Raw genomic sequence first — 57468 nt, 5'->3', positions numbered from 1 at the left:
ATAATTCCCGCCAGTTCATCGACGTGCTGTTCAAGCAGCATTTTAAAATTGAACAGCACGCGGGCGCGGCGCAGCGGCGTGGTACGGGACCAGCTGTCAAAAGCGTCGCGAGCGACCTGGATTGCGTCGGAAACCTCCTGCGCGGTGGAAAGCGTGACTTCGCGAACCACATCGCCAGTGGCCGGGTCGTACACCGGCATCGTTTCCCGGCTGCTGCTGGTTACCGTTTTCCCACCAATAAAGTTACCTGTGATAGTCATCTTCTCGCCTCATAGTGTAGAAGGCCGTTCAAGTTACGGCCCGTCGCTGATTGTGCTGTGCTATAACCGTAGTAAAATGAAATTTATATTTCAATAAACAGATAAAATGAAATTCCACTTTGGTGATAGCTGTCGCATTTTTCAGCAAGCCTCTCTCTACATGATTTCATATCTCAGCGGTAGTGAAGGTGAGATTTTCTGCGGTTGACGTTGATGTAAACTATGAAATAGCGCAGCAACTATTTTGCGATCGTGCTCAAACAACCATCATTTCATCCATTGCCAATGATGAAATAAACATTTTAACTATCAGGCAAGCGAACTAAACCAGTCAACATCTTGTCAGGAGTGTCAAATGGCCATTGCCCTGCAGCGTTTCTGTATCAATCGTAAAATTGCGCCGTCGCTCAGCATTGAGGCGTTTTTCCGTCTGGTGAGCGAACTCGGGCTGCACAAGGTCGAGCTGCGTAATGATTTACCCAGCGGTAAAGTCACCGACGCGCTCACCCACCAGCAGGTGCGCAGGCTGGCCGACCGTTACCAGCTTGAAATTCTGACGATCAACGCCGTCTATCCCTTCAACCGCCACAGCGCTGAAGTACGTCACCTGACGGAGTCGCTGCTGAAAGAAGCGCAGGCTATTGGCGCCAAATCGCTGGTGATGTGCCCGTTAAATGATGGCACCACGGTAGCGCCGCAAGAAACGCTTGCCGCTATGCGCGAGCTGGCGCCGCTGTTCGAACAATATGGCATTCAGGGCCTGGTCGAGCCGCTGGGCTTCCCACAAAGTTCGCTGCGCTCGGCGGCGCAGGCTCAGGCGCTCATTCGCGATGCTCAGGTGCCGTTTAAGCTGTTGATTGATACTTTCCACCATCACCTTTATCCACAAGCAGAAGAGGAATTCAGCCAGCTGGACATTGCTGAGATAGGTCTGGTTCACCTCTCCGGCGTTGACGATTCCCGCCCGCGAGAACAGTTGACCGACGACGAGCGCATCATGCTGACGCCGCATGACCGGCTGCTGACCTGTCAACAGGTGCGGCATCTCGAAGCCCGCGGATACCAGGGGGATTACGCCTTCGAGCCTTTCGCTCCGCAGCTGGCGTCATGGCGCGAAGAGGATATTCGCCGCGAGATTGAACAGAGCATTGCGCTGATTCAGCGCCACTGCGCGTAAGATTAAACGTTGAGAGTTATCGATTTCCTCCCTCTTTTTGCTGTCAGGTTGCCTATAATCGACGCAGGATAAATGGAGGAATCGATCATGAGCTCACCCTTGCTAATCGCACGCACGCTGGACAAACAGCTCCATCTGCTGCCAGCAATGGCTAACCGTCACGGCCTAATTACCGGCGCCACCGGTACCGGTAAAACCGTAACGTTGCAAAAACTGGCGGAGTCATTTTCCGAGATCGGCGTGCCGGTCTTTATGGCCGATGTGAAAGGCGACCTGACCGGTATCGCGGAGGCAGGCCAGAGCTCTGAGAAGCTTCAGGCGCGTCTGGAAAAAATCGGCGTTACCGACTGGGAGCCGCACGCCAACCCGGTGGTTGTTTGGGATATCTTTGGTGAAAAGGGCCACCCGGTGCGCGCCACGGTGTCAGACCTCGGCCCCCTGCTGCTCGCCCGCCTGCTCAATCTTAATGAAGTACAAAGCGGCGTACTGAACATTATTTTCCGTATCGCTGACGATCGCGGTCTGCTGCTGCTGGACTTTAAAGATCTCCGCGCCATCACCCAGTTTATCGGTGATAACGCCAAAGCCTTCCAGAACCAGTATGGCAACATCAGCAGCGCTTCGGTCGGCGCTATCCAGCGCGGGCTGTTAACCCTGGAGCAGCAGGGCGCAGAGCACTTCTTCGGCGAACCGATGCTGGATATTCAGGACTGGATGCGTGTCGATGCCAGCGGTAAAGGGGTGATTAATATCCTTAGCGCCGAAAAGCTCTATCAGATGCCGAAGCTTTACGCTGCCAGCCTGCTGTGGATGCTCTCCGAACTCTACGAGCGCCTGCCGGAAGCCGGCGACCTCGAAAAACCGAAGCTGGTGTTCTTCTTCGACGAAGCCCACCTGCTGTTTAACGATGCGCCGCAGGTACTGCTGGATAAAATCGAGCAGGTGATTCGCCTTATCCGTTCTAAAGGGGTCGGCGTCTATTTTGTCTCGCAGAATCCGTCGGATATCCCGGATGCCGTGCTCGGCCAGTTGGGCAACCGCGTGCAGCATGCCCTGCGCGCCTTTACCCCGAAGGATCAAAAAGCGGTGAAGACCGCCGCCCAAACCATGCGCGCCAATCCGGCGTTCAGTACCGAGCAGGCCATTCAGGAGCTCGGTACCGGCGAAGCGCTGATCTCCTTCCTCGACGAAAAAGGCAGCCCATCGATAGTAGAGCGAGCGATGGTTATCGCTCCCTGCTCGCGGATGGGGCCGGTCAGCGATGATGAGCGTAATGGCCTGATTAACCACTCGGCGCTGTACGGCAAGTATGAAGAAGAGATTGACCGCGAGTCGGCCTTCGAAATGCTGCAAAAAGGGGTGCAGGTCGCCACCGAGCAGCAGTCGGCGCCGCCGGCAAAAGGCCAACAAAGCGGCGATGACGACGGGCTGCTCGGGGGACTGAAAGATATTCTGTTCGGCACTACCGGCCCGCGCGGCGGTAAACGAGATGGTATTGTGCAGACCGCCGCCAAAAGCGCCGTACGTCAGGTCACCAACCAGATCGTCCGCGGCATGCTGGGAAGCCTGCTAGGCGGAAGGCGCCGTTAACGTCAGTGTCGAGCCCCGGATTGCGGCGCGCTGCGTCCGATCCGGGCGACAACAATACAGGGCATTACACTGCGGATCGCCACTCAAACCGCGGGCACAAAAAACCCAGCGTTACTTGCGCTTGGCCGGGTCATTTATCGAACTACGCTTTTCTCATCATCAGCCAAAGGCTTATCAGGAAGAAGCTTGCGCTTGGCAGCAGCGCGCCGATTATCGGCGGTATGCCGTAAACCAATGTTAGCGGGCCAAATATCTGGTCGAGTACGTAAAAGATAAAGCCGAAGCTAATCCCGGTAACGACTCTCACGCCCATTGCCACGCTCCGCAGGGGACCAAAGATGAACGACAGCGCCATCAGCATCATCACGGCCACCGACAGCGGCTGGAAGATTTTGCTCCACATGTTGAGCTGGTAACGGCCAGGATCCTGGCCGCTGGACTTCAGATAGGTCACATAGTTATGCAGGCCGCTGATTGATAGCGCGTCCGGATCCAGCGCAACCACGCCGAGTTTGTCCGGCGTCAGTTTGGTCTTCCAGGTTCCGCTGACCATTTGCGTGCCGGTAACCTGTTTCGGATCGGTCAGATTAGATTCATCCACCTGCGACAGGCGCCAGATCTTGGCGTCATTATCAAACTTAGCGGAAGCGGCGTAACGAACAGATTGCAGACGACGGTTATCGTTAAACTGGTAGATGCTCACCCCGCCCAACTCATCGTTACCCTTTACGCGTTCAATGTAGACAAAATTATGCCCGTCTTTCGCCCACAACCCCTGCTGGGTCGACAGCAGCGAACCGCCGTACATCTGCTGCGCACGGTAGTTACGCGCCATCTGTTCGCCCTGCGGCGCCACCCATTCACCCATCGCCATGGTCAACAACACCAGCGGGATCGCCGTTTTCATCACCGCCAGCGCCACCTGCATACGGGTAAAGCCGGAAGCCTGCATCACCACCAGTTCGCTGCGCTGCGCCAGCATACCCAGCCCCAGCAAAGCCCCAAGCAGGGCCGCCATTGGGAAGAAGATTTGCACATCTTTTGGCACGCTGAGAATGGTATAGAGTCCTGCTCCCAGCGCATCATAGCTGCCCTGCCCGGCTTTTTTTAGCTGGTCGACAAACTTAATAATGCCGGAGAGCGACACCAGCATGAACAGCGTCATCATGATGGTGTTGAAAATGGTTTTACCGATATAGCGGTCAAGTACGCCAAACGCCTGCATCACACCGCTCCTTTATTAAACCGGGCACGGAAACGACGCATCGGCACCGTATCCCACAGGTTAAGCAGCACCGCCAGCGCGAAGTAGAGCAGGTTCACGCCCCACATCCAGATGGCGGGGTCCATTTTGCCTTTACCCGCGTTCGATTTGATCGACGTTTGCAGCAGGAAGAACACCAGATACAGCAGCATCGCCGGCAGCATAGACAGCACGCGGCCCTGACGCGGGTTCACCACGCTGAGCGGGACAACCATCAGCGCCATCATGAACACCGCCGCCACCAGCGTAAATCGCCAGTGCAGCTCGGCGCGGGCGCGATCGGTGTCGGTATGCCACAGGGTGCGCATATTCATCTGTTCAGTGTCGCCAGGATCGGCCGCTACCGCCTGATGGCCAATAACCGCCTGATAGTTTTTGAAGTCGGTAATACGGAAATCGCGCAGCATCGCCGTGCCTTCAAAACGCGTCCCTTGAGTCATCGTGACCACCTGGGAGCCGTCTTTTTTCTGCGACAGCTCGCCGGAATCCGCAACCACCACGGAAGGACGCGCGTTGCCTTTAGGCCTCAGTTGCGCCAGGAACACGTCGTTGAAGCGGTTACCGTTGACGTTTTCGATAAACAACACCGCGCTGCCGTCGCTGGCCTGCTGGAACTGGCCCTGAGCCAGCGCCGCCATTCCGGGGTTAGCTTTGGCTTCCGCCAGCACTTCGTCCTGATGGCGCGACGACCACGGCCCCGCCCACATCACGTTGACCGCCGCGACAGCGCCGGTAAACAGGGCAAGGATCATTGCCGCCTTAATCAATACGGCTTTACTCAAGCCGCAGGCGTGCATCACCGTAATTTCACTTTCGGTATACAGTTTGCCCAGCGTCATCAACAACCCGAGGAAAAGACTCAGGGGCAGAATGAGCTGCGCCATTTCCGGTACGCCCAGCCCTAACAGCGAGAGCACCAGGTTGGTCGGGATATCGCCATCTACCGCGGCGCCGAGGATCCTGACGAGTTTCTGACAGAAGAAAATCAGTAACAGGATGAATAGGATCGCCAACTGGCTTTTCAGCGTCTCACGAACCAGATATCTTATGATTATCACTATAAATACGCCCGTAAAAACCCGTCTTATTGCAGGAAAATTGCTTGTTTCATGGCTTAAACGTCATTTATTCTCTTTTGTCGTCGAAAACATCGCTAAGATTAAATGACTCATCGGTTCTGCGTATCAGGATCTTTTCTGACGAACCAAGGCCGTAATAACGTTAAGATTAACACGAAGTCACCGCAACAGCGGACATGAGTTACGAAAGCTTGCAATTATATACTCAATGGATTTCGAGTTGTAGAAAGGCGGCAGGACTGTGAAGCCCCAAAGCGGCATCAGCCAGCGTCAGGGGTAAGCAGGCGTAGCCAACGCATCTGCAACTGGAAAGGCGACGAGTATAGCCGTAGCCACCACTGTTGTCTTTAAGATTCAGGAGCATAGTGCATGGAGTTCAGTGTAAAAAGCGGTAGCCCGGAGAAGCAGCGGAGTGCCTGTATCGTGGTCGGCGTCTTCGAACCACGTCGCCTCTCCCCCATCGCCGAACAACTCGATAAAATCAGCGACGGTTACATCAGCGCCCTGCTGCGTCGCGGCGAGCTCGAAGGCAAGCCTGGCCAGACCTTGTTACTGCACCATGTGCCGAACATCCTGTCTGAGCGCATTCTGCTCATCGGCTGTGGTAAAGAGCGCGAACTGGATGAACGTCAGTATAAACAAGTTATTCAGAAAACCATTAATACTCTGAATGACACTGGCTCGATGGAAGCCGTCTGCTTCCTGACCGAACTGCACGTTAAAGGGCGCAACAACTACTGGAAAGTTCGCCAGGCCGTTGAAACCGCCAAAGAGACGCTGTACAGCTTCGATCAGTTGAAGACCAACAAAAGCGAGCCGCGTCGTCCGCTGCGTAAAATGGTCTTTAACGTGCCGACCCGCCGCGAGCTCACCAGCGGCGAACGCGCCATTCAGCATGGCCTGGCGATTGCCGCCGGCATCAAAGCGGCGAAAGATCTCGGCAACATGCCGCCGAATATCTGTAACGCGGCTTATCTGGCTTCCCAGGCGCGCCAGCTGGCTGACACCTACAGCAAGAACGTCATCACCCGCGTGATCGGCGAGCAGCAGATGCGCGAGCTGGGGATGAACTCCTATCTTGCCGTCGGCAACGGCTCGCAGAACGAGTCGCTGATGTCGGTCATCGAGTATAAAGGCAACCCGTCTGAAGACGCGCGCCCTATCGTGCTGGTCGGTAAAGGCCTGACCTTCGACTCCGGCGGTATCTCCATCAAGCCTGCCGAAGGCATGGACGAGATGAAGTACGACATGTGCGGCGCGGCGGCGGTTTACGGCGTAATGCGAATGGTTGCCGAGCTGCAGCTGCCGCTGAACGTCATCGGCGTGCTGGCGGGCTGTGAAAACATGCCTGGCGGTCGCGCGTATCGCCCAGGCGATGTTCTGACCACCATGTCCGGACAAACCGTTGAAGTGCTGAATACCGATGCCGAAGGCCGTCTGGTGCTGTGCGACGTGCTGACCTACGTTGAGCGCTTCGAGCCGGAAGCGGTTATCGACGTTGCGACGCTGACCGGCGCCTGCGTGATTGCCCTCGGCCATCACATCACCGGCCTGATGTCGAACCATAATCCGCTGGCTCATGAGCTGATCGGCGCCTCCGAACTGGCCGGCGACCGCGCATGGCGTCTGCCGCTGGCCGACGAGTTCCAGGATCAGCTGGAGTCCAACTTTGCGGATATGGCCAACATCGGCGGCCGTCCTGGCGGCGCGATTACCGCTGGCTGCTTCCTGTCACGCTTCACCCGCAAGTACAACTGGGCGCACCTCGACATCGCCGGTACCGCCTGGCGTTCCGGGAAGGCCAAAGGCGCGACCGGCCGCCCGGTGGCGCTGTTATCGCAGTTCCTGCTCAATCGTGCGGGTTTTAACGGCGAAGAGTGATTGCCGTCTGATGCCCGGTGGCGCTACGCTTACCGGGCCGACGGAAAGATGCCGTTTGTAGGCCGGGTAAGCGTAGCGCCACCCGGCTTTGCATTTAAATCCACAACAAGAAGCCCCATATATGAAAAACGCAACGTTCTATCTTCTGGACAACGAAGACACCGTCGACGAGCTCAGCGCCGTCGAACAGCTGGTGTGCGAAATTGCCGCAGAACGTTGGCGCAACGGCAAGCGCGTACTGATCGCCTGTGAAGATGAACAGCAGGCTATTCGCCTCGACGAAGCGCTGTGGACGCGTCCTCCGGAGAGCTTTGTGCCGCATAATCTGGCGGGCGAAGGCCCGAGAGGCGGCGCGCCGGTGGAAATTGCCTGGCCGCAAAAGCGCAACAGCAGTCCGCGGGATATTCTTATCAGCCTGCGGCTAAACTTTGCAGATTTTGCCACCGCTTTCACAGAAGTGATAGACTTTGTCCCTTACGAAGATTCTTTGAAACAACTGGCGCGCGAACGCTATAAAGCGTACCGCATGGCTGGTTTCAACCTGAACACGGCAACCTGGAAATAATGGAAAAGACATACAACCCACAAGATATCGAACAGCCGCTTTACGAGCACTGGGAAAAGCAGGGCTATTTCAAACCGAATGGTGATGAAAGCCAGGAGAGCTTCTGCATCATGATCCCGCCGCCGAACGTCACCGGCAGTTTGCATATGGGTCATGCCTTCCAGCAAACCATCATGGATACCATGATTCGTTACCAGCGCATGCAGGGTAAAAACACCCTGTGGCAGGCCGGTACCGACCACGCGGGTATCGCTACCCAAATGGTGGTTGAGCGTAAGATTGCCGCTGAAGAAGGTAAAACCCGCCACGACTACGGCCGCGATGCTTTCATCGACAAAATCTGGCAGTGGAAAGCGGAATCCGGCGGCACCATTACCCGTCAGATGCGCCGCCTCGGCAACTCCGTCGACTGGGAGCGCGAGCGCTTCACGATGGATGAAGGCCTGTCCAACGCGGTGAAAGAAGTCTTCGTTCGCCTGTACAAAGAAGACCTGATTTATCGCGGCAAGCGCCTGGTCAACTGGGACCCGAAACTGCGTACCGCCATTTCCGACCTCGAAGTGGAAAACCGCGAATCGAAAGGGTCCATGTGGCACATTCGCTATCCGCTGGCCGATGGCGCGAAAACCGCTGACGGTAAAGATTACCTGGTGGTCGCCACCACCCGTCCGGAAACCCTGCTGGGCGATACCGGCGTGGCCGTTAACCCGGAAGATCCGCGTTACAAAGACCTGATTGGTAAGTTCGTAGTGCTGCCGCTGGTTAACCGCCGCATTCCGATTGTTGGCGACGAACACGCCGACATGGAAAAAGGCACCGGCTGCGTGAAAATCACCCCGGCGCACGACTTTAACGACTACGAAGTTGGCCGCCGTCATCAGCTGCCGATGATTAATATTTTGACCTTTGATGGCGACATCCGCGAAAGCGCGGAAGTTTACGATACCAAAGGCAACGAATCCGACGTTTATTCCAACGAGATCCCGGCTGAATTCCAGAAGATGGAACGTTTTGCCGCGCGTAAAGCGATGGTTGCCGCCGTCGACGCGCTGGGCCTGCTGGAAGAGATCAAACCGCACGACCTGACCGTGCCTTACGGCGACCGCGGCGGCGTGGTTATCGAACCGATGCTGACCGACCAGTGGTACGTACGTGCAGACGTGCTGGCCAAGCCGGCAGTCGAAGCCGTTGAGAATGGCGACATTCAGTTCGTGCCGAAGCAGTACGAAAACATGTACTTCTCCTGGATGCGCGATATTCAGGACTGGTGTATTTCCCGTCAGCTGTGGTGGGGTCACCGCATCCCGGCATGGTATGACAACGACGGCAACGTCTACGTTGGCCGCACCGAAGACGAAGTGCGTCAGGAAAACAACCTGAGCGCCGACGTTGCCCTGCGTCAGGACGAAGACGTTCTGGATACCTGGTTCTCTTCCGCGCTGTGGACCTTCTCCACCCTCGGCTGGCCGGAAAACACCGACGCGCTGCGTCAGTTCCACCCGACCAGCGTGATGGTGTCCGGCTTCGACATCATCTTCTTCTGGATTGCCCGCATGATCATGATGACCATGCACTTCATCAAAGATGAAAACGGCAAGCCGCAGGTTCCGTTTAAGACCGTCTACATGACCGGCCTTATCCGCGACGACGAAGGCCAGAAGATGTCCAAATCCAAGGGTAACGTTATTGACCCGCTGGATATGGTTGACGGTATCACCCTGCCGGAGCTGCTGGAAAAACGTACCGGCAACATGATGCAGCCTCAGCTGGCGGAAAAAATCCGTAAGCGCACCGAGAAACAGTTCCCGAACGGCATCGAGCCACACGGCACTGACGCCCTGCGCTTTACCCTGGCGGCGCTGGCTTCTACCGGCCGCGACATCAACTGGGATATGAAGCGCCTTGAAGGTTACCGTAACTTCTGCAACAAACTGTGGAACGCCAGCCGCTTCGTACTGATGAATACCGAAGATCAGGATTGCGGTTTCAACGGCGGCGAGATGGTGCTGTCCCTGGCCGACCGCTGGATCCTGGCTGAATTCAACCAGACCGTGAAAGCGTACCGCGAAGCGCTGGATAACTTCCGCTTCGATATCGCCGCGGGCATCCTGTATGAGTTTACCTGGAATCAGTTCTGCGACTGGTACCTTGAACTGACCAAGCCGGTCATGAACGGTGGCAGCGAAGCGGAGCTGCGCGGGACTCGCCATACTCTGGTGACCGTGCTGGAAGGTCTGCTGCGCCTGGCGCACCCGATTATTCCTTTCATCACCGAGACCATCTGGCAGCGCGTGAAAGTAATCTGCGGTATCACCGCCGATACCATCATGCTGCAGCCGTTCCCGCAGTACGAGGCTTCTCAGGTTGATGAAGCGGCGCTGGCCGACACCGAATGGCTGAAGCAGGCGATCGTCGCCGTACGTAACATCCGTGCGGAGATGAACATTGCGCCAGGTAAACCGCTGGAACTGCTGCTGCGCGGCTGCAGCAAAGATGCCGAGCGTCGTGTTAACGACAACCGCAGCTTCCTGCTGAACCTGGCGCGTCTGGAAAGCATCACCGTGCTGCCTGCCGATGATAAAGGTCCGGTTTCCGTGACCAAGATTATCGACGGCGCCGAGCTGCTGATCCCAATGGCGGGCCTTATCGACAAAGAAGCCGAGCTGGCGCGTCTGGCAAAAGAAGTGGCGAAAGTCGAAGCGGAAATCGGACGTATCGAAAGCAAGCTGTCCAACGAAGGCTTTGTGGCCCGCGCGCCGGAAGCGGTAATCGCCAAAGAGCGTGAGAAGCTGGAAGGCTACGCGGAAGCGAAAGCGAAACTGATTGAACAGCAGGCAGTGATCGCCGCGCTGTAAAAACTCGCGATAGAAAAAAGCCGGAGCTTGCTCCGGCTTTTTTACATTATAAGAACGGCAGGTTAGGTAAAAAACCGCTGCACAATTTACCAGCTACTGGCGGCTTACAGGCCTCATCTTGCTGCAGGTCGAGCGTTTCAAAGTCACCAATCACCTCAGTGTTGGCGGCAATATAGCGCATCAAATTAATCTTTAACCAGGGATACGCCAGACCCAATGTCAGCGGAGAAAGAAACGTCAGAGCCAATAAACGCGGAGCAAGTCCAAAAAACGTCAGGGTAGAACGAAAACGAATGCTGTCGCCAAGCACCAGATTATTCCACGCGTGATTACGTAAGGCCACCCGGATAAATGCCATGGCTAATACGATACCAATGGTGAGAGATAAATATCCACTCAATACCGCACTAAGATGCCGCAATGCCATAAACAGCGCTGTATTTTCATTACACATGCCGAACATACATCCTGTGAAAAATTGCATAAATGCGGAAATGAAAAAACCCAAAAACAGCACCATAAACGGCAACAAAATTACCGTTGCCCATAAAAACGCCACGATGCAACGCTTCGTGCTGATATAAATATTAAATTTAGTTTTACCTAAGTTTCCGCCTTTGCCGATCAGCTCAAGCCAGTGACTGTAAACCACCCCACTGGCGGCGGCCATGACACACAGTGCCAGTAAAAGCAGGGCAACGAAACCCACTAACATGCCATTTATGCTAAAACCTAACCAGAGACGGCTTCCGGGAATGAAGAGGATAACCGCCATTAGCACGACTATCAGCAAAGGTAACCCGAGCATAATCCACCATGCGCGCAGTAGATTACATTTAAACCCAAAACGAATATTAGCGAATGAGGTCATATTCGCGTGATAGCTTAACCCCTTCATTACCATGACCGGCAGCAGGATAAGAAATGCCAGCGTCTCGAGCCCTTCACTACCGGGAGAGAAAATGGCAAGCGCCAGACTAAGTAAAACCAGCACGATAAACATCAGCAGCCAGCTAAGTAAAATCGTGAAACCGCGCCCGTGGTAAGCAAAACGGTTACCGTTAACTTCCATATTTTCACAAAAATAACGGCGACTACGTACCCATGCCCAGGGAATGAATATCCCTAAAGTAATTACAGACAGTATAATATTAACCAAACAAATAAAAAAATAACTCTTTGCCCGACCGTGAAAAACAAAAAAATGACTACTACTTTGTTTTTCCCCTGAAAAAACCTCCATACCTCGCCGTCCTTGCATTTTAAAGTATATATATAAATAATAAGCCAGAATAATTGTCATTAAACATACAGAATATATTATCTGGAAATTACCCAGCAATATATTTATGCACGTCTTGCGTCGATCAAAGAATAATGGTATTAAAACAATGTATGGTTATTTAAGCTAAAATTGAGTGATTCTATGAATCTTGCTGCGCCACAGACCTTTACTTTACGCCGCATTACGGCGGCAGATAATGCCGCCATCGCCCGAGTTATCCGCCAGGTCTCAGCGGAATACGGCCTGACCGCCGATAAAGGCTATACGGTCGCTGACCCCAACCTGGATGAACTGTACGAACTTTATAGCCAACCGGGCTCCGCCTATTGGGTTGTGGAGCAAAATGGCGAAGTGGTCGGCGGCGGCGGCGTGGCGGCGCTCTCATGTAGCGAGTCCGATATCTGTGAGCTGCAGAAAATGTACTTTATGACCTCGGCGCGCGGCAAAGGGCTGGCGAAAAAGCTGGCGCTGATGGCGATGGATTACGCTCGCGAACAGGGTTTTAAACGCTGCTATCTGGAGACCACCGCTTTTTTGAAAGAAGCGATTGCCCTTTATGAGCATCTCGGCTTTGAGCATATCGACGAGCCGCTGGGCTGCACCGGCCACGTCGATTGCGAAGTACGAATGTTGAAACCGCTGTAACGCCTTGATAGCGCTACCGGGGCTACAGTTCGGTAGCCCGGCTAAGCGTAGCGCTAGCCGGGGGATGTCCCGGGCTCGCGGTGCCGTTTTTTTTGTCGGGTGGCGGCTAACGCCTTACCCGACCTACGGCCCGTACCATTACGAGCTTAAGCTCTCAACGCTATCTCTCCCCATGACTACTGGAACTGCCGGTGTTAGTGGCTACAGAGTCCGGAAACCGCGGGCTACGGCGCCGTCGGTACGCCGCTGTGGAAGCGGAACTCAGACTCCGGGCGGAGAATCAATGCCGCTTCCGCCTCGCCAAGCTGGCGTACGCGCTCGCTGATATCTTCCCCCGCTATCTGCTGCGCCAGGTCCAGGTAATCCTGATAATGACGGGCCTCGGAGCGCAGCAACGACAGATAAAACTTCTGGAGATCATCATCCAGCCACGGCGCCAGCGCGGCAAACCGCTCGCAGGAGCGCGCTTCGATATAAGCGCCGCAAATCAGCTTATCGATCAGCATCACCGGCTCGTGCGATCGCACCTCCCGGCGCATACCGCGGGCATAGTTGCTGGCGGTGATTTTGACGTAAGGGATATCTCGCGCCAGCATGATCTCGCGCACCTGCCAGAAGTGGTGCAGCTCCTCTTTGATAAGCAGAATCATGCTGTCGAGCAACTGTCTGCCCCACGGGTCGTTGGTTCGCGGCATAGCGCTTTTGTTGATCCGCTTATGCAGAGCGACAAAATCCGGCTCCGGCCCACGGCGATAGGTAAAGTCTTCGTACGGTTTCAGGCATTCCAACAGCTCGTCGGCGCCGTCTTTATCGGCGACGTAGCGGCGCACCAGCAGCATGGCGTTTTGCGCCGCTTTCAGCTCGCATACCATGTGGTCGGTCAGCAGCAGCGGCAGGTTTTCCGGTTTACGGGCTTCGTCAATCCACGCCTGCGGCGTTGGGCAGTGCAGGAATGCTAAAATCGGGGAGAGTATTTGCGGGTAATCCATTGAAGCTCCAGGCTATACCCTAATCAGGACGGGTATATACGGCGGCAGACGCCGCCGTATCCGTTGACGACTTAGTGGCGTACGCCGTTGTCGTCTTCGTCAATTAAATCTTCGTCATCTTCGCCGTCATCGTCTTCGCCGTTCGGGTCTTCGTAATAGGTACCCCAACCGTCGTACTCGACGTTGAATTTTTCCGCCAGGTTCATCAGCTGTTCAACCTGGGCGTCGATCAGATCGGCGTTGAGCGCGCTTTCGCTCAGAATATCGCAGCAGATCACCACTTCGCCTTCTTCGACTTCCAGCTCTTCCGGCTCGGTGACTTCATAACCCATCTTGAAGGCCTCTACCGCCACTTTTTCCAACGTTTCGAAATCGTCGGCAGAGAGATGATGCTCAATGGTATACAGCGCGTCCGGATCGCTGCCATCTTCCAGCAGCTCTTCGATAATCAGACGCGTTTCCTCACGCTGCTCTTCCAGTAGTTCCGGGTTTGCCATGGCTCGTTCCTCATAATGTGCGGCAGATACTCCTATTGTCACATACCGCCGTGATTGCCTCCACCTTCTGTGTAAAAGATTTCTTACTCGGGGTTGCAAATGAATATTCATACATATAAAGTGAATTTTAATTCAATAGTGGCGTTTGCCAGGTGAGGGAATTATGTCCGCGTTATATCAGAAGCATTTCTTGAGATTACTGGATTTCACTGCTGCAGAAATTACCGGCCTTGTCGCTCTGGCCGCGCAATTAAAAGCCGATAAGAAAAACGGCATCGAGGCCCAGAAACTAAAGGGCAAAAACATCGCGCTCATCTTCGAAAAAGACTCAACCCGTACACGATGCTCTTTCGAAGTTGCCGCTTACGACCAGGGCGCCCGCGTGACCTATCTCGGATCCAGCGGTAGCCAGATCGGCCACAAAGAATCCATGAAAGATACCGCCCGCGTGCTGGGCCGCATGTATGACGGTATTCAATATCGCGGCTACGGCCAGGAGCTGGTAGAAACCCTGGCGGAGTATGCCGGCGTGCCGGTGTGGAACGGCCTGACCGATGAATTCCACCCGACGCAACTCCTGGCCGACCTGCTGACCATGCAAGAGCACCTGCCGGGTAAGGCATTTAATGAAATGACGCTGGTCTACGCCGGCGACGCGCGTAACAACATGGGTAACTCCATGCTGGAAGCCGCCGCGCTGACCGGGCTGGACCTGCGCCTGGTGGCGCCAAAAGCCTGCTGGCCGGAAGAGGGTTTAGTGGCGGAATGCACTGCGCTGGCGAAAAAGCACGGCGGCAATATTACCCTGACGGAAGATATCGCCGCGGGCGTAAAAGGCGCTGATTTCATTTATACCGACGTGTGGGTGTCGATGGGCGAGGCGAAAGAGAAATGGGCGGAGCGTATCGCCCTGCTGCGCGGTTACCAGGTGAATAAAACCATGCTGCAATTGACCGGCAACCCGCAGGTGAAATTCCTGCATTGTCTGCCCGCGTTCCACGATGACCAGACCATTCTCGGCAAACAGATGGCGGCGGAGTATGGACTGCACGGCGGTATGGAAGTGACCGATGAAGTCTTTGAATCCCCAGCGAGCATCGTCTTCGATCAGGCGGAAAACCGTATGCACACCATCAAAGCGGTGATGGTGGCGACGCTTGGAAAATAACCATTAATCACGGTAGATTCCCGGATAACGCGCTACGCGTATCCGGGCTACCCGTTTTAAGCCATCAACACCTTCACCACTGCTTTGCGCACCTTCGCCGGCGCCCCGACGGCACAGAGCGGTTTATGCACTTCGCCTGGATAAAACACCACAAAATCGCCCTCGTTAAGGATAACGGTTTTCTCCTGCGCGCCCTCGGCGAGGAAGGCGATGTCTTTGTCCGCCAGCCAGTCAATCTGCGGCTCGCCTGCCGGTAAGGTGCTGAAAGTCATCCCTTCCTGACCGCGAAGTACAATCTGGATATCCAGATAGCGGGCGTGAAACTCGGCGCGACGTTCGGCCTGCGGTTCGGTGCTGTCTTCAGAAATCAGATAGAACAGATTATTACCGTCGATGTCGTGCTTGCCGAGCGGCGTCGATTCGCTAACGTGGGCTTTAACATGCTCAATCGCCTGACGCAGCGCGTCCGGCAGCCAGGATTGCAGATGATGAATGTTGCCGATAATCATAAGAGCCCTCAAATGTAAAACAGCTTTTCATTTTGGTTTTATACGCCGCTTACCACTGCCAGACCACATTTTTATCGCGGTTTTTTGCGCTGGCTCAGCCTTCGCAGGCAAACGTTTCCCTGATTGTGGATTAATCGCTTGATTGCTCATCAAAGCTGCGTATAATGCCAGCCGTTTTGCCGGGAGGAAATATGGTCAATTGCGTACGACATTGCTGTGTCTTACCGCGTCTGAAAGCAGGCGCTGGCCTGGCGTTTTTCTTTCCGTTGCTCAATGAATTCTCGAAGCCCCTTATTTAAGGGGCTTTTTTTTTGCTCAGGCGTCAGGAGATAAGCATGGCTAACCCGCTATATCAAAAACATATCATTTCCATAAACGATCTCAGCCGCGAAGACCTCGAACTGGTGCTGGCGACGGCCGCAAAGCTGAAAGCCAATCCGCAACCCGAGCTGCTGAAGCATAAGGTTATCGCCAGCTGTTTCTTTGAAGCCTCCACCCGTACTCGCCTCTCTTTTGAAACCTCCATGCACCGCCTCGGCGCCAGCGTGGTCGGCTTCTCCGACAGCAGCAACACCTCGCTCGGTAAGAAAGGCGAAACCCTGGCCGACACCATTTCGGTGATCAGCACCTACGTCGACGCTATCGTGATGCGCCATCCGCAAGAAGGCGCCGCGCGTCTGGCAACCGAGTTCTCCGGCGGCGTACCGATTCTCAACGCCGGCGACGGCGCCAATCAGCATCCGACACAAACCCTGCTCGACCTGTTCACCATTCAGGAAACTCAGGGCCGCCTTGAGAACCTCAATGTCGCGATGGTCGGCGACCTGAAATATGGCCGTACCGTACACTCGCTGACCCAGGCGCTGGCGAAATTCAACGGCAACCGCTTTTACTTCATCGCCCCGGACGCGCTGGCGATGCCGCAGTACATTCTCGATATGCTGGATGAAAAAGGCATCGCCTGGAGCCTGCATAGCGCCATCGACGAAGTAATGGCTGAGGTCGATATTCTGTATATGACTCGCGTGCAGAAAGAGCGCCTGGATCCATCGGAATACGCCAACGTGAAGGCGCAGTTCGTGCTGCGGGCCGCGGATCTCGAAGGCGCGCGCGCCAATATGAAAGTGCTGCACCCGCTGCCGCGCGTTGATGAAATCACCACCGATGTCGATAAAACGCCGCACGCCTGGTACTTCCAGCAGGCCGGCAACGGCATCTTCGCCCGCCAGGCGTTACTGGCACTGGTATTGAATAGCGAGCTGGCACAGTAAGGGGGATTGAGAGATGACACACGACAATAAACTGCAAGTAGAAGCCATTAAACGCGGCACCGTAATCGACCATATCCCGGCCCAGGTCGGCTTCAAGTTGTTGACCCTGTTCAAGCTGACCGAAACCGACCAGCGCATCACCATCGGCCTGAACCTGCCGTCCGGCGAGATGGGCCGTAAAGATTTGATTAAAATTGAGAACACCTTCCTGACCGATGAGCAGGTCAATCAGCTGGCGCTGTATGCGCCGGACGCAACGGTTAACCGTATTGATGATTACGAAGTGGTGGGCAAATCCCGCCCGAGCCTGCCTGAGCGCATCAACAGCGTGCTGGTCTGTCCGAACAGCAACTGCATCAGTCACGCTGAGCCGGTTTCGTCGAGTTTCGCAGTGAAAAAACGCGCCGATGACATTGCACTCAAATGCAAATACTGTGAAAAAGAGTTTTCCCATTATGTGGTGCTGGCCAACTAATTGCGGTTGGTATTAATACCGGCCCTCCCTATAATGGCTACGACCTAATTACTGCAGTTCATCTGGAGATATTATGAGCAAAACTATTGCGACGGAAAAGGCACCAGCAGCTATTGGCCCTTATGTACAAGGCGTTGATCTGGGTAGCATGATCATCACTTCCGGCCAGATCCCAGTAGACCCGAAAACCGGCAGCGTGCCGGAAGATGTCGCCGCGCAGGCGCGTCAGTCCCTGGACAACGTAAAAGCTATCGTTGAAGCCGCTGGCCTGAAAGTGGGCGATATCGTGAAAACCACCGTTTTCGTGAAAGATCTGAACGATTTCGCCACCGTGAATGCCGCGTATGAAGCGTTCTTCACCGAGCATAACGCCACTTTCCCGGCGCGTTCCTGCGTAGAAGTCGCGCGTCTGCCGAAAGACGTGAAGATTGAGATTGAAGCTATCGCGATCCGTCGCTAAGCGCTTCTCTGCCCTCACCCCAGGCGCTTGCGTCATCCACGGGGTGAGGGAAATGCCCTATTTTATCTTCGTTGCCCGCAGCAGTTTCTCCAGCGGATAGACCGCCGCAATCACCAGCTCATCCTGGGTTTTCGCCGCCGTATCCAGCTGCGCCTGGATTGAGGCGTACTCTTTATCGTCCAGCGTTCCCTGCCGCGCCACCAGATCGGTCAAGCGCAGCCCGAGGCTCGCCAGCTTATCAACCTGCTGCACCACCGGTTTAATCGCCGCCAGCTGATAGTTATTGTCAGTCAGCGCCAGCGCATCGCCGCTGTTGTTCTGCCAGCGGGTAAAAACGTGGCGCAGCGCATCGGCGCTCTCTGTATCTTCAGCATCGCTAATCAGCCGCTCCGCCCACTGGTTCAGGCTGCGTACGGTATCGCTCTCCGCCGGCAGCGCATCGGCCAGTCGGTTCAGCGGTTCAAATTGATGGTAATTGTTCGCCTGGAACTTGAGATGCTGACGGGTGTAGTAATGCGCCGGCTCCAACGCCTCGGCGAGGATCTGCAACGCCAGCGTATGGCTGCTGTTCGCCAGGCGGGTGAACTGCTCCAGCTGCTGAGCGTGCTGCTGCAGGCCGACGGAGACCGTTGACCAACTGTCCATCGCCTGCAGGCGCTGATACATATTGTCGCTGTCTTTGACGTCTTCGGCCGACCACAGCCGCTCCGCCACCGCAAAAGCCCGCGGCCACAGCTTGATATCGATGACCGGCGCGGCGACGTTTTCCGCCCACAGCGCCGCCTCGCCGCCGAGCAGATTCTTCTGTTGCTGCGCGTCGGGCAGCGTCGGCTGAATGCCCTGCGGTACGGCATCCAGCCGCTTGCCGTCAATGGGATAACGGGTGTTGCCAAGCAGGAAGTAGCCTGCGAGCTTGTCGTCGTTAATGGTTAGCACCGGGCGGGTCTCGCCCATCCAGGTATCAACGCGGAACGTGACCTGATTGTCGCCGAGCCATTCAATCTCCTGCACGGCACGCCGTGATTTCCCTTTAAAATCAATGAATCCACGCCAGCCGCTATCGCCTTTTACCAGCGTAAAGCTGCCCTCAACCGCGCTGCCCTTCAGCCGCGGCATCGAAAACTGCCAGCTCTGGGCGCTGTCGTTATCGGTAATCGTATCCACGCCGTTGAGCCCCTGCGGGATAATTTCATTACGATAGTGATAGGCGGTGTACTGCGGCTGGTCGAGATAAAAACCGGTGGAGAGAATGCCGCGATAGCCGTGTTTAGCGACGTCGCCTAATGCGTCCTGCCCCTGCCACGACTGGATCAAAATGCTCTTCGGTAAATCAGGGTGGTAGATTTCATCCCAGCCGACCATCTGCCGGTGATGTTTTTCGAGTAACGTCTCCAGGCGCCGGTTGAAGTACGCCTGTAGCGCGTGGCTGTCCGCCAGCCCCTTCTCTTTGAGGAATTTCTGAATGGCCGGATTGGCGCGCCACTGGCTGTCATCGACTTCATCACCGCCGATATGCAGATACGGATCGGGGAAGATAGCCGCCAGTTCGCTGACCATCGCCTCGGCAAACGCGTAGGTGGCCTCTTTTGTTGGGTCGAGTACCGGTTTCAGCACGCCCCAGTGGCGCTCCATCGCGTAAGGCCCCGGCGCGCTCATCAGCTCCGGATAAGCCACGGCGATCGCCGAGGCGTGGCCCGGCATATCGATTTCCGGCACCACGCGAATACCGCGATCGGCGGCATAGCGCACAATGTCTTTCATCTGCGCCTGGGTATAAAACAGGCCGTCGCTGGCCTGCTGCTGCAGCTTCGGATAGCGGCTGGAGGCGAAACGCCAGCCCTGATCGTCGGTCAGATGCCAGTGCAGTACGTTAAGCTTCGCCGCCGCCATACCATCAATCTGCCGTTTGATCGCCGACAGCGGCATAAAATGGCGGGCGGAATCCAGCAGCAGTCCACGCCACGGGAAGCGCGGCGCATCGTTAATGGCGACATAAGGAATGGTGGTGCCGTCAGGGCCGTTTTGTACCAGCTGTAGCAGCGTTTCCATGCCGCGCAGCGCGCCAAAACGCGTATTGGCTTTCAGGGTCGCGCCGTCTGCGTTAACGGTTAGCTGATAGCTTTCGTCGCTATCCGGCTGAGGCAGGAAAGGCACTTTTTTACTGACGATCACGTTAATGGTTGGGCTTTTCGCCGGCGCCGTCTGCGGCTGAAGCGTCCAGCCGGTTTGCCGCGCAAGACGTTCGCGCCAGCGGTTTGCCGCCTCGCCCAGATCGTCGCCGCTGACGTTGATCGTCAGCTGGTTATTCAACGCCAGCGCCCCCTGCGCCTGCGGGCGCTCCACATGGGCGGGCCACGGCATCAGCGGCAGATCGCCCGCCGGGGCGGCAAGCGTCATACTGCTCAGTAATATTCCGCCGGTCAGCAGACTGTAACGCACGGTGTTAATCATCAATGTTCCTTTTTATGACGGGCCAAAAAAAGCAAAACATTGGGTTAACATGCGCACAAAATTGCGTCAATACATGGCGATGACGGGCGTCACAACTTAATGAGATTTAAGAGAAATACCGGTATGCCCCTCTGCCGAACGGCAAAGGGGCGAAACCACTACTGCCAGCCGTAGCGGCGGCTGTAGAAACCTTTAACGGTCTGGGTCAATACCATGTAACCCGCCAGAATCGCCACCAGCCACGGGAAATAGCTGAGCGGCAGCGCCTGCAGCTGCAGGTAGCCCGCCAGCGGCGAGAACGGCAGCGCGATACCCACCGCCATCACCAGCAGCGTCATCGCGAACAGCGGCCACGCGGCGCGGCTCTGGACGAACGGAATGCGGCGGGTACGAATCATATGCACAATCAGCGTCTGCGACAGCAGCCCTTCAATAAACCAGCCGGACTGGAACAGGGTCTGCATCTCGACGCTGTTGGCGTGGAACACCCACCACATCAGGCCAAAGGTGAGGATATCGAAAATCGAGCTGATCGGCCCGAAGAAGACCATAAAACGCCCGAGATCGGCCGGGTTCCAGCGCTGCGGTTTACGGATCTGCTCATCATCGACGTTATCAAACGGAATCGCCACCTGAGAGACATCGTACAGCAGGTTCTGAATCAACAGGTGCAGCGGCAGCATCGGCAGGAACGGCAGGAAGGCGCTGGCCACCAGCACGCTGAAGACATTGCCGAAGTTGGAGCTGGCGGTCATTTTGATGTACTTGAGCATGTTGGCGAAGGTGCGGCGGCCTTCGATAACCCCCTCTTCCAGTACCATCAGGCTTTTTTCCAGCAAAATGATATCCGCCGCCTCGCGGGCGATATCCACCGCCCCGTCAACGGAAATGCCAATATCCGCCGCGCGTAGCGCCGGGGCGTCGTTAATACCGTCACCCATAAAGCCCACCACGTGACCTTCGCGTTTCAGCAGCGTCACGATGCGCTCTTTATGCAGCGGCGCCAGGCGCGCGAACAGCGTGGTGCGTTTCGCCAGCGCCGCCAGTTCGTCGTCGCTCATGGCTTCAATCTGGCTGCCAATCACCACTTCGCCCGCATCCAGCCCCACTTCATGACACACTTTCGCCGCCACCAGTTCGCTGTCGCCGGTGAGGATTTTCACCGTAATGCCGCTGGCCTTTAACGCTTTCAACGCCGGGGCGGTGGTCTCTTTCGGCGGATCGAGGAAGGCGATGTAGCCTTCGAGGATCAGGTCGGATTCATCCGCACGCTGATAGTCGCCTTCCCGCGCCGGCAGGTATTTAGTCGCTACCGCCACCACCCGCAGCCCCTGACGGTTCAGGGTATCGGTCACCCGGCGGATACGGCGCAGCATGGTGTCGTCCAACGGTACGATTTCACCGTTGTAGCGCACCTGAGTCGAGACGTTGAGGATCTCCTGCAATGCCCCTTTACAGATCAGCTGATGCGCCTCGTCCTGCTCTTTCACCACCACCGACATGCGGCGGCGTTCGAAATCAAACGGAATCTCATCCACCTTCTGCCAGCGCTCCGCGAGACCGCGAGCGGCATCCAGCTCCACGCCTTCCAGCACCGCGGTGTCGAGCAGGTTTTTAAGCCCCGTCTGGTAATGGCTATTGAGCCAGGCGGTGTGCAGGACTCTCTCGCTGGATTTACCGGAAACATCGGTATGGTTCTCCAGCACGATTTTGTCCTGGGTCAGGGTGCCGGTTTTATCGGTGCAGAGGATATCCATCGCGCCAAAGTTTTGAATGGCGTCGAGGTGTTTGACGATAACCTTTTGTTTTGACAGCTTCACCGCCCCGCGCGCCAGCGTCGAGGTGACGATCATCGGCAACATCTCCGGCGTCAGGCCGACCGCCACCGACAGCGCGAACAGCGCCGCTTCCCACCAGTCGCCTTTGGTGTAGCCGTTGATCAGCAGCACCACCGGCGCCATCACCAGCATAAAGCGGATGAGCAGCATGCTGACCCGGCTGATGCCTTTTTGAAAGGCGTTCGGCTCGCTTTCCTGCTCGCTGACGCGCCCGGCAAGCTGGCCGAACCAGGTGTTGCCGCCGGTGGCGTAGACGATGGCCTGCGCCGAGCCGCTCACCACGTTGGTCCCCATAAAGCACAGGGTGTCGCATTCCAGTGGATTGGTTTGTAGCGGATCGCGGGTGCGCGCGACTTTCTCAACCGGCAGCGATTCGCCGGTCAGCGAGGCCTGAGCGACAAACAGGTCGCGCGCCACAATGATGCGCAGGTCCGCCGGGATCATATCTCCCGCCGATAACCTGACGATATCGCCCGGCACCAGTTGGTCGATGGGCAGTTCGAGCCAGCGGCTCTCGCCCTGCTCGTTGATAACCCGCAGCACCGTGGCGGTATTGCTGACCATCGCCTTCAGCGCATCCGCCGCTTTGGTCGAGCGCGCTTCCTGGATGAAGTTAAGCAGCGTCGAGATGCCGACCATCAGCGCGATAACGCCCGCGGCGAATAGATCTTCAGTTGAATAGGAGACGATGCCGAGCACCGTCAACAGCAGGTTGAACGGGTTGCGATAGCAGGTCCACAGATGAACCCACCACGGCGACGGCTTCTGCGCCGGGATTTGGTTATCGCCGTGCAGGGCGATTTTCGCCGCCACTTCGGCGTCGTTCAGCCCTTCAGGGTGGCTATCGAACGCGCGCCAGATCTCCTGCTCATCCATAGCCGCGACGTCCAGACAGCGCTTGCCGAGTGAATCCGGGATCGGCGCGCTGGCCAGGTTACGGGCATCGGGCAGCGGATCGCGCTGGATCAAACGATGTGGTAAATGACGGCTAAGCTGCGCGAACAGCTGCCGGGTAAAATTTTTCAGCATAAACAGTCCCTCCGCGCTCGCGCGAGCGAACGCAGCGTTGCCAACAGGCGTGGCAAAGCCTTACCTGTCAGGCATTATTTTTATAGGGCAGGGACATCGAGGACGTCACTGCTTTACGCTTTCCGGTAAAGCAGTGCTAAACAGGCTTACCGGAAAGAAAGGTTGCTCCATCGAGGATGAGGAGTGGGATCGGGGTCCATAAAATTCTCCGGTAAGTAACTCAAGACGGCGCGGAGTATACCGCGACCAGGAAACTATTTGTGGCTATTATGGCTATCATACCGTCCGGCAACTAAACCGGACATCAACCAGTCTTTGCTCATTGAGGATTCGTTGAGTAGCATTAGACTCACTCAAATCGGACGACGGCGAGAACCTCGTATGCAAAACCGGCTAACAATCAAAGATATCGCGCGTTTAAGCGGCGTCGGAAAATCGACGGTGTCGCGCGTGCTGAATAACGAAAGCGGCGTCAGCGAGCGCACCCGCGAACGGGTGGAAGCGGTGATGCAGCAGCACGGTTTCTCCCCTTCCCGCTCCGCCCGCGCCATGCGCGGTCAGAGCGATAAGGTGGTGGCGATTATCGTCACCCGTCTGGATTCGCTGTCGGAAAATTTAGCGGTGCAGACCATGCTGCCCGCCTTTTATCAGCAGGGCTACGATCCTATCATGATGGAGAGCCAGTTTTCTCCGGCGCTGGTGGAAGAACATCTGGGCATGCTCGCCCGGCGCAATATCGACGGCGTGGTGCTGTTCGGCTTTACCGGTATTAGCGAGGAGATGCTCGCGCCGTGGCGCGAAACGCTGGTGCTGCTGGCGCGCGATGCCCCCGGCTTCGCTTCGGTGTGCTATGACGATCATGGCGCGATCAAGTTACTGATGCAGCGTCTCTATGAACGCGGACACCGGCATATAAGCTTCCTCGGCGTGCCGCACAGCGACGTCACCACCGGGGAACGCCGTCATCAGGCGTATCTCGATTTCTGCGCGCAAAAGAAGCTCACGCCAACCGCTGCTTTGCCGGGGCTGGCGATGAAGCAGGGTTATGAAAGCGTCGCCAGCGTACTGACGCCCGAGACCCGCGCGCTGGTCTGCGCCACCGATACTCTCGCTCTCGGCGCCAGTAAATATCTGCAGGAACAACGTATTGAAACTTTACAGCTCGCCAGCGTCGGCAGCACGCCGCTGATGAAGTTTCTGCATCCGGAGATCCTCACCGTCGATCCCGGCTACGCCGAAGCCGGGCGCCAGGCGGCGCAGCAGCTGATCGACCAGATCGCCGGCCACGCCGAACCCCGCCAAATCGTCATTCCCGCTGCCCTGAATTAATCTCGTTCGGGCGATTTATGTGATCTTCGCCGAGTTTCGGGAACGTTCCCATTTTGCATTGCCAACGGAACGGTTAGGATGCATGCAAGTTAAAAACGGCATCTCTCCCCTCTGTTTTTGAGGCTTCATCATGAGCAAAGTAAACCAGCAGGACATCGATAAACTGATCGAACTGGTGGGCGGGCGCGGCAACATTGCCACCGTCAGCCACTGTATTACCCGTTTGCGCTTTGTGCTAAACGATCCGGCCATCGCTAAACCGAAAGACATTGAGCAGTTGCGCATGGTGAAGGGATGCTTCACTAACGCCGGGCAGTTCCAGGTGGTCATCGGCACCGAAGTCGGCGATTACTATAAGGCGCTGCTGGCCACCACCGGCCAGGCGTCCGCCGACAAAGAGCAGGCCAAACAGGCCGCGCGGCAAAACATGAAGTGGCACGAACGGTTGATCTCGCACTTTGCCGAGATCTTTTTCCCGCTCCTGCCGGCGCTTATCAGCGGCGGTCTGATCCTCGGTTTCCGTAACGTCATCGGCGATCTACCCATGAGCAACGGCCAGACGCTGGCGCAAATGCACCCGTCGTTGAAAACGATTTATGACTTCTTGTGGCTGATTGGCGAGGCTATCTTCTTCTATCTGCCGGTGGGGATCTGCTGGTCAGCGGTGAAGAAAATGGGCGGCACGCCGATCCTCGGGATCGTGCTTGGCGTCACGCTGGTCTCTCCGCAGTTGATGAACGCTTACCTGCTCGGCCAGCAGGTACCGGAAGTGTGGAACTTCGGCCTGTTTACCATTGCGAAAGTCGGCTATCAGGCGCAGGTGATCCCGGCTCTGCTGGCGGGGCTGGCGCTGGGCTTTATCGAAACGCGCCTCAAGCGCATCGTGCCTGACTACCTCTATCTGGTGGTGGTGCCGGTGTGCTCGCTGATTCTGGCGGTGTTCCTTGCCCATGCGGTTATCGGCCCGTTTGGCCGTCTAATCGGCGACGGCGTGGCCTTCGCGGTGCGCTATTTGTTAACCGGCAGCTTCGCGCCGATCGGCGCCGCGCTGTTCGGCTTCCTGTATGCGCCGCTGGTAATAACCGGCGTACATCAGACCACTCTTGCTATCGATATGCAGATGGTACAGAGCATCGGCGGTACGCCGGTATGGCCACTAATTGCGCTATCTAATATTGCTCAGGCATCGGCGGTGGTCGGCATTATTATTGCCAGCCGTAAACAAAATGAACGCGAAATTTCGGTACCCGCGGCGATCTCCGCCTATCTCGGGGTCACCGAACCGGCGATGTACGGTATCAATCTGAAGTACCGCTTCCCGATGCTGTGCGCGATGGTCGGATCCGGCCTTGCAGGCCTGCTGTGCGGCCTGAACGGCGTGCTGGCTAATGGCATCGGTGTCGGCGGCCTGCCTGGCATCCTGTCGATTCAGCCAAGCTACTGGCAGGTCTATGCCATGGCGATGGCCATCGCGGTGATAGTGCCGATTATCCTCACCACCGTAGTTTATCAACGCAAGTACCGTCAGGGCACCTTGCAGATTATCTAACGTCTTCTTTCGGGGCGCCGCTTGCGCCCCCTTTATTCGCAGGAACGTAATATGAATATTCTTCCCCGCTGGTGGCAAAACGGCGTTATTTATCAAATCTATCCGAAGAGTTTTCAGGACACCACCGGCAGCGGTACCGGCGATTTACGCGGCGTCGCCGCCCGTCTCGACTACCTACAAAAGCTCGGGGTCGACGCTATCTGGCTGACGCCGTTCTATGTTTCGCCACAGGTGGACAACGGGTATGACGTGGCGAACTATACCGCTATCGATCCCTCTTACGGCACGCTGGAGGATTTCGACCAACTGGTCGCCGGAGCGAAGGCGCGCGGTATCCGTATCGTTCTGGATATGGTACTGAACCATACTTCGACAGAGCATGAATGGTTCCGCCAGTCGTTAAATAAGGCGAGCCCGTACCGCCAGTTCTATATCTGGCGCGACGGCGAGCCGGGAACGCCGCCGAATAACTGGCGCTCAAAATTCGGCGGTAACGCCTGGCAATGGCATGCGGAAAGCGAACAGTACTATCTACACCTCTACGCCACCGAACAGGCGGATCTCAACTGGGAAAATCCGGCGGTACGCGCCGAGCTGAAAAAAGTCTGCGAATTCTGGGCCGATCGCGGCGTTGATGGCCTCCGTCTGGACGTCATTAACGTAATATCCAAAGATCAGAACTTCCCGTCTGATACCATTGGCGATGGACGGCGCTTTTACACCGATGGACCGCGGGCGCATGAGTTCTTGCAGGAAATGAGCCGCGATGTTTTCACTCCGCGTAACCTGATGACCGTCGGCGAAATGTCTTCCACTTCGCTTGAACACTGCCAGCAGTACGCCGCGCTGGACGGACGCGAACTGTCGATGACGTTTAATTTTCATCACTTAAAAGTCGATTATCCCGGCGGTGAAAAATGGACCCTCGCCCGTCCGGACTACGTCGCGCTGAAAGCGCTATTCCGCCACTGGCAGCAAGGGATGCATAACCGGGCATGGAATGCACTGTTCTGGTGTAACCACGATCAGCCGCGCATCGTGTCGCGCTTCGGCGACGAGGGCGAGTACCGGGTGCCGGCGGCGAAGATGCTGGCGATGGTACTGCACGGCATGCAGGGCACGCCCTATATCTATCAGGGCGAAGAGATTGGCATGACCAACCCGCATTTCAGCAATATCAGCGATTATCGCGATGTGGAAAGCCATAACATGTTTATCGAGCGCGCGGCGCAGGGGCAAAGCCCCGATGAACTGCTGGCGATTCTGGCCAGCAAATCGCGCGACAATAGCCGCACGCCGATGCCGTGGCACGACGGCGATAACGGCGGTTTCAGCGATGGAAAACCCTGGATCGCGTTGGGTGATAACTATCGCGAGATTAACGTCGAGGCGGCGCTGGCGGATCCGGAATCGGTGTTTTACACCTATCAGCAGCTGATCGCGCTGCGAAAAACCACGCCGGTGCTGACCTGGGGGGATTATCAGGATCTGCTGCCGGACCATCCGTCGCTGTGGTGTTATCGCCGCCAGTGGCAGGGGCAGACCCTGGTGGTGGCCGCCAACCTGAGCCGTGAGTTCCAGCCGTGGCAGCCGCCGGAGATGTCCGGCGACTGGCGGGCGCTGATTGGTAACTATGCGGAAACGTCCAACCGCCCGGCGGCAATGACGCTGCGGCCGTTCGAAGCGGTATGGTGGTTGCAGGCGTAAAGCTTTTCCCCGGTGGCGCTACGCTCACCGGGGCTACCGGTTCGTGGGGCTGGAGTTTACGCGCGGTCAGCGTCAGGAAGGATAACGCTCTCCTGCGGCTGCGCCGAGGCGTGCTCCTCTTTTGCCTTCAGCCGATCCCAGGCGCGGAAGAACGGATAGTAGACCACCAGCGAAATAGTTAAATTCACGACCTGCAGTATGGTGCCGGAAATATGGCCGCCGGTCGCCAGATAGCCGCTGATGAAGATCGGCGTAGTGAACGGCAGCGCGATTCCGGCCGGCGGCGCAACCAGCCCGGTCGCCATTGCGGTATAGGACACGATAACCAGCAGCACCGGCGTTAAAATAAACGGCAGGAAGAAGTACGGGTTCATCACCAGCGGGATGCCGAACACCATCGGCTCGCTGATGTTAAACAACGCTCCCGGCGCGGCAATTTTCCCCAGCTGTTTCATCTGCTGACTACGGCTGCGCAGCAACATAAATATCACCAGCCCCAGCAGCGCGCCGGTGCCGCCGGGCGCAATCCACAGATCGTAAAATTGCTGGGTAATGATATGCGGGATCGGCTGGCCGTTCTGAAACGCCGTCAGGTTCTCTGACATATTCGACAGCCACACCGGCTGGATAAATACCAGCACAATCGCGTCGCCGTGCAGGCCCAGCGTCCACAAAATACCGATCACAATCACCGAAATAATCATCCCCGGCAGCGTACCGCCGACGTGGTGCATCGGAATACCGATCAGGGTGGCAATCATGCTGTTGATGTCGCCGAACGGCGAGGCCTCAACCGCCAGGCGCAGCGCCAGCACCACCGCCAGAACACAGAAGCCGGGGATCAGAGCGAGGAAAGATTTCGCCACTGCCGGCGGCACGCCGTCAGGCATGCGGATAACGAGGTTGCGGCTGGCGACCAAACGATAAATCTCCGTCGACAGCAGCGAAATGACAATAGCGACAAACAACCCCTGGCTGCCGACCATGCTCACCGGGATCACCCCTTTAATCACCTCCGCCGCGCCGTGTACCGGGGTAAAGAGGGTGTTCTGCGGGATAGTCATCACAAAGGCCACCAGCGACATCGCCCCGGCGCTCAGCGGGTCGATGGTGCGGTACTTCTCCGCCAGCCGATAGGCAATGCCGAAGCTGGAAATCAGCGCCATAATGTCGTAGGTCGCTTTCACCGGGTACAGCATTTTATCGCGCCAGACCTCGCCAAACAGGCCGCTCATCATGTCGGCATAGCCGGGGATCGGCAGGTAGGCGAAAATCAGGAAAAACGAGCCAATCAGCATAAACGGCATATTCAGAATGATGCCATCGCGTACCGACAGGACGTGCTTTTGCCCGGCGATTTTCAGCGCCGCCGGCATGACGTAACGTTCAATCCAGCTTGTATTCGACATGGTGTGCTCCCGAGGGAAATAGCGGTCAGTTAAATTGCGTCAGCCATTGACGGTTTATCGTTAACACTTCATCCAGCAGCGCCTGGGCATCGGTGACATTACCGACCAGCGGGTTAGCCACTAGCGCCAGCAGCGCGCTCTCGCGGCAGCCGTGTACCGCGGCTTCAATCGTCAGCCGTTCAAAGGCCTTCACCTGCTGCGTCAGGCCGTTCATCGCCGGCGGCAGCGGGCCGAACGCCAGCGGCCGCGCCCCTTGCGCATCGATAATGCTGTTGGTTTCCACCACCGCATCATCATCCAGGCCGTGAATCGCGCCGTTGTTGCGGGTGTTTACCACCATCTCCGCGCCCAGGTTGTTGTGAATCGCATTGATAAGCTCAACGGCCACTTCCGAGTAGTAAGCGCCGCCGCGAAAGCTCAGTTGCTCTGGTTTTTCTTCCAGCTGCGGGTCGGCGTACAGCGCAAACAGCTCCTGCTCGACCTTCATCACCTGCTCGGCGCGGGTGCCTTTGGTTTTCGCTGCGGCGATCTCTTCCGCCAGCATCGCCGGCGTCAGCCAGAAATAGCGATGATAAGGGCACGGAATCGCCTTTAGCGCGCGGAGGAATTCCGCCGGCCACGGCAGTTCTTTAATGTTGTTCATCGACAGCGCCTTACCGTCGCAGAGCATATCGATCACTTTACCGGTGACATCCTCGCGCCCCTGTAGCACCTTATGCACCCAAACCATATGGTTGAGCCCGGCAAAGCGCAGTTTTACTTCGGACTCCTGCGCGCCCAACATGCCGACGATCATGTGCTGCATGTTGATCGGCACGTTGCACAGGCCGATGATCTTCGCCTTGCTGTAGCGGCTGACCGCCTCGGTGACGATCCCCGCCGGGTTGGTAAAGTTAAGAATGAACGCTTCCGGCGCCAGCTGTTCCACTTTGCGCGCAACTTCGAGGATCACCGGGATCGTCCGCAGCGCCTTGGCGAACCCGCCGACGCCGGTGGTCTCCTGGCCCAACAGATGATATTTGAGCCCCAGCCGTTCATCGGCGGCGCGCGCCGCCAGTTGACCGACGCGTAGCTGCGTCAGCACAAAGCTGGCGCCGCGGATCACCTCATCGAGCGTAAAGTGGACGCTGACCGCCACCTGATCCAGCCCTTTATGTTTCAACATCCGCCGGGCCAACGCGGCAATGATCTCAACTTTTTCCCTGCCGGATTCGACATCCACCAGCGCCAGCTCGGTGACCGGAAGCTGCTCATAACGAACGATAATCCCTTCAATAAGCTCCGGCGTGTAGCTGCTGCCGCCGCCGATAACGGCGATTTTCAGTGCTTGCATAGTGACCTCTATTCGCATTTTTCGGCATGCAGATCGCCGCGCGCGATCGCCAGGACCGCGCGTGAGGGTGATAAAAACGGGATTAGAAAATTAGCGTTCGAGCAGGGCCAGCGCTTTATCCAGCACCGCGGCGCCGCGCATCATGCCGTAGTCGGCCATATCGATCACCGCCACCGCTTTACCCTGCGGGGCCGCCAGCGCGGTCAGGCGGCCGGCTTCGTATTTGACCTGCGGCCCGAGGAGGATGACATCGGCGTTCGGCAGTTCGCGTTCAAATTCCGCCACCGCCACCGCGTAGATTTCCAGCGCCAGCGCGCGCTGCTGGGCTTCCGCTTTCATTTTGTTCACCAGCATGCTGGTCGACATGCCTGCGGCACAACAGAGTACGATTCGTGGCATTGCGCTTCCCCTTTGCGTGTTTATCGCTTCAGCCCTCACGGCCTATGCGACTATATTGTTAATATTGTGTGATAGTGAAGGCTATATGAAAATAATTTTCACCGATGTGATCGAGGCTCAATTTTTGCGCACTATTTCTTCGTGCCATTGCGAAATATCGACGCCAGACATAGGAAATCGCCTGCGCAGATGCTATAAAAACGGCTATTCATTAAGTGAAAAATATTTTCAATTCCGGGTACTGCCAAAGGGAACATCAGGATGGATATCGTAGGTCAGCTACAGGAAGGATTGATCCGCTTTAGCGCTCAGGAGTCGCGCGTCGCCGCCTTTATTCTGGAAAATCTTAGCTTTACCGCCAGCGCCTCCATTGATGAGCTGGCCGCCAGCGCGGGGGTCAGCCCGGCCACCATCACCCGCTTCGCCCGTTCAGTGGGCTGTGATGATATTCGCGATTTACGTAAACAGCTGGCGCAGGCCAGCGAACGGCGCGCCAGCTGGCTCACGCCGGATAGCGCCGCCCTGCCCGTCGCCTGGCGCGACAAACTTAGCAGCCTCGGCGATACGCTAACCCGCCAGCTCGGCCACACCGCCGAAGCGGCGGTGGAGAAGTGCAAATCGCGCCTGCTGAGCGCCCGCGCGGTGCATTGCTTCGCCCTCGGTGCTCAGGATGTGGCGCTGGCGGCGCTGCTGCAGCACCAGCTGCTGCCATCCGGCATCGCGATTAATCTCTGCCAGGATGCGGCGCTGATGCGAATGACCGCCAGTACCCTTAATGACGATCACCTGCTGCTGGTGCTGGCCACCGCCGAAGCCAATACCGTATTGCAGAGCGCGACGCTGCAGGCGCGTACGCAAGGGGTGACGATTATCGCTCTGACCCCGGAACAGCATGCGCTGGCCGATATGGCAAGCGCCGTGCTTCCGCTGCCAGCCAACCCGCTGCATGCCCGCTACGCCCTACTGCTGCTGGTCGATCTGCTTAACGATACATTGATTGCCTGAATATTCTGCCCGTTCCTTTAGCGTTCGGGCCCAATTTTTGCTTATATTTTAAGCGCCTAAATTTACATTTACGCCAGCGCCCATCATCCGTACTCTCACCTTTTTACCTTGTTCTGGGTCAATAAAATCGCAAACATCTTTGATGCAAATCACTACATATAGAACTTAAAATGCGCCCCGGCCCTACATATTGTATTAATCGTCTATTATGTCACCATATCTTGTCGTTGTTGGGCGGTGATGAGATGTGGATAAAAAGGGCCGGATCCGAAGGCAAACGCCGCTACTCGTAGCGTGGCGCGCTTTTGGGAGACCTTCCGCCTCTGTGGATAACCTGTTCTATATATGGAGTGATCATGACACCGCATGTGATGAAACGTGATGGCTGTAAAGTGCCGTTCAAGTCAGAGCGCATTAAAGAAGCAATTCTGCGTGCAGCTAAAGCAGCGGGAGTCGATGACGCAGACTATTGCGCCACCGTCGCAGAAGTCGTTAGCCAGCAAATGCAGGGCCGCGCGCAGGTCGATATCAACGATATCCAGACCGCCGTGGAAAACCAGTTGATGTCCGGCCCGTGGAAACAGCTGGCGCGCGCCTATATCGAATATCGCCACGATCGCGATATCGAGCGTGAAAAGCGCGGCCGTCTGAACCAGGAAATTCGTGGTCTGGTCGAGCAAACCAACTCATCGCTGCTCAACGAGAACGCCAACAAAGACAGTAAAGTGATCCCGACCCAGCGCGATCTGCTGGCCGGTATCGTAGCCAAACACTATGCCCGTCAGCATCTGCTGCCGCGCGATGTCGTACAGGCGCACGAGCGCGGCGAGATCCACTACCACGATCTCGACTATTCGCCGTTCTTCCCGATGTTCAACTGCATGCTGATCGACCTGAAAGGCATGCTGACGCACGGCTTTAAAATGGGCAATGCCGAAATTGAGCCGCCGAAGTCTATCTCTACCGCCACCGCGGTCACGGCGCAGATTATCGCCCAGGTCGCCAGCCATATTTACGGCGGCACCACCATTAACCGTATCGATGAAGTGCTGGCGCCGTTCGTCACCGAGAGCTTCAAAAAGCATCGTAAAATTGCCGAAGAGTGGCAGATCCCGGATGCCGAAGGCTATGCCCGTACGCGTACCGAGAAAGAGTGCTACGACGCGTTCCAGTCGCTGGAGTATGAGGTCAACACGCTGCATACCGCCAATGGCCAGACGCCGTTCGTCACCTTTGGTTTTGGCCTCGGCACCAGCTGGGAGTCGCGCCTGATCCAGCAGTCGATTCTGCGCAACCGCATCGCCGGCCTCGGCAAAAACCGCAAAACGGCGGTATTCCCGAAACTGGTCTTCGCTATTCGCGACGGCCTGAACCATAAATTCGGCGATGCGAACTATGACATCAAACAGCTGGCATTAGAGTGCGCCAGCAAGCGCATGTACCCGGATATTCTCAACTACGATCAGGTAGTGAAAGTCACCGGGTCGTTTAAAACGCCGATGGGCTGCCGCAGTTTCCTCGGTGTATGGGAAAACGAGAACGGCGAACAGGTACACGATGGGCGCAACAACCTCGGCGTTATCAGCCTGAACCTGCCGCGTATCGCGCTGGAAGCGAAAGGCGACGAAGCCGCCTTCTGGGCGCTGCTGGACGAGCGCCTGCTGCTGGCGCGCAAAGCGCTGATGACCCGTATCGCCCGTCTGGAAGGGGTGAAAGCCCGCGTCGCGCCAATTCTGTATATGGAAGGCGCCTGCGGCGTGCGTCTGAAAGCCGACGATGACGTCGCGGAAATTTTCAAGAATGGCCGCGCGTCCATTTCCCTGGGCTACATCGGGATTCACGAGACCATCAACGCGCTGTACAACAATCAGCATATGTACGATAGCGAAGCGCTGCGTGAAAAAGGCATCGCCATCGTTCAGCGTCTGCGCGACGCCGTTGAACAGTGGAAGGAAGAGACCGGCTACGGCTTCAGCCTGTACAGCACGCCGAGCGAAAACCTGTGCGATCGCTTCTGCCGCCTCGATACCGCCGAATTCGGCGTGGTTCCGGGCGTGACCGAGAAAGGCTACTACACCAATAGCTTCCATCTCGACGTCGAGAAGAAGGTTAACCCGTACGACAAGATCGATTTTGAAGCGCCGTATCCTCCGCTGGCCAACGGCGGCTTCATTTGCTACGGCGAATATCCGAATATCCAGCATAACCTCAAGGCGCTGGAAGACGTGTGGGATTACAGCTATCAGCACGTACCGTATTACGGCACCAATACGCCGATCGATGAATGCTACGAGTGCGGTTTTACCGGCGAGTTCGAGTGCACCAGCAAGGGCTTTACCTGCCCGAAATGCGGCAACCACGACGCCGCCCGCGTATCGGTGACCCGCCGGGTATGCGGTTATCTCGGTAGCCCGGACGCGCGTCCGTTCAATGCCGGCAAGCAGGAAGAAGTGAAGCGCCGCGTGAAGCACCTGGGCAATGGACAGATCGGTTAAAGACCAATGCGCTTTTCCCGGATAGCGGCGCGCAGCGCCTTATCCGGGCTACCCCTACTACTGTCGTAGCCCGGCCGAGCGCAGCGACGCCGGGAAATGGCCCCACTCCTCCGTTTTCGCAAAGCAATTAACGTCAGAGCAAGGCGGCAAACGAAGGAATCCCCAGGAGCGTACATTCAGTACGTGACTGGGGTGAGTGAGCGCAGCCAACGCCGCTATGGCGTTAATTGAGAAGCGAAAATGAATTATCACCAGTATTACCCCGTCGACATCGTCAACGGCCCCGGCACCCGCTGCACCCTGTTTGTCTCCGGCTGCGTCCACGAATGCCCCGGCTGCTACAACAAAAGCACCTGGCGGGTGAATTCCGGTATGCCTTTCACAACCGGGATGGCCGACCGCATCATCGCCGACCTCAACGATACCCGCATCAAACGTCAGGGGCTTTCACTCTCCGGCGGCGATCCGCTGCATCCGCAAAACGTCGCGGAGATCCTCAATCTGGTTCAGCGCGTGCGCGCCGAATGCCCGGGCAAAGATATCTGGGTCTGGACCGGCTATAAGCTCGACGAGCTCAATGACGCACAGATGCAAGTGGTGAACCTGATTAACGTGCTGGTCGACGGTAAGTTTGTGCAGGATTTAAAAGACCCGGCGCTTATCTGGCGCGGCAGCAGCAACCAGGTCGTGCATCATTTGCGATAGCGTTTAGAGCCGTTTATTCGCCTGATGATAAACGGCCGCTTTCTCTCTTTTGCCAATGGCAATAACGTAAACCACCACCACACTATCTCGTACTTGATACACCAGCCGATAACCTGACGCCTTAAGCTTGATTTTGTAGCAATCCGGCAAATCGCTCAGCCTGGCCGACTCCATTCGCGGATTCTGCACAATATGCTGGAGCTTATTTTTGAACTGTTTTTTGACCGTCTCGCCAAGCTTCTGCCATTCGCGCAAGGCTCGTGGATCAAACTCCAGTTCATAGGTCATCCAGACTCACCTTAACCCCCGGCCGTGGGTTTTCCAGCCGCTCGCGAACGGTGCGTAACAACGCCGCTTCGCCATCGCTGATGGTCATACTTTTCACCGGCATGCGGCCATTTTCCGCAATGTATTGAAACAGCAGGCGTACCGCCTCCGTTGGCGTCATATCGAGTTTCTCCAGCACGGCATAAGCCTCTTTTTTGAGTTTATCGTCCAGTCGAACATTGAGCGTGGCCATTATGCCTCCAGAAAGGGGAATTTTGTAATGCAGTATAGCATTACATTTGAATTACATTCGAATCTGGAAAACGCCTCTCAAAACCGGCTGACGCACTCCATCGCCACCGTTTTAAACTCATCGAAGCTGCGGGTCGCGGCGAGGCGGCTCATGGCTCGCTCGCGCAGGAACGTCACAAAAATATCGTAAATCGCCATCGCCTCTTCATACTCGCTCTTACTAATAGCGAGCAGGAAGATGATATGGGCGGTTTCGTCGCCCCAGGCGATTCCCTGCGGGGCAATAACGGTATAGACCACCGTCTTTTTCGCTAACAGGCCGAGGGCGTGCGGCAGCGCAATACCGTCACCCAGCATGGTGCTGACAATCGCTTCACGCTCGACCACCGAATCATGAAATTCTGCATCGACGAAGCCTTCCTGCTGCAGCTGCTGACACAGCTCGGCGAACAGCGTTTGCTGATCTATCGGCTTATCGATCACCCGGAAGTGGGCGGCATCGAAGTACTTATTCAACATCCACGGACGGGTACGATCCACCAGCACCAGCTTGCCAATCTGATCCAACTGGTAATCGGTGGGGAACGGCGCGATGGTCACCACCGGTTTATCTTTTTCGCTAATCCGCACCGTTGAGATAACAAAGTCCTCATCGATCGCTTCTCGCTGTTCATACTCGCGCTGGGAAATGGTGGCGGCGATCTCCAACTGCGGATATTTGCGCTGCAGGATCGCTTCGATCATCCGCACCATCGCATTGCTGGTATCGCATACCAGCAGTACGTGCGGTTGGCGCTGGTAGCCAATGTTGTAGTGGCGTTCCAGCCCGACGCCGATATGCAGCACCAGAAAGCCGATTTCGTTTTCGCTGATGGTATAAGGGGTGTATTTACCCCAGCTCGATACCGCGGCAAGTGTCATATCCCATGCCATCGGATAGTGCTGTTTGATGTTATCGAGCAGCGGATTGGGGATCATTATCTGATAGCGCACGCGGGTGATCATGGTCTTAATGTGGGTCAGCAGATCGGCGTGCAGCTGGGCGTCGTCCAGCAGGTTGTAGTTATACTGGCTGTTGATGTAACGCAGAATGTAATTGACCAGCGCTTCGTCATCGTCGGCGCTGATCGTTTCCGGGTCGACATCCTGTACCTGGCGAGCGGCGATATGCACGCATAGCCACTCTTCTTCGGCGGGCGAGAAGGGTTTTCCGGCCAACCGCTGTAGCTCTCCCGCCAAATCACGCGCGGCGTCGCGGACGTTTTGCGCCACATCTTCGGCGCTAAAATCGGCCAGCGGGTAGCCTTCACTCACGCGGCGCACCACAACCGCGCCGTACAGGCAGATAAAGCGCTCGCCGACATCGGTGAGGCGAATATGATGCCGCGTGAGCGTCTCCTGCAGCACCGGTTCCAGTTGCGCAGGAACATCCGCTTCCAGCGCCTCGGCGCTAATCAACGGATTAATGCCGCCCTGCAGCGTCAGCTCCCACAGTAAATCGGTCAGGCAGGCGCGAATCGATACCTCGCTGCCGAACAGCTTCATGCCGTGGCGCGGGCGGGTTTCAAGAGTCAACTGATAACGCTGGAAGCGCTCGCGCACCTCGACCATATCATTCTGCAGCGTGGCGCGGCTGACGAACCACTCATCGGCCAGATCTTCCAGCTTGATGGAGAATGCCGACGTCAGAAAACGCACCAGCAAAAAGTGGATGCGCTCCTGGGCGGTACGCGGCACGTGCTGCGTCTTCGGCGCCGTCTCCTCCAGCGCCTGAAAACGCGATCGGTCGTCAATCTTCAACTGATAACCGCTACCGCGGTTGAGGGTAAACTGCGCGCCATACTGCGCCAACAGCGCATTCAGCGCGGTAATATCGGCGCGCACGGTACGGGTAGAAACCGACAGCCGCTGCGCCAGTTCATCCTGCGGCAGCGTTTCATTTCGCAGCAGGGTGAAGAGTTGCGCTAAGCGTTGGTTGGGAAATCGCATGTCAGTTCCTTGTTGTTACGGCTCAGGGTTGGGCGGATATCACCATCTGCGATGGGCTACCGACCGGCGTGTAGTCTGAGGCAAAGGTTAATTTGCCATCCTTCGGCGCCACGCTAAAACGGGTAATATTATCGCTACGCTGGTTCATGACGTACAGCCACTGCCCCTGATTATCCAGCGTCAGCGTACGGGGGTAATCCCCACGCGTCCAGATATCCTCCTGGTGGCTCAGGCTGCCGTCAGCCAACACGCTAAAGTGAGCAATGCTGTTATGCAGGCGGTTGGCGACGTATAGCTGTTTGCCATCGTTGCTCAGCACAAGGCCCGCGGCAAAGCTGGTGCCCTTATACTCTTTCGGCAGCGCGGAGACGGTTTTGCCTTCGCGCAGCAGGCCGCTTTGCTTATCAAGATGATAGAAGGTCAGCGTCGACGCTTCTTCGTTAATCAGCCACAGACCGTCGCCCTTTGGCGTAAAGACGAAGTGGCGCGGACCGGCGCCCGGCGACGAGGCGGCGATAAACGGCGGATCGTTTGGCGTCAGTTTGCCGCTGGCGCTATCCAGCCGATACTGATAGATCCGATCCAGCCCGAGATCGGTGGAGTAAACAAACTTTCCGCTGGGATCGGCGGCGATCATATGGGCATGCGGGCCATTGTGATCGCTAATAGCAAAGCTGCCCTCGACGGCCGCCGCCGGACGTTCGGCGCCGGCCGGACCTTCATCCTGATGCACATCCACCGCTTCGCCCAGGCTACCATCTTCTTTCACCGGTAGCACGGCGGTGCTGCCGCTAACGTAGTTGGCCACCAACAGATATTTACCATCCGGCGTCAGGGAGAGATACACCGGCCCGGCGCCACCGGAGGCAACCTGGTTGAGTTCCGTCAGCTCGCCGTTCTTGTCAATTCGCCACGCCTGCACCACCCCTTTTTCGACTTCACTGGCGGCATACAGCGTTTTGCCATCGCGCGACACGGTTAGCTGAGCGACGTTCGGCAACGAGCTTACCAGCGCCTTATCGCGCAGAGCGCCGGTTTTGGCATCGACGGTAAAGCGATACAGACCTTCGCCATTAGGATTATAGGTGCCAATCCAGGCGTAGTGGGTTTGCGCGGCGGCGCCGGCGGCAAGCAAAGACAGTGAAGCAACAAGCAGGTGACGAGCGGTTGGCATGGTAACTCCTTGATGGTTCGGTGGGATAAGTTTCCCCTCACCCCGGCCCTCTCCCAAAGGGAGAGGGAGAAAACCAGATGGTTCCCTCTCCTTCCGGGAGAAAGTTAGGGTGAGGGGCAAAGGCACTACTTCACTAACTGTTTGGTCATCTCCAGCAACTGGCGAACATCGGCCGGGCGGGTGTTGCCGCTGGCTTTATCGATAATCGAGCTGTAAATATGCGGGATGATTTTACTCACGCCGGCATCCAGCGCGATTTTCAGGATCTCGCTGTAGTTTTCCAGATCGATACCGCCGGTCGGCTCCAGCCAGAAATCGTGTTCAGCGCAGGATTTGGCGACGGCTTCAAATTCGGCGCGGTGCTTCAGGCCGCCCATCGGGAAGTATTTGATTGAGCTGCCGCCCATATCTTTTAACAGCGCGATGGCGGTTTCCAGCGGAACAATCCCATCCGCCGCGCCGCTGCTCAGCGGGCCGGTTGAGATCTTCACCATTCCCGGCGTGCCGGTCGGCGAGACCAGGCCATTCACCACGGTCTCATTCTGCCCGAGCAGCGCGCGGCTGGTAGCCACGCCGGTGAAGACCTGGTTGACGTGCTGCGGCTGCACCTGGCGAGAAATCTCGCTCACCATCGCCGACTGGTTTGGGTCGCCTGCGCCCAGCCCGACGGAGAGCGCGTTATCAATCAGCTTCGCGTATTCACGCATATCGGCCACCGCGCTGGCGACGTCCGGATAGTTTTTGGAGAGCACGCCGACCAGTACGTGACCTTCCGCCGCGTCGTAAATTTCACGGGCGTTGTCTTTGCTGCCCGCCAGTACGTTCAGACACACGCGGTCACGATAAAAGTTTGGGGTCAGTTTCATGCTTTTTTCTCCTTATTCAGAACTTCTGCGATGCGGCGAGCGACCACCTCCAGCTGCTGCGCGTTCACGCTGCGGACATCGGCTTCAATAATGCCTTCATTCGCTTTATAGCCGCGGAAGTAAATGGCGTATTCGCCCTGCTTCAGCGCGTTAACCAGATCGCCGGTATTCACGCCAGTGGTCGCTTCATCAAATTTAATTTCGGCACGAGCGATATCGCGGCCCGCGCTATCCCACACCACCCGCGCGGTCACGCCGTTGAGAGTGTTGAGCTGTTCGATAAACGGCGTCATCTTGTCCACCATCTGCTGACCGCTCTCTTTAGTCGCCGTCAGGTAGTGTTCAATGGCGCAGGTCAGGCCAAGAATGCCCTCTTTACCCACTTTCATCGCCCGGCCAATCCCCATCGACTGGCGCTTAACCCACTCGACGTACTGCGTTTTGCCGATGACCAGCCCGCTGGTCGGCCCTTCAATCGCTTTCGCGCCGCTGTAGATAACCAGGTCGGCGCCCATGCGGTAGTAGCACTGCAAATCTTCTTCCGCCGCCGCATCGACGATCAGCGGCAAGTTATGCTGGCGCGCCACTTCCGCGGCCTGCGCGACGTTAAGCATGCTTTTTTGCACACAATGGTGGGATTTGATGTACAGAATCGCCGCGGTGCGCGGAGTGATCGCCGCCGCCAGCTGTTGGGCAGAACATTCGTTGGCGTAGCCCGCTTCCACCAGCTTACCGCCGCCCAGCGCCACCATGGTGCCAACCGGCGCGCCGAAGTTGACGTTGTGGCCCTTCGGCAACACGATTTCGTTATTTTCAATCGGGGTAACGTGCAGGTTCTCCAGCAGCCAGTCGCTGTCTTTCACCAGCACCGCTGCGACCGACTGGGCAATCCCCGCCGACGCGCAGGAGACAACGGTCGCCCCTTCCACATCCAGCAGTTTGGCGATGTACTCGCCGGTTTTATTCACCAGGTCTTTCATTTCAAAGTACTGGTTCATACCGGCCATCGCGGCTTCAACCACTTCCGGGCGCGGCGTGGAGACGCCCAGCGCCGTCATCCGGCCTGAAGTATTAATAACTTGTTTTAAATGGTATTTCTCAAAAATCGAAGGCATGTTCCGCGCTCCCTTGTTCGGTCAGATAGCCCTTGCCCGCGCGAATCGCGGCCAGCGGCACCAGAATGTTGTCAGCCTGCAGGCTCTCTTTTTCGGCATCCACCAGCAACGTGGGCTGATGCTGCAGGCTAAATAGCGTTAAATCGGCATCAAAGCCCGCTTCCAGGCGCCCTTTACGCGCCAGGCGCAGCCCCTCGGCGGCGCTGACGGTCACGCAGTCAATCACCTGCGGCAGGGTCATGCCGATGGCGAGGAACTTCGACATCACTAGCGCCAGCGAGCGCACCGGGCCATCGATACGGTTACGGCAGTAAATATCGGAGCTAATGGTGTGCGGCAGAATGCCCATCGCAATTGCCCGCCGCGCCACTTCAAAGCTGAAACTGGCGGTACCGTGGCCGACATCGAGTCGCACGCCGCGCTGCAGAGCGCGAGTAATGGAGCTGCGCAGCTCGCCGGCAGGATTAAGAATACGGTTCGGCTTGCCGTTATAGCAGTGGGTAATGATGTCGCCGCTGCTCAGCAGATCGGCGATTTCATCGAGGTTCGGCGGGTTATTGCCGATGTGCACCATCAGCGGCAGATCGCCGTTTTCCTGCTGAATGGCCTTGGCGCGCGCCAGCGGCGTAATGCCGTTTTCGCCGACGACGCTGCTGCTCATCCGCGCCTTCAGGCCGACGATAAAGTCAGGATGACGCTGCACCGCCTGCTGCACCGCGGCGGCGTCGATATTGGCCATATTCGCCAGCTCATTCTGCGCAATCAGCCCGACGCGGGAGATGTTGAGCAACGCATAAACTTCCGTCGCCGCTTTGCGGGTCAGTTGATAGAAGTCATCAACGTCGTCGGCGCCGGTGCTGCCGGCATCGATCACGGTGGTGACGCCGGTGGCGATGCCGACGCTATCCGGCTCATCGTGATAAATCGGTGAATTCGGGTAGCAGTGAACGTGAGAGTCAATCCAGCCAGCGCTGACGTAAACGTTGCCGTTCAGCTCAATGGTTTTACGGGAGGGCGCGCTAATCTCGCCCAGCGCCGCGATTTTCCCGTCCTGGATGGCGATATCAGTCAGGGTATCGTCGACGAGGCGCGCACGGCGCAGGAGTAAATCAAACATAGCTATCTCCTGATGAAAGAGTGAATCTGTTGCCGGATGGCGGCGTACCGCCTTATCCGGCCTACAAATCGCGCTGACTTGTAGGCCGGATAAGCGCAGCGCCATCGGGCGATTAGCTAATCGCAATCGGGAAGATGGAACCGAGGATCATCGCGCCGAGGATGGCGCCGCCGGTAATCGGTTTCTGCCAGATGTAGAACAGCAGTGCGCCAACCAAAGAACCAATCCCGATAGGAATAGACGCCGTCATCGCGCTGAGGATGATCAATGGACCGAGGAAGCGGCCGGAGGCGTTACCGGCCCCCATCATCACGTCAGCGCCGTAGGTAGAGTCGCTCTGGTTGATGGTGAACTTACGCGCCAGAATGATGATGTAGCCGACCGCCAGGCCGAGGATCAGACCGGTTGCCAGCGACGCGGCGAAGTTCGCCACCGGGAAGACAAAGCCCGCGCCGAGCAGCAGCGCCGGTACGCCGAGGCCGATACCGGTCTGAATGGCGCCGCCGATATCCAGAATCCCCACCAGCGAACCTTCGATGATGCGGGCGAACAGGAAGCTCGCGCCGAATGCCGCCACCGCGCCGTACGCGCCGGTATCAATCCCTGCCTTCAACATCGCCACGAAGGCCACTTCGTTAAAGGCGCCGATGCCGTACAGATAGTACATGTGCGTCCCGGCGAAGACGCCGGAGGAGAGCAGGCCAACAAAGATCGGGAACGACCAGTCGGCATACCAAAAACCTTTATTCTGTTCCATTATCAGGCTCCCGTTACTTGCCGCTGAGTGAGTTGTGGATCATGTCCAGCCAGTTCGGCACGGTCAGATGGAAGGATTCGAGCATCTTCATGTCGAAGCCGCGGAAGAAGCCGCTGAGGACAAACAGCGCGACAATGGCGATCATCATCACTTTGGTTACCCGGTTCCAGCCGCTCTCTTCTACGCCTTTACCGATCAGGATCCCCAGTACCAGACCCGGTACGGCGTTACCCATAATCAGCTGCGCCGCGCCGCCGAAAATCGTCGCCCAGAAGCCTGATTTCTTACCGGCATCAATAGCCGCCAGCCAGAAAATCACCGGCATCACGGTGTTCACCAGCAGGTTTGCCGCCGGAACCAATACCTTAACGGCGGTGACCTGCAGCGCTTCCGGTACGGAAGAGGCGGTCAGGTTAAGGAAGGCGACGACGATCATGCCGATGATGCCGCAGGCAATCGCCATTTTTTTCGGATCGTGTAGCGTTTCGCCAACGTTACGATTTTTCACCATCAACGCCGCCGCGCCCCAGTTCGGGATAATGCGGTGGTCAACGTCCTGGGTGAAGGAGCCTGCTGCAACGGAAGAGGCCCAGGCGTTAAAGAAGAAGCCGAGACCAAAAGAGAAGTGAGAAGCCGGATCGCCTTCGCAGGAATTCAGCTCGCCCAAGGTACGAAACGCCCCCATCCCTTGCGTGGTGGGCGCGTGAAACATGCGTGCCGCTCCGGCGCCCACGCCGACGCCGACCAGGCCGCCGATGATGAGCGATTTTATTAAAATTATCAGGAACATAATCTGACCCTTTGGTAACAATCAGGTTTGCGTGACGAAATCCACTTTATCGAGATCGATGGCGGTCACGTTGACGGTGACGTCCAGCTCCACGCTGTAGGTCCGTCGTTCACGGCGCAAAAAGATGAACAGAAACGCCTCTTTTCGTACCGCTTCGCGCGCATGAACAACCGTCACGTCCTGTGGCTCAATACGCAGTAGGATGCGCGATGATGACTTCATCACCGCAGCCTGCACATGGTTCAGGGCATCGGCGAAGGCCCGTGATTTGCTTTCGCCTTTGCCTGCAACCCTCACCGTGGTGGTGAATTGCTCTTTCATACTTATGCGCCGTATTTCTTTTTCCAGGCTTCAACCAGACGCTCGCCCAGCTCTTCTTTATCCATGAAGCCGAAGCCCAGCACGTTGCAGCCTTCGTTGATGGCGGTGACGCCCTCTTCAATAGAACGCATGCCGTATTTTGCTTTGTAGCCGTACTTGGTCTGCGCGGTGATAGCGCCTGCGCCGCCGCTGCCGCAGAAGGAGATGCCGAAAGAGGCGTTTTCCGCTTTCATCATGTCGCCAAGTTTCATGTCTGCAGCAACGCCAGGGACGACCACTGCACGTGCGCCGGCTTTTTCTGCGCCTGCCGCGACTTTTTGTCCTTTACCCAGACGGTCGCCAATAACTACGGTGATTTGTTCCATGTTTTGCTCCTTACAGGTTTTCTTTTGCGACTTCGAAGTGGACGGACAACAACCATGCCTCTTCATCAGGCAGGTTGCCGAACTGTGCGACCACTTCGCGGGCCAGCATCATTGAATCTTCAGAAATTTCTTCGAACAGACTGGCATCCACTTCCGGTAGCGGTTCGCCGCTGATTGACCGGTGGGCCATGGCCCGCACGTGGGAAGTCAGCATTTGCTCCTGAACGTCGTTAGGGACGATGTCGTGACGGCTTAACAGGGCGAAGACCTGCTGTAACATCTTGTCAGCCAGGCGTTCGGTCTGCGCCGCCTGCTCCCCTACGTCGTTTATTACCGCTCCGTTATTCACTTGTGTTACCCCGCTGATGTCTCTGGAATCCAAAGTAGCGCCGGGGGTCAGGAGTTTGTAGCGAGTTGTTTTCCACTTCGAAGTGGAAAGGGAGAAGGCTTAGGTGATCGACTCCACATATTCACCGGATAAATGTAAAAACAGGCGATATGACGTGATACGCATCACAACAATGCTCGAGGTTGAGCGGAAAAAGACCGGAAAAAGAAAAGGGAAAAATGTGATACAGGTAGGTTTTTAGGCGGGAGACATCGGCTGACGCCTCCCGAAAACGGCGATTAGCGATACTTCTTATGGTAGGTATTGCGAGTAGTTTTGAAGTCCTCCGCGGCGGCCTGCGCCTCTTTCAGCTTACCGGCGTCAGCTAACTTCAGCGCGCCGTCGATCTGGCCGACCAACGTCTCCAGACCGTGGCGGAAATCTTTCATCTCCGGGCTATCGGCCGCTTTGCCTTCCAGTTTTGGCGGCGTCTCTTTCTGGGCGTCAACGGCAGCGGTACGCATCTTATTCAGCGCCGCTTTCAGCTCGCCAATGTCTGAGGTTTTCTGTACCACCTGCAGGTTTTCCGCAAGGGTGTCCATGTCTTCGCCAAGGTCGGCGAACGCCGATGCCGAACCGAGCGCAAAAGCAGAGACGGCCAGCATCGCTAACAGTTTTTTACGCATTGCTCACTTCCTTTTTATTATGAAGATATCAAGCGGGCGCGGCAGGACGCGCCCGGCACACAGGTCATTGACCGGCGATTTTCATTTCCGGCAGCAGTACGGAACCACACTGAATATTGCTGCGCGTTTCGATATCGTCGCCGACGGTGACAATATTACGCCACATTTCTTTCAGATTTCCGGCGATGGTGATCTCACTGACCGGATACTGAATTTCGCCGTTTTCTACCCAGAAACCGGATGCGCCGCGCGAGTAGTCGCCGGTCACGCCACTGACACCCTGCCCCATCAATTCGGTGACCACAAGCCCGGTGCCCATCTCTTTAAGCATCTTTGCAAAACTCAGGCCACGGCCGTTGATGCGCCAGTTATGGATGCCGCCGGCGTGGCCGGTGCTTTTCATACCCAGCTTACGCGCGGAGTAGTTAGTGAGCAGCCACTGGGTCAGCACGCCGTCTTTGATGATGTCGCGACGTTCGGTGCGCACGCCTTCGCTGTCGAACGGCGTGGAGGCCAGCCCCTTCAGCAGATGCGGATGTTCTTCGATGGTCAGCCACTCCGGCAGGATCTGTTTGCCGAGGGAGTCGAGGAGGAAGGTCGATTTACGGTAGACCGCGCCGCCGGCGATCGCCCCAACCAGGTGGCCAAACAGCCCGGTAGCCACTTCGTTGGCGAAGATAACCGGCGCTTTCATCGTCGACAGCTTACGCGGCGCCAGGCGCGACAAAGTGCGGCGGGCGCATTCGTTGCCGACCCACTCCGGGGTCTGTAAATCGCCAAGGGCGCGGCCAATGGTGTAGGCGTAGTCGCGTTCCATATCGCCGTTTTCTTCGGCAATCACGCAGCTGGAAAGCGAGTGGCGGGTAGAGCAATAGCTCTGGAGCATGCCATAGCTGTTACCGAACACTTTAATTCCATAGTGGCTGTTGAAGCTGCCGCCTTCGGTATTGGTGATACGTTTGTCGGCCTGCAGAGCGGCCTGCTCGGCGCGGGCCGCCAGCTCGATGGCTTCATCGGGGGAGACCTCCGCCGGATGGAACAGGTCCAGATCCGGGGCGTCAAAGGCCAGCAGTTCTTTATCCGCCACGCCGGCAAACGGGTCCGGCGAGGTGTAACGCGCGATATCCAGCGCCGCCTGCACGGTACGGGCGATAGCGTCCGGGCTCAGGTCGGTCGAAGAGGCGCTGCCTTTACGGTTTTGATGATAAACGGTGATGCCGAGCGCGCCGTCGCTATTGAATTCAACATTCTCCACCTCACCGTAGCGGGTGCTGACGCCGATGCCGGTGGTCTTGCTGACGGAGACTTCCGCACCGTCGGATTTGCCTGCCGCCAGTTCCAGTGCCGTACTAACGGCTTCTTCCAGCGTCTTACGCTGCTGTGCAACTTGAGAGATGACTTTCATTGCTAATGCCATAATGTAAGAAGGAGTTAACTGAAGTCTAACAGAGAACCGTTTTTCAGTGCGCGCCTTAACTGGTAACATTAGCCTCTTTTTTAAGGAGCCTGAGATGACAAAGCAGCCCGAAGACTGGCTCGACGACGTGCCCGGTGATGACGTTGAAGATGAAGATGATGAAATTATCTGGGTCAGCAAGAGTGAAATTAAGCGCGATGCGGAAGAACTGAAGCGTCTTGGCGCGGAAATGGTAGACCTCGGTAAGAACGCGCTGGATAAGCTGCCGCTCGATACCGACCTGCGCGACGCCATTGAACTCGCCCAGCGTATCAAGAAAGAAGGCCGCCGCCGCCAGCTGCAGCTGATTGGTAAAATGCTGCGTAACCGCGACGTCGATCCGATTCGCCAGGCGCTGGATAAGCTGAAGAACCGTCACAACCAGCAGGTGGCGCTGTTCCATAAGCTGGAACAAATCCGCGATCGCCTGATTGATAATGGCGATGATGCTGTCGTAGAGGTATTGAACCTGTGGCCAGACGCTGACCGTCAGCAGCTGCGCTCACTGATCCGCAATGCCAAAAAAGAGAAAGAAGGCAACAAGCCGCCAAAATCCGCGCGCCTGATCTTCCAGTATCTGCGCGAACTGGCCGAAAACGAAGGCTAGTCCCCACGCTAACCGCCATCTCCCGGATGGCGGCGCGTTGCGCCTTATCCGGGCTACCCCATCACCTCTCGCCCTAAATCGCGGGCAAACTGCTGATACTGCGCCGCATCGATCGGTTGCGGACAGCTCAACACCAGCAGTTCATGATCGTCGATCCCTTGATGATAGGTCGGATGCCGGTGCGCCCAGGCATTGGCATGGAATCCCATCGACTGATAAAAGCGCAGCCGCTTATGGGCGATTTCGCTGGTGAGCGGATCGATTTCCAGAATAGTCAGCGGCGCACGCGTCAGGATCTGCGCCAGCAGCTGTTTGCCATAGCCGCGCGAACGCAGGGTGTCGTCAATCGCCAGATGTTCGATATAGCTATAACCGGCAAACTGCCAGCAGCCGCTCAGGCCAATAAATATCCCGTCATCAAACCAGGCTTCCAGCGCATAGTGCGGGTTGCTCAGCGCCTGAAGTTTGGCGTCGCTTTCGCGCTGTTCGTGCCATGGAAAGGCGCGGGCGTACAGCGCGTCAAGCGCGGCGAAATGGGGCGAATCGGTAGAAAGTACTCTTTCACAGGTCAGCATCACACAATCCCTGGTGGCGAAAACAAAACTGCCCTCACGCGGAGGGCAGTAACCGGAAGCGTTCGCGTTTACTCTGCCGCGGCCGCTTTTTGCGCCAGTTTATCCAGCAGCTTCTGATGAATGCCGCCAAAGCCGCCGTTACTCATCACCAGAATATGGTCGCCCGGATGCGCGGTTTTCACGATCATATCCACCAGCGTATCGACGTCGGCGCTCCAGTGCGCCGGCTGTACGCAGGCTTCCGCCACTTCCGCCACCTGCCATGGGATATGCTGCGGCTGTAGCAGGAAGACTTCATCGGCGCGGCCCAGAGACGGCGCCAGATCGTCTTTGCAGACGCCCATTTTCATGGTGTTGGAACGCGGCTCCAGCACCGCCAGAATACGCGCGGTGCCGCCGACTTTGCCGCGCAGCGCCTGCAGCGTCGCGAGAATGGCCGTCGGATGGTGGGCAAAATCGTCGTAGACGGTCACGCCGTTGGCTTCGCCGCGCAGCTCAAGGCGGCGGCGGGCGTTGATAAAGCTGCCCAGCGCGTTAGCGGCATCCGCCGGCACCACGCCAACATGACGCGCCGCGGCAATCGCCATCAGGCCGTTGTGCATATTATGTTCGCCGACCAGCGCCCAGTTCACTTCGCCAACTTTTTCGCCGTCGAGCAGGACTTCCCACTGCGAGGCATCGGCGTTGAGTTTCTTCGCCTGCCAGTGGCCCTGTTCGCCCACCAGCTCCTGTTCGCTCCAGCAGCCCATCGCCATCACCTGCTTCAGGTTGATGTCGCTCTCCGGCAGAATAATCTTGCCTTTGCCCGGCACGATGCGCACCAGGTGGTGGAACTGTTTCTGAATCGCTTTCAGGTCGTCAAAGATATCCGCGTGGTCAAACTCAAGGTTATTGAGGATCAGCGTGCGCGGGCAGTAGTGAACGAACTTAGAACGCTTGTCGAAGAAGGCGCAGTCATATTCGTCGGCTTCAATCACGAAGAACGGGCTATCGCCCAGGCGTGCGGAAACTTCGAAGTTCCCCGGTACGCCGCCGATAACGAAGCCCGGCTTATAGCCGCAGGCTTCGAGGATCCACGTCGCCATACCGGCGGTGGTAGTTTTACCGTGGGTACCGGCGACGGCCAGCACCCAGCGGTCGCGCAGCACGAAATCGTGCAGCCACTGCGGACCGGACATGTACGGAATGTTGTTTTCCAGCACCGCTTCGACGCACGGATTACCGCGGGTCATGGCGTTACCAATAATCACCAGGTCCGGCTGCGGGTCCAGTTGGCTAGCGTCGTAGCCCTGAATCAGATCGATGCCCTGGTTTTCCAGCAGGGTGCTCATTGGCGGATAAACGTTAGCATCCGAGCCGGTTACTTGATGCCCGAGGGAACGTGCCAGCATTGCCAGCCCCCCCATAAACGTGCCACAGATTCCTAAAATATGAATGCGCATTCGTTACTTCCCTCATTAATCTGACCCGCATTTTACCCATATGTATGCCCCCTGAGAAATGCATTTCAGGCAAATCTGCATTTGCTGGCGCGATTCACCTGTGCGCAGTTTTTTTATTATTTGTTAAGATTGTTGCGTTCGTTTTACTCAACATAAAAATGCAGGGAACGAGTTATGAAAACGTTAGGTGAATTTATTGTCGAAAAGCAGCACGAGTTCTCCCACGCTACCGGTGAGCTGACTGCTTTGTTGTCGGCAATAAAACTGGGCGCCAAGATCATCCACCGCGATATCAATAAGGCCGGTCTGGTCGATATCCTGGGTGCCAGCGGTGCGGAAAACGTTCAGGGTGAAGTTCAGCAGAAGCTGGACCTGTTCGCGAATGAAAAATTAAAAGCTGCACTGCGCGCACGTGATATCGTCGCCGGTATCGCCTCGGAAGAAGAAGATGAAATCGTGGTCTTCGAAGGGTGCGAACACGCCAAATACGTTGTGCTGATGGATCCGCTGGATGGCTCCTCCAACATTGACGTTAACGTCTCCGTGGGGACTATCTTTTCTATCTACCGCCGCGTCACGCCGGTCGGGACGCCGGTCACCGAAGAAGACTTCCTGCAGCCGGGTAACAAACAGGTTGCCGCGGGTTATGTGGTTTACGGCTCCTCCACCATGCTGGTCTACACCACCGGCTGCGGCGTGCACGCCTTTACCTACGACCCGTCACTCGGCGTCTTCTGCCTGAGCCAGGAGCGGATGCGCTTCCCGGAGAAAGGCAAAACCTACTCCATCAACGAAGGTAACTACATCAAGTTCCCGATGGGCGTGAAGAAGTACATCAAGTACTGTCAGGAAGAAGATAAAGAGACCCAGCGCCCGTACACCTCGCGCTATATCGGTTCTCTGGTGGCTGACTTCCACCGTAACCTGCTGAAAGGCGGCATCTACCTGTATCCAAGCACCGCCAGCCACCCGCAAGGTAAACTGCGTTTACTGTACGAATGCAACCCGATGGCGATGCTGGCGGAACAGGCTGGCGGCAAAGCCAGCGATGGTAAAGAGCGTATTCTCGATATCATCCCGGAAAGCCTGCACCAGCGCCGTTCGTTCTTCGTCGGCAACGACCACATGGTAGAAGACGTCGAGAACTTCATTAAAGAGTTCCCGGACGCCTGATAACGCGGGCGCCCTCTAATGGGCGCCCGTTTTTTTAACTGACGAACGTCAATTGCACTCGTTTCGCTTTAAGAAAATAAGGGATAAAGATTGCGGAAATAACGCTGAAAACTCCCAGACAAAGCAAATCCCAAGCCGCAAATTGCCCCATTAAGATGTGATACGTAAGAATAGCCTTGATGAATAATGCAAGCCACCACGCAATCAGTAGCCCTATATAAAACTGCGGCAACTGACGTTTTTTCCGCCAGAATAGCGTGATAACGTAATTCGCCAGAAAGAATACGCTCGCAGCAAAAAACAAATTAAAAAGAATAAAAAATTTCACATAAAAACCAAGAGGATAGAAGTACATCTGAAACCAGTAACAATAGCAGAGCTGGCAAGCCAACATCAGACCACTAATAATAATAATCGGTAATAAAAATGCCGGAATGTATAGCCAACCACTAATATTATCACCTTGTTTTATTTTATTTTGCACATTGTTATCTATCCGCGCACAGTCGCTTTCACAATGCAAGTTCATCGTCATAATCCCTTATCTACTTTCCTTTTTCGCAGCAAAAGCGACTATAGCAAATAATTTTCGCTTCTCAAATTGGCTGTTTTTTTTCCTCATTATTTATTCGGCGGACAACAGCATTTTGCCTGTTTTCCCACAGCACCGTCAGCCCGCGCTGCAGCGCAATGAAGATAAACAGCAGAATGCCGATGGCAATCTTCGTCCACCATGAACTGAGCGTACCGTCAAAGTTGATGTAGGTCTGAATAAGCCCCTGAATCGCCACGCCGAACAGCGTCCCCAGTACCGTTCCGACGCCGCCGCTCAGCAGCGTGCCGCCTATCACCACCGAAGCGATGGCATCTAGTTCCACGCCTACGCCCGCCAGCGCGTAGCCCGCCTGGGTGTAGATAGAGAAGACAATGCCGGCAAGCGTCGCCAGGCCGGTCGACAGCATATAGATGCGAATGGTGGTGCTACGCGTGGAAATGCCCATCAAATTGGCCGACGTGGCGTTGCCACCGATGGCGTAGACCTGATTGCCAAAGCGGGTACGGTGGGCGAGGAAAATGCCCAGCACCACCACCAGCAGCATCAGCAGCCCCATCGCGCTCAGGCGGCCGCCGCCGGGGATGGTCCACGCCAGCCCGGACAGAGTGTCATACAGCGGGTGGTTAATAGGAATCGACTCTTCCGAGACCAGATAGCTCACCCCACGCAGGAAAAACATGCCGGCGAGGGTGATGATAAATGCCGGGATTTTTAGCGCATCGATCAGCAACCCCATAAACGCGCCGAAGGCGCAGCCCATGGCCAGTACCAGCGGGAAAGCCAGCAGCGGCGAGATCCCCCAAAAGCCGATCGCTTTGGCCAGAAACACGCCGGTGAAGGCAATCACCGACCCGACCGACAGATCGATACCGCCGCTGAGGATCACGAAGGTCATGCCGACGGCGATGATCCCAAGGAAAGCGTTATCGGTCAGGATATTGCAAATCACCCGCGTCGACGCAAAACCCGGAAACTGGGTCAGGCAGTAGAGATAGCCCAGCACGAATACCGCGAGGGTAATCATCAAAGGTAAATTACGTTTTATCACGCCCGCGTACCCCTTTCAGTAGACCGATAAAGCGCGGCGACTGAACGATCAGTACGCACAGCACCACCACCGCTTTCACCACCTGGTTGAGCTCCGGCGGGAAACCGGAGAGTAAAATCCCGGTGTTCATCCCCTGGATAATCAGCGCCCCCACCACCGACAGCAGCAGATTAAAGCGCCCGCCCATCAGCGAACCGCCGCCGATCACCACCGCCAGGATGGCGTCCAGCTCCAGCCATAATCCGGCGTTGTTGGCGTCAGCGCCGCGAATATCCGCCGCCACAATAATCCCGGCAATCGCCGCACAGATGCCGCTCAGCACATAGGCCAGCATCACCACAATGCGGGTATTCACTCCGGCATTTTTCGCCGCGCGGATATTGATCCCCACCGCTTCAATAAACATGCCGAGCGCGGTCCGGCGGGTAAACAGCCAGAACAGCAGCAGCGTTGCGACGGCGATAATCACCGGCGTCGGTAGCAACAGCAGCGATCCGCTGCCGAGCCAGGAAAGCGCCGGCGAATCAAAGGTGACTATCTGCCCGGAGGTAATCAGCTGCGCGACGCCGCGTCCGGCGACCATCAGGATAAGCGTGGCCACGAAGGGCTGGATCTTCAGCACGGCCACCAGAATGCCGTTCCACAGGCCAGCCAGCGCGCCTGCGCCTAACGCGGCGAGCAGCACCACCGGCAGGCTGTGACCGGCGACGGTCATCGAGGCAGCGGTCGCCCCGGCGATAGCCATCACCGCGCCGACCGACAGATCGATGCCGCCGGTGGCGATGACCAGCGTCATGCCAATCGCCAGCAGCGCCACCGGCGCCGCCCGGTTGAGAATGTCAATCGGGCTGCCAAACAGCCGCCCATCCTGCAGTAGCACCTGGAAGAAATGCGGCGCCACCAGGCTATCCACCGCTAATACCAGCAGGAGAGCGATAATTTGCGGCATGCCTTTCGGCCAGCTAAAGCGCCGTTTTGGCTGTCCGCTTTGTGGTACGGTTCTGGGCATCATGCTGGGCTCCTTATGCCGCAATCGCGTTCATGATCGCCGGGACCGACAGCTCGGCAAGGGGGATTTCCGCCACCTGCTGGCGATCGCGCATGATGATCACCCGGTCAGCGTAGCCCACCAGTTCTTCAAGCTCCGAGGAGATAACCAGCAGCGCCAGACCATCGGCGCAGAGGGTTTCTATCAGGCGAATAATCTCGGCGTGGGCGCCGACGTCGATACCGCGCGTCGGCTCATCGAGGATCAGGAACTGGGGTTTGGTCAGCAGCCAGCGCGACAACAATACCTTCTGCTGGTTACCGCCGGAGAGAAATTCGATCGGCTGTTCGGCGCTAGGCGTCCTGATACCTAACTGGCGAATAAAGCGTTCGGCAATCTCATGTTGTTCGCGGCGCGGGATCGGCCGCAGCCAGCCGCGCTGCGCCTGTAGCGCCAGCACGATATTTTCCCGTACCGAGGCGGCGGCGATAATGCCGTCGGTTTTACGGTCTTCAGGACAAAAACCAATGCCGAGGCAGGAGGCCTGATGCGGCGAGCGCAGCGTTTGCGGCTTGCCCTTGATCCACGCTTTACCGCTGTCGGCGGGCTTGATGCCAAAAATGACCTCCGCCGTTTCGGTGCGCCCGGATCCCAACAGCCCGGCCAGGCCGACGATCTCGCCCGGCCGCACCTGCAGAGTAAACGGCGCAATCGTGCCCTTCTTGCCAAAATCTTCAAATGCCGCCACCGGCTTATCGCTGAGCAGCGTGCGCCCGGCGCGCTGCAGCGCCTGATGGTCCAGCTCGCGGCCGAGCATCATTTTGACCAGTTCGATTTGCGGCAGCTCGCGGGTCTCCCGACAGCCGACGAAACTGCCGTTGCGCAGCACGGTAATACGGTCGCTGACGGCATAGACCTGGTCGAGAAAATGGGTCACAAAAATCAGGCTGACGCCGTTATCGCGCAGCTGACGCATCAGGGTGAATAGCATTTCCACTTCCTGAGTGTCGAGACTGGCGGTTGGTTCATCGAGGATCAACACTTTCGCCGACAGGTCGATGGCCCGGCAGATAGCGACGATTTGCTGCATCGCCACCGAAAAACGATTCAGCGGTTCGCGCACGTCGAGCGAGAAGCCGTAAGAGGCCATCAGCGCGGTAGCGCGTTTTTCCATCTCTTTGCGCCGCAGCAGACCAAAGCGCTTCGGCTCGCGGCCAATAAACAAATTATCCGCCACCGACATATTCGGCAGCAGGTTAACTTCCTGGTAAACGGTACCGATACCCAACTGCTGAGCGTGAGCGGTGTTTTTCGGCGATATTTGCTGCCCTTCCAGCCAAATCGCCCCGCGGTCGGCATGATACACGCCGGTGAGCGCTTTAATCAGCGTCGATTTTCCGGCGCCGTTTTCGCCCAACAGAGCCATGATTTCGCCGCGCCGCAGGCTGAAATTAACGTTATCCAGCGCCTTCACGCCGGGGAAGAATTTGCTGAGTCCTTCGGTACGAAGGATCTCCTGGTATTGGTCGGTGGTCATGGTTCCCCCTGCATCACGCCGGATGGCGCTGCGCTTATCCGGCCTACAAAAGAGCGAAATGTAGGCCGGGCAAGCGTAGCGCCCCCGGCATTTTCATGAAGGCTCAGTAACCCATATTTTTCTTCTTCTCTAACTCTTCTTTTGCCGTATCCGGCAGATAAAGGGTCGATTTGGTAATGGTCAGCTTCTCAGGCAGGGTGCCGTCTTTTTTGTATTTTTCCAGCGCATCAAACGCCGGACCGGCCATATTCGGCGTCAGCTCAACGCTGGCATTCGCCTCGCCGGCGATCATGGCTTTATAGATATCCGGCACGCCGTCGATAGACCCGGTGAGGATATCTTTGCCCGGCTTCAGACCGGCCTCTTTGATGGCCTGAATCGCGCCAATGACCATGTCATCGTTATGGGCGTAGACCATGCAGATGTTCTTGCCGTTATTCTCCGCCTTGATAAAGCTCTCCATCACCTCTTTCCCCTTACTGCGGGTGAAGTCGCCGGACTGCGAGCGGATAATCTTGATGTTGGACGCTTTGGCAATCGCCTCGGCGAAGCCTTTCTTACGATCGATAGCGACGCTGGCGCCCACGGTGCCCTGTAGCTCTACGACGTTACACGGTTTGCCATCGACGGTTTTCACCAACCAGTCGCCAATCAGTTGGCCTTCCAGCACGTTGTTGGCGGTGACGGTGGTCATATACAGCGACTTATCTTTAACGTCGATCGAACGGTCGAGGAGGAACACCGGGATATTGGCCTCTTTCGCTTCTTTTAGCACCGGCTCCCAGCCGGTCGCCACGACCGGCGCGATAAAGATCGCGTCCACGCCCTGGGCAATGAACGAGCGCACGGCTTTAATCTGGTTTTCCTGTTTTTGCTGACCGTCGGCAATCTTCAGGGTGATACCACGCTTCGCCGCTTCTTCCTTAGCAACATTCGTTTCGGCCGCGCGCCAGCCCGATTCAGAGCCGACCTGCGAAAATCCTACGGTCAGGTTGGCGGCCATCGCCATAGACGACATAGCTGCCGAAACCGCGGTGACGAGAAGTAAGCGCTTCCACATAAGATGTTCCTCGTAGGGTTATTGTTGGTTAAATGCTCACCTGCGAACAAACTATAGACAATCCGTTATGTAACTGAATGCGTTACATCACACTTCGAAAAAGTAAATAAAATGTTAAGTGCTGCGATTTGTCTGAGCTGAGCGGCGATAAGGCTTCCCGCCCAACGGCATGCCCTGCGCCAATGACGAAAATTTGCCTTCTGGATAACTGCCGCTCGTGACATTGAAAACGGTTACACAAATTTATTCAGAATGTGGCTATCTTTATGGATTTTAGGGTTATCTGAGGAAGAGAAATTCAGACGCTTCCCCCTGTATCAAGGCAAAAAGAAGCGAAGACATTCGATGTGAGTTGGCTATAATACCGGGCACTTGTTTGCCAAACATTTTTAAAGGAAACAGACATGAGCTTACTCAACGTACCTGCGGGCAAAGAGCTGCCGGAAGACATCTACGTCGTTATCGAAATCCCAGCTAACGCAGACCCAATCAAATACGAAGTTGACAAAGAGAGCGGCGCGCTGTTTGTTGACCGTTTCATGTCCACTGCGATGTTCTATCCGTGCAACTACGGCTACATCAACCACACCCTGTCTCTGGACGGCGACCCGGTTGACGTGCTGGTCCCGACCCCGTACCCGCTGGAACCAGGTTCAGTTATCCGCTGCCGTCCGGTTGGCGTACTGAAAATGACCGACGAATCCGGTGAAGATGCCAAGCTGGTTGCGGTACCGCACACCAAGCTGAGCAAAGAATACGATCACATCAAAGATGTGAACGACCTGCCGGAACTGCTGAAAGCCCAGATCACTCACTTCTTCGAGCACTACAAAGATCTGGAAAAAGGCAAGTGGGTTAAAGTCGACGGTTGGGACAACGCTGAAGCGGCTAAAGCTGAAATCGTTGCTTCCTTCGAGCGCGCTAAACAGAAGTAATTCTGTCTCAGGCAGGGTCATCCCCTGCCTGACTGCGGCACGGATTGCCGCATTATCCTCGTGGAGGGATCCCCGTGAAAAGCACTCGCTATTTCACCCTGAACTATACCGGTTTCACGACCGCGGCCTCTGAAGGGCAAGCCTATCTGCGCCTCATTGCAGGCGAGCATATCTTTTATACCAATAAACGCCATTTTAGCGATCCCACGCTTTTTGACCGCCTGCAGCTTAACCGCCCCCTGCACATCGGCGCCCGCCGCTTGCCCAACGGTTGCTACTGGATCCACTGGTTGAGCGACGGCAAAACACTACTTGAACCAGACCACTTAGCAAAGCCATGGGCCCGGCCGCTGCTGTTGGTTAGCCTACTGGTCCTCATCGCAACGCTCATCCCCGTCTTTTACATCGATTCAGAATGGGGGAAGATGGGGTTCGGCATTATCGCGGTACTGGCGTTAATCGCGCTGCTATCTGGCCTCTGCGAGCTTCTGTTCCGCCCGGCGTTAAAACTCCTCCCCGATATGCGCGATCTGTTGGCGAAGATGACGTTGGCGCGCCGCGGCGACTTCTCATTTTGTCAGTCGATACAGGCAACGCCGCCGGTCGATCGTCAGGCAGCGCTGGCTTTTACAGAAACGCTTCCGCAACGCTATGCCGTCCGGACGGGGAAAATTAGCAATATCATTTTTAAGAAGTGGTTCGCAGGGAATCCTAGGCGGGAATACCACGGGGTTGGATTGCAATGCGACATAGCTCCGCTGGCTTTCTTCTGGCAGATCGGTTTCGCCAATTTCGGCCTGCATCCCATTTTTTACCGCCGTCAACCGCCCTTTCTCGCTATCGGC

54 protein-coding genes (2 of these 54 cut by a window edge) are annotated in these 57468 nt (G+C 56.7%); 21 read left to right on the top strand and 33 right to left on the bottom strand.

The genetic code is table 11. From position 1 onward, the window contains the following. Positions 1–260, bottom strand: partial view of a CoA-acylating methylmalonate-semialdehyde dehydrogenase gene (locus ABLV17_RS10490; RefSeq protein ID WP_032713568.1) — the beginning only. It extends 1246 nt beyond the left edge of the window; 260 of the gene's 1506 nt are visible here — the first part of the coding sequence; the start codon lies at positions 258–260; its stop codon lies off the left edge, out of view. 355 nt (positions 261–615) lie between these two features. On the opposite strand from ABLV17_RS10490, the gene ABLV17_RS10485 reads away from it, so the two are divergent. Continuing rightward, positions 616–1437, top strand: coding sequence for a TIM barrel protein (locus tag ABLV17_RS10485; RefSeq protein WP_087858350.1), 822 nt, complete (start codon positions 616–618; stop codon positions 1435–1437). A gap of 87 nt (positions 1438–1524) precedes the next feature. Beyond that, the gene (locus tag ABLV17_RS10480) at positions 1525–3027 is read left to right on the top strand and encodes a helicase HerA-like C-terminal domain-containing protein (RefSeq protein ID WP_087858349.1); all 1503 of its coding nucleotides are present in this window, start codon (positions 1525–1527) and stop codon (positions 3025–3027) included. Between the two features lie 142 nt (positions 3028–3169). Here the strand turns inward: ABLV17_RS10480 and lptG are convergent, their stop codons facing one another. Further along, the gene (gene lptG, locus ABLV17_RS10475; RefSeq protein ID WP_087858348.1) at positions 3170–4252 is read right to left on the bottom strand and encodes an LPS export ABC transporter permease LptG; all 1083 of its coding nucleotides are present in this window, start codon (positions 4250–4252) and stop codon (positions 3170–3172) included. Beyond that, the gene (gene lptF, locus ABLV17_RS10470; RefSeq protein ID WP_213317475.1) at positions 4252–5349 is read right to left on the bottom strand and encodes an LPS export ABC transporter permease LptF; all 1098 of its coding nucleotides are present in this window, start codon (positions 5347–5349) and stop codon (positions 4252–4254) included. Before lptF ends, lptG begins: the two co-directional genes overlap by 1 nt. Before the next feature lie 390 nt (positions 5350–5739). On the opposite strand from lptF, the gene pepA reads away from it, so the two are divergent. The 3 genes from pepA to ABLV17_RS10455 all read left to right on the top strand — a co-directional run bounded on the left by pepA (position 5740) and on the right by ABLV17_RS10455 (position 10671). Next, on the top strand, positions 5740–7251 hold the full coding sequence (pepA, locus tag ABLV17_RS10465) for a leucyl aminopeptidase (RefSeq protein WP_008807121.1): 1512 nt from the start codon (positions 5740–5742) through the stop codon (positions 7249–7251). Positions 7252–7372: 121 nt separating this feature from the next. Beyond that, positions 7373–7816 carry a DNA polymerase III subunit chi gene (holC, locus tag ABLV17_RS10460; protein ID WP_020079783.1) on the top strand — a complete coding sequence of 148 codons (444 nt, stop codon included), beginning with the start codon at positions 7373–7375 and terminating at the stop codon, positions 7814–7816. Beyond that, positions 7816–10671 carry a valine--tRNA ligase gene (locus ABLV17_RS10455; RefSeq protein ID WP_308958158.1) on the top strand — a complete coding sequence of 952 codons (2856 nt, stop codon included), beginning with the start codon at positions 7816–7818 and terminating at the stop codon, positions 10669–10671. Before holC ends, ABLV17_RS10455 begins: the two co-directional genes overlap by 1 nt. A 46-nt stretch (positions 10672–10717) precedes the next feature. On the opposite strand, the gene ABLV17_RS10450 is transcribed toward ABLV17_RS10455, so the two are convergent. Further along, positions 10718–11914 carry a DUF898 family protein gene (locus tag ABLV17_RS10450; protein ID WP_308958157.1) on the bottom strand — a complete coding sequence of 399 codons (1197 nt, stop codon included), beginning with the start codon at positions 11912–11914 and terminating at the stop codon, positions 10718–10720. 183 nt (positions 11915–12097) lie between these two features. On the opposite strand from ABLV17_RS10450, the gene ABLV17_RS10445 reads away from it, so the two are divergent. Next, a complete protein-coding gene (locus tag ABLV17_RS10445; protein ID WP_087858344.1) occupies positions 12098–12601 on the top strand; it encodes a GNAT family N-acetyltransferase in 504 nt (167 codons plus the stop codon). 224 nt (positions 12602–12825) lie between these two features. Here ABLV17_RS10445 and miaE read toward each other — a convergent pair whose 3' ends face one another. Together miaE and rraB are read right to left on the bottom strand one after the other, a co-directional pair. Further along, positions 12826–13590, bottom strand: coding sequence for a tRNA isopentenyl-2-thiomethyl-A-37 hydroxylase MiaE (gene miaE, locus ABLV17_RS10440; RefSeq protein ID WP_087858343.1), 765 nt, complete (start codon positions 13588–13590; stop codon positions 12826–12828). Positions 13591–13661: 71 nt separating this feature from the next. Beyond that, positions 13662–14087: a ribonuclease E inhibitor RraB gene (gene rraB / locus ABLV17_RS10435; RefSeq protein WP_015368550.1), complete on the bottom strand. Its 426-nt coding sequence runs from the start codon at positions 14085–14087 to the stop codon at positions 13662–13664. Positions 14088–14250: 163 nt separating this feature from the next. Here rraB and argF point away from each other — a divergent pair, with 163 nt between their 5' ends. Beyond that, a complete protein-coding gene (gene argF / locus ABLV17_RS10430; RefSeq protein ID WP_316425322.1) occupies positions 14251–15255 on the top strand; it encodes an ornithine carbamoyltransferase in 1005 nt (334 codons plus the stop codon). A 56-nt stretch (positions 15256–15311) separates the two neighbouring features. Here argF and ABLV17_RS10425 read toward each other — a convergent pair whose 3' ends face one another. Beyond that, positions 15312–15764, bottom strand: a complete 453-nt coding sequence (locus ABLV17_RS10425; RefSeq protein WP_348854234.1) for a YhcH/YjgK/YiaL family protein — start codon at positions 15762–15764, stop codon at positions 15312–15314. A gap of 191 nt (positions 15765–15955) precedes the next feature. Here ABLV17_RS10425 and ABLV17_RS10420 point away from each other — a divergent pair, with 191 nt between their 5' ends. The 4 genes from ABLV17_RS10420 (at position 15956) to ridA (ending at position 17970) form a co-directional block, all read left to right on the top strand. Next, positions 15956–16063: a pyrBI operon leader peptide gene (locus ABLV17_RS10420; RefSeq protein ID WP_020079785.1), complete on the top strand. Its 108-nt coding sequence runs from the start codon at positions 15956–15958 to the stop codon at positions 16061–16063. Positions 16064–16099: 36 nt separating this feature from the next. Continuing rightward, entirely contained in the window at positions 16100–17035 is a 936-nt protein-coding gene (pyrB, locus tag ABLV17_RS10415) for an aspartate carbamoyltransferase (RefSeq protein WP_182015202.1), read from the top strand. 13 nt (positions 17036–17048) lie between these two features. Next, positions 17049–17510: an aspartate carbamoyltransferase regulatory subunit gene (gene pyrI / locus ABLV17_RS10410; protein WP_015368555.1), complete on the top strand. Its 462-nt coding sequence runs from the start codon at positions 17049–17051 to the stop codon at positions 17508–17510. 73 nt (positions 17511–17583) lie between these two features. Beyond that, a complete protein-coding gene (ridA, locus tag ABLV17_RS10405; RefSeq protein ID WP_020079786.1) occupies positions 17584–17970 on the top strand; it encodes a 2-iminobutanoate/2-iminopropanoate deaminase in 387 nt (128 codons plus the stop codon). Positions 17971–18027: 57 nt separating this feature from the next. On the opposite strand, the gene ABLV17_RS10400 is transcribed toward ridA, so the two are convergent. After that, positions 18028–20421: a family 20 glycosylhydrolase gene (locus tag ABLV17_RS10400; protein WP_308958156.1), complete on the bottom strand. Its 2394-nt coding sequence runs from the start codon at positions 20419–20421 to the stop codon at positions 18028–18030. 158 nt (positions 20422–20579) lie between these two features. Next, positions 20580–23288, bottom strand: a complete 2709-nt coding sequence (gene mgtA, locus ABLV17_RS10395) for a magnesium-translocating P-type ATPase (protein ID WP_047080044.1) — start codon at positions 23286–23288, stop codon at positions 20580–20582. 381 nt (positions 23289–23669) lie between these two features. Between mgtA and treR the strand changes: the two genes are divergently transcribed. The 3 genes from treR (at position 23670) to treC (ending at position 27873) form a co-directional block, all read left to right on the top strand. Then, entirely contained in the window at positions 23670–24617 is a 948-nt protein-coding gene (treR, locus tag ABLV17_RS10390; RefSeq protein ID WP_087858337.1) for a trehalose operon repressor TreR, read from the top strand. Between the two features lie 130 nt (positions 24618–24747). Continuing rightward, positions 24748–26166 carry a PTS trehalose transporter subunit IIBC gene (gene treB / locus ABLV17_RS10385; RefSeq protein ID WP_348854233.1) on the top strand — a complete coding sequence of 473 codons (1419 nt, stop codon included), beginning with the start codon at positions 24748–24750 and terminating at the stop codon, positions 26164–26166. 51 nt (positions 26167–26217) lie between these two features. After that, on the top strand, positions 26218–27873 hold the full coding sequence (treC, locus tag ABLV17_RS10380; protein WP_113374827.1) for an alpha,alpha-phosphotrehalase: 1656 nt from the start codon (positions 26218–26220) through the stop codon (positions 27871–27873). Positions 27874–27929: 56 nt separating this feature from the next. Here the strand turns inward: treC and celB are convergent, their stop codons facing one another. The 3 genes from celB to ABLV17_RS10365 all read right to left on the bottom strand — a co-directional run bounded on the left by celB (position 27930) and on the right by ABLV17_RS10365 (position 31014). Then, positions 27930–29282: a PTS cellobiose transporter subunit IIC gene (celB, locus tag ABLV17_RS10375; protein WP_015704207.1), complete on the bottom strand. Its 1353-nt coding sequence runs from the start codon at positions 29280–29282 to the stop codon at positions 27930–27932. Positions 29283–29307: 25 nt separating this feature from the next. Further along, positions 29308–30615, bottom strand: a complete 1308-nt coding sequence (locus tag ABLV17_RS10370; protein WP_308957784.1) for a 6-phospho-beta-glucosidase — start codon at positions 30613–30615, stop codon at positions 29308–29310. Positions 30616–30705: 90 nt separating this feature from the next. Next, entirely contained in the window at positions 30706–31014 is a 309-nt protein-coding gene (locus ABLV17_RS10365) for a PTS sugar transporter subunit IIB (protein WP_020079792.1), read from the bottom strand. Between the two features lie 261 nt (positions 31015–31275). On the opposite strand from ABLV17_RS10365, the gene ABLV17_RS10360 reads away from it, so the two are divergent. The 3 genes from ABLV17_RS10360 to nrdG all read left to right on the top strand — a co-directional run bounded on the left by ABLV17_RS10360 (position 31276) and on the right by nrdG (position 35219). Then, a complete protein-coding gene (locus ABLV17_RS10360; RefSeq protein ID WP_087858332.1) occupies positions 31276–32019 on the top strand; it encodes a MurR/RpiR family transcriptional regulator in 744 nt (247 codons plus the stop codon). A 356-nt stretch (positions 32020–32375) separates the two neighbouring features. Continuing rightward, complete coding sequence (gene nrdD, locus ABLV17_RS10355) at positions 32376–34514, top strand: anaerobic ribonucleoside-triphosphate reductase (protein ID WP_087858331.1); 2139 nt, start codon at positions 32376–32378, stop codon at positions 34512–34514. Positions 34515–34754: 240 nt separating this feature from the next. Further along, positions 34755–35219 (top strand): anaerobic ribonucleoside-triphosphate reductase-activating protein, encoded by a 465-nt coding sequence (gene nrdG / locus ABLV17_RS10350; RefSeq protein WP_047055717.1) that lies wholly within the window; start codon positions 34755–34757, stop codon positions 35217–35219. Positions 35220–35222: 3 nt separating this feature from the next. On the opposite strand, the gene ABLV17_RS10345 is transcribed toward nrdG, so the two are convergent. From ABLV17_RS10345 to pmbA, 14 genes are all read right to left on the bottom strand, one after another. Next, positions 35223–35507 carry a type II toxin-antitoxin system RelE/ParE family toxin gene (locus ABLV17_RS10345; RefSeq protein ID WP_308957783.1) on the bottom strand — a complete coding sequence of 95 codons (285 nt, stop codon included), beginning with the start codon at positions 35505–35507 and terminating at the stop codon, positions 35223–35225. Beyond that, complete coding sequence (locus tag ABLV17_RS10340; RefSeq protein ID WP_002886901.1) at positions 35497–35739, bottom strand: type II toxin-antitoxin system RelB/DinJ family antitoxin; 243 nt, start codon at positions 35737–35739, stop codon at positions 35497–35499. The genes ABLV17_RS10345 and ABLV17_RS10340 overlap by 11 nt, the downstream gene beginning before the upstream one ends. A gap of 77 nt (positions 35740–35816) precedes the next feature. Continuing rightward, complete coding sequence (locus ABLV17_RS10335) at positions 35817–37727, bottom strand: PRD domain-containing protein (RefSeq protein ID WP_113374831.1); 1911 nt, start codon at positions 37725–37727, stop codon at positions 35817–35819. A gap of 22 nt (positions 37728–37749) precedes the next feature. Then, complete coding sequence (locus ABLV17_RS10330) at positions 37750–38901, bottom strand: lactonase family protein (RefSeq protein ID WP_087858329.1); 1152 nt, start codon at positions 38899–38901, stop codon at positions 37750–37752. Between the two features lie 125 nt (positions 38902–39026). Further along, positions 39027–39767 carry a KDGP aldolase family protein gene (locus tag ABLV17_RS10325; protein ID WP_308957782.1) on the bottom strand — a complete coding sequence of 247 codons (741 nt, stop codon included), beginning with the start codon at positions 39765–39767 and terminating at the stop codon, positions 39027–39029. Next, on the bottom strand, positions 39764–40882 hold the full coding sequence (locus ABLV17_RS10320; RefSeq protein WP_015368571.1) for a DgaE family pyridoxal phosphate-dependent ammonia lyase: 1119 nt from the start codon (positions 40880–40882) through the stop codon (positions 39764–39766). The genes ABLV17_RS10325 and ABLV17_RS10320 overlap by 4 nt, the downstream gene beginning before the upstream one ends. Next, a complete protein-coding gene (locus ABLV17_RS10315) occupies positions 40866–41999 on the bottom strand; it encodes an amidohydrolase/deacetylase family metallohydrolase (protein WP_213317456.1) in 1134 nt (377 codons plus the stop codon). Before ABLV17_RS10315 ends, ABLV17_RS10320 begins: the two co-directional genes overlap by 17 nt. Positions 42000–42111: 112 nt before the next feature. After that, positions 42112–42756: a DUF4310 family protein gene (locus ABLV17_RS10310; RefSeq protein WP_015368573.1), complete on the bottom strand. Its 645-nt coding sequence runs from the start codon at positions 42754–42756 to the stop codon at positions 42112–42114. 13 nt (positions 42757–42769) lie between these two features. Continuing rightward, a complete protein-coding gene (locus tag ABLV17_RS10305) occupies positions 42770–43546 on the bottom strand; it encodes a DUF4311 domain-containing protein (protein WP_015368574.1) in 777 nt (258 codons plus the stop codon). Between the two features lie 21 nt (positions 43547–43567). After that, complete coding sequence (locus tag ABLV17_RS10300; protein ID WP_015368575.1) at positions 43568–43867, bottom strand: DUF4312 family protein; 300 nt, start codon at positions 43865–43867, stop codon at positions 43568–43570. A gap of 2 nt (positions 43868–43869) precedes the next feature. Then, positions 43870–44232 carry an SFCGS family glycine-rich protein gene (locus tag ABLV17_RS10295; protein ID WP_015368576.1) on the bottom strand — a complete coding sequence of 121 codons (363 nt, stop codon included), beginning with the start codon at positions 44230–44232 and terminating at the stop codon, positions 43870–43872. 10 nt (positions 44233–44242) lie between these two features. Next, entirely contained in the window at positions 44243–44581 is a 339-nt protein-coding gene (locus ABLV17_RS10290) for a PRD domain-containing protein (RefSeq protein ID WP_015368577.1), read from the bottom strand. A 278-nt stretch (positions 44582–44859) separates the two neighbouring features. Continuing rightward, positions 44860–45246 carry a cytochrome b562 gene (gene cybC / locus ABLV17_RS10285; RefSeq protein WP_015368578.1) on the bottom strand — a complete coding sequence of 129 codons (387 nt, stop codon included), beginning with the start codon at positions 45244–45246 and terminating at the stop codon, positions 44860–44862. Between the two features lie 64 nt (positions 45247–45310). Next, positions 45311–46663, bottom strand: coding sequence for a metalloprotease PmbA (gene pmbA / locus ABLV17_RS10280; RefSeq protein ID WP_045360325.1), 1353 nt, complete (start codon positions 46661–46663; stop codon positions 45311–45313). A gap of 94 nt (positions 46664–46757) precedes the next feature. On the opposite strand from pmbA, the gene yjgA reads away from it, so the two are divergent. Further along, the gene (gene yjgA / locus ABLV17_RS10275; protein WP_015368580.1) at positions 46758–47309 is read left to right on the top strand and encodes a ribosome biogenesis factor YjgA; all 552 of its coding nucleotides are present in this window, start codon (positions 46758–46760) and stop codon (positions 47307–47309) included. 53 nt (positions 47310–47362) lie between these two features. On the opposite strand, the gene ABLV17_RS10270 is transcribed toward yjgA, so the two are convergent. Then, on the bottom strand, positions 47363–47884 hold the full coding sequence (locus ABLV17_RS10270) for a GNAT family N-acetyltransferase (RefSeq protein ID WP_308957781.1): 522 nt from the start codon (positions 47882–47884) through the stop codon (positions 47363–47365). 68 nt (positions 47885–47952) lie between these two features. Continuing rightward, on the bottom strand, positions 47953–49326 hold the full coding sequence (gene mpl, locus ABLV17_RS10265) for a UDP-N-acetylmuramate:L-alanyl-gamma-D-glutamyl-meso-diaminopimelate ligase (RefSeq protein ID WP_087858324.1): 1374 nt from the start codon (positions 49324–49326) through the stop codon (positions 47953–47955). A gap of 174 nt (positions 49327–49500) precedes the next feature. Here mpl and fbp point away from each other — a divergent pair, with 174 nt between their 5' ends. Further along, positions 49501–50499 (top strand): class 1 fructose-bisphosphatase, encoded by a 999-nt coding sequence (fbp, locus tag ABLV17_RS10260; protein WP_015368583.1) that lies wholly within the window; start codon positions 49501–49503, stop codon positions 50497–50499. Between the two features lie 34 nt (positions 50500–50533). Here fbp and ABLV17_RS10255 read toward each other — a convergent pair whose 3' ends face one another. From ABLV17_RS10255 to ytfQ, 5 genes are all read right to left on the bottom strand, one after another. Continuing rightward, positions 50534–51034, bottom strand: coding sequence for a DUF2569 family protein (locus ABLV17_RS10255; protein ID WP_308957780.1), 501 nt, complete (start codon positions 51032–51034; stop codon positions 50534–50536). A gap of 61 nt (positions 51035–51095) precedes the next feature. Next, complete coding sequence (gene yjfF / locus ABLV17_RS10250; RefSeq protein WP_213317452.1) at positions 51096–52103, bottom strand: galactofuranose ABC transporter, permease protein YjfF; 1008 nt, start codon at positions 52101–52103, stop codon at positions 51096–51098. Then, entirely contained in the window at positions 52090–53115 is a 1026-nt protein-coding gene (gene ytfT, locus ABLV17_RS10245) for a galactofuranose ABC transporter, ATP-binding protein YtfT (RefSeq protein WP_015704197.1), read from the bottom strand. The genes yjfF and ytfT overlap by 14 nt, the downstream gene beginning before the upstream one ends. 10 nt (positions 53116–53125) lie before the next feature. After that, positions 53126–54628: a galactofuranose ABC transporter, ATP-binding protein YtfR gene (gene ytfR, locus ABLV17_RS10240; protein ID WP_308957778.1), complete on the bottom strand. Its 1503-nt coding sequence runs from the start codon at positions 54626–54628 to the stop codon at positions 53126–53128. Positions 54629–54731: 103 nt separating this feature from the next. Next, positions 54732–55688, bottom strand: coding sequence for a galactofuranose ABC transporter, galactofuranose-binding protein YtfQ (gene ytfQ, locus ABLV17_RS10235; protein ID WP_020079801.1), 957 nt, complete (start codon positions 55686–55688; stop codon positions 54732–54734). Between the two features lie 404 nt (positions 55689–56092). On the opposite strand from ytfQ, the gene ppa reads away from it, so the two are divergent. Both ppa and ABLV17_RS10225 read left to right on the top strand, forming a co-directional pair. Beyond that, positions 56093–56623 (top strand): inorganic diphosphatase, encoded by a 531-nt coding sequence (gene ppa / locus ABLV17_RS10230; RefSeq protein ID WP_087858319.1) that lies wholly within the window; start codon positions 56093–56095, stop codon positions 56621–56623. A 74-nt stretch (positions 56624–56697) separates the two neighbouring features. Then, positions 56698–57468: the 5' portion of a hypothetical protein gene (locus tag ABLV17_RS10225; protein ID WP_308957776.1), read on the top strand. It continues 417 nt past the right edge of the window; the window shows 771 of its 1188 coding nt (coding positions 1–771); its start codon is at positions 56698–56700; the stop codon falls past the right edge of the window.

It is taken from the genome of Klebsiella sp. CN_Kp091 (assembly GCF_040065095.1).
GTDB lineage: Bacteria > Pseudomonadota > Gammaproteobacteria > Enterobacterales > Enterobacteriaceae > Klebsiella > Klebsiella aerogenes.
This window is presented reverse-complemented; position numbering and strand designations above follow the sequence as displayed.

Coding starts and splice junctions, on each gene's coding strand:
- ABLV17_RS10485 (WP_087858350.1), top strand. CDS start 616: ATGGCCATTGCCCTGCAGCGTTTCTGTATCAATCGTAAAATTGCGCCG.
- ABLV17_RS10480 (WP_087858349.1), top strand. CDS start 1,525: ATGAGCTCACCCTTGCTAATCGCACGCACGCTGGACAAACAGCTCCAT.
- lptG (WP_087858348.1), bottom strand. CDS start 4,252: ATGCAGGCGTTTGGCGTACTTGACCGCTATATCGGTAAAACCATTTTC.
- pepA (WP_008807121.1), top strand. CDS start 5,740: ATGGAGTTCAGTGTAAAAAGCGGTAGCCCGGAGAAGCAGCGGAGTGCC.
- holC (WP_020079783.1), top strand. CDS start 7,373: ATGAAAAACGCAACGTTCTATCTTCTGGACAACGAAGACACCGTCGAC.
- ABLV17_RS10455 (WP_308958158.1), top strand. CDS start 7,816: ATGGAAAAGACATACAACCCACAAGATATCGAACAGCCGCTTTACGAG.
- ABLV17_RS10450 (WP_308958157.1), bottom strand. CDS start 11,914: ATGGAGGTTTTTTCAGGGGAAAAACAAAGTAGTAGTCATTTTTTTGTT.
- ABLV17_RS10445 (WP_087858344.1), top strand. CDS start 12,098: ATGAATCTTGCTGCGCCACAGACCTTTACTTTACGCCGCATTACGGCG.
- miaE (WP_087858343.1), bottom strand. CDS start 13,590: ATGGATTACCCGCAAATACTCTCCCCGATTTTAGCATTCCTGCACTGC.
- rraB (WP_015368550.1), bottom strand. CDS start 14,087: ATGGCAAACCCGGAACTACTGGAAGAGCAGCGTGAGGAAACGCGTCTG.
- argF (WP_316425322.1), top strand. CDS start 14,251: ATGTCCGCGTTATATCAGAAGCATTTCTTGAGATTACTGGATTTCACT.
- ABLV17_RS10425 (WP_348854234.1), bottom strand. CDS start 15,764: ATGATTATCGGCAACATTCATCATCTGCAATCCTGGCTGCCGGACGCG.
- ABLV17_RS10420 (WP_020079785.1), top strand. CDS start 15,956: ATGGTCAATTGCGTACGACATTGCTGTGTCTTACCGCGTCTGAAAGCA.
- pyrB (WP_182015202.1), top strand. CDS start 16,100: ATGGCTAACCCGCTATATCAAAAACATATCATTTCCATAAACGATCTC.
- pyrI (WP_015368555.1), top strand. CDS start 17,049: ATGACACACGACAATAAACTGCAAGTAGAAGCCATTAAACGCGGCACC.
- ridA (WP_020079786.1), top strand. CDS start 17,584: ATGAGCAAAACTATTGCGACGGAAAAGGCACCAGCAGCTATTGGCCCT.
- ABLV17_RS10400 (WP_308958156.1), bottom strand. CDS start 20,421: ATGATTAACACCGTGCGTTACAGTCTGCTGACCGGCGGAATATTACTG.
- mgtA (WP_047080044.1), bottom strand. CDS start 23,288: ATGCTGAAAAATTTTACCCGGCAGCTGTTCGCGCAGCTTAGCCGTCAT.
- treR (WP_087858337.1), top strand. CDS start 23,670: ATGCAAAACCGGCTAACAATCAAAGATATCGCGCGTTTAAGCGGCGTC.
- treB (WP_348854233.1), top strand. CDS start 24,748: ATGAGCAAAGTAAACCAGCAGGACATCGATAAACTGATCGAACTGGTG.
- treC (WP_113374827.1), top strand. CDS start 26,218: ATGAATATTCTTCCCCGCTGGTGGCAAAACGGCGTTATTTATCAAATC.
- celB (WP_015704207.1), bottom strand. CDS start 29,282: ATGTCGAATACAAGCTGGATTGAACGTTACGTCATGCCGGCGGCGCTG.
- ABLV17_RS10370 (WP_308957784.1), bottom strand. CDS start 30,615: ATGCAAGCACTGAAAATCGCCGTTATCGGCGGCGGCAGCAGCTACACG.
- ABLV17_RS10365 (WP_020079792.1), bottom strand. CDS start 31,014: ATGCCACGAATCGTACTCTGTTGTGCCGCAGGCATGTCGACCAGCATG.
- ABLV17_RS10360 (WP_087858332.1), top strand. CDS start 31,276: ATGGATATCGTAGGTCAGCTACAGGAAGGATTGATCCGCTTTAGCGCT.
- nrdD (WP_087858331.1), top strand. CDS start 32,376: ATGACACCGCATGTGATGAAACGTGATGGCTGTAAAGTGCCGTTCAAG.
- nrdG (WP_047055717.1), top strand. CDS start 34,755: ATGAATTATCACCAGTATTACCCCGTCGACATCGTCAACGGCCCCGGC.
- ABLV17_RS10345 (WP_308957783.1), bottom strand. CDS start 35,507: ATGACCTATGAACTGGAGTTTGATCCACGAGCCTTGCGCGAATGGCAG.
- ABLV17_RS10340 (WP_002886901.1), bottom strand. CDS start 35,739: ATGGCCACGCTCAATGTTCGACTGGACGATAAACTCAAAAAAGAGGCT.
- ABLV17_RS10335 (WP_113374831.1), bottom strand. CDS start 37,727: ATGCGATTTCCCAACCAACGCTTAGCGCAACTCTTCACCCTGCTGCGA.
- ABLV17_RS10330 (WP_087858329.1), bottom strand. CDS start 38,901: ATGCCAACCGCTCGTCACCTGCTTGTTGCTTCACTGTCTTTGCTTGCC.
- ABLV17_RS10325 (WP_308957782.1), bottom strand. CDS start 39,767: ATGAAACTGACCCCAAACTTTTATCGTGACCGCGTGTGTCTGAACGTA.
- ABLV17_RS10320 (WP_015368571.1), bottom strand. CDS start 40,882: ATGCCTTCGATTTTTGAGAAATACCATTTAAAACAAGTTATTAATACT.
- ABLV17_RS10315 (WP_213317456.1), bottom strand. CDS start 41,999: ATGTTTGATTTACTCCTGCGCCGTGCGCGCCTCGTCGACGATACCCTG.
- ABLV17_RS10310 (WP_015368573.1), bottom strand. CDS start 42,756: ATGGAACAGAATAAAGGTTTTTGGTATGCCGACTGGTCGTTCCCGATC.
- ABLV17_RS10305 (WP_015368574.1), bottom strand. CDS start 43,546: ATGTTCCTGATAATTTTAATAAAATCGCTCATCATCGGCGGCCTGGTC.
- ABLV17_RS10300 (WP_015368575.1), bottom strand. CDS start 43,867: ATGAAAGAGCAATTCACCACCACGGTGAGGGTTGCAGGCAAAGGCGAA.
- ABLV17_RS10295 (WP_015368576.1), bottom strand. CDS start 44,232: ATGGAACAAATCACCGTAGTTATTGGCGACCGTCTGGGTAAAGGACAA.
- cybC (WP_015368578.1), bottom strand. CDS start 45,246: ATGCGTAAAAAACTGTTAGCGATGCTGGCCGTCTCTGCTTTTGCGCTC.
- pmbA (WP_045360325.1), bottom strand. CDS start 46,663: ATGGCATTAGCAATGAAAGTCATCTCTCAAGTTGCACAGCAGCGTAAG.
- yjgA (WP_015368580.1), top strand. CDS start 46,758: ATGACAAAGCAGCCCGAAGACTGGCTCGACGACGTGCCCGGTGATGAC.
- ABLV17_RS10270 (WP_308957781.1), bottom strand. CDS start 47,884: ATGCTGACCTGTGAAAGAGTACTTTCTACCGATTCGCCCCATTTCGCC.
- mpl (WP_087858324.1), bottom strand. CDS start 49,326: ATGCGCATTCATATTTTAGGAATCTGTGGCACGTTTATGGGGGGGCTG.
- fbp (WP_015368583.1), top strand. CDS start 49,501: ATGAAAACGTTAGGTGAATTTATTGTCGAAAAGCAGCACGAGTTCTCC.
- ABLV17_RS10255 (WP_308957780.1), bottom strand. CDS start 51,034: ATGACGATGAACTTGCATTGTGAAAGCGACTGTGCGCGGATAGATAAC.
- ytfT (WP_015704197.1), bottom strand. CDS start 53,115: ATGATGCCCAGAACCGTACCACAAAGCGGACAGCCAAAACGGCGCTTT.
- ytfR (WP_308957778.1), bottom strand. CDS start 54,628: ATGACCACCGACCAATACCAGGAGATCCTTCGTACCGAAGGACTCAGC.
- ytfQ (WP_020079801.1), bottom strand. CDS start 55,688: ATGTGGAAGCGCTTACTTCTCGTCACCGCGGTTTCGGCAGCTATGTCG.
- ppa (WP_087858319.1), top strand. CDS start 56,093: ATGAGCTTACTCAACGTACCTGCGGGCAAAGAGCTGCCGGAAGACATC.